At 60.3% G+C, this 55975-nt stretch carries 52 protein-coding genes and 1 tRNA gene (2 of these 53 running past the window's edge); 27 read left to right on the top strand and 26 right to left on the bottom strand.

Features of this window, described 5'->3' with window-relative positions; translation table 11 throughout:
• Nucleotides 1-330, top strand: partial view of a YciI family protein gene (locus tag ACQZ6F_RS10010; protein WP_449091923.1) — the 3' portion only. Its footprint begins 63 nt before the window's first position; the window shows 330 of its 393 coding nt (coding positions 64-393); its start codon lies beyond the left edge, outside the window; it ends in the stop codon at nucleotides 328-330.
• A 31-nt stretch (nucleotides 331-361) separates the two neighbouring features.
• Nucleotides 362-1624 (top strand): RNA polymerase sigma factor, encoded by a 1263-nt coding sequence (locus ACQZ6F_RS10005; protein ID WP_449091924.1) that lies wholly within the window; start codon nucleotides 362-364, stop codon nucleotides 1622-1624.
• Nucleotides 1625-1669: 45 nt separating this feature from the next.
• Here ACQZ6F_RS10005 and ACQZ6F_RS10000 read toward each other — a convergent pair whose 3' ends face one another.
• The gene (locus ACQZ6F_RS10000) at nucleotides 1670-3070 is read right to left on the bottom strand and encodes an MFS transporter (RefSeq protein ID WP_449091925.1); all 1401 of its coding nucleotides are present in this window, start codon (nucleotides 3068-3070) and stop codon (nucleotides 1670-1672) included.
• 120 nt (nucleotides 3071-3190) lie between these two features.
• Here ACQZ6F_RS10000 and ACQZ6F_RS09995 point away from each other — a divergent pair, with 120 nt between their 5' ends.
• Both ACQZ6F_RS09995 and ACQZ6F_RS09990 read left to right on the top strand, forming a co-directional pair.
• A complete protein-coding gene (locus ACQZ6F_RS09995) occupies nucleotides 3191-4186 on the top strand; it encodes a LysR family transcriptional regulator (protein ID WP_449091926.1) in 996 nt (331 codons plus the stop codon).
• Between the two features lie 21 nt (nucleotides 4187-4207).
• Complete coding sequence (locus ACQZ6F_RS09990) at nucleotides 4208-4714, top strand: GNAT family N-acetyltransferase (RefSeq protein ID WP_449091927.1); 507 nt, start codon at nucleotides 4208-4210, stop codon at nucleotides 4712-4714.
• On the opposite strand, the gene ACQZ6F_RS09985 is transcribed toward ACQZ6F_RS09990, so the two are convergent.
• Nucleotides 4711-5172 (bottom strand): cupin domain-containing protein, encoded by a 462-nt coding sequence (locus tag ACQZ6F_RS09985; protein ID WP_449091928.1) that lies wholly within the window; start codon nucleotides 5170-5172, stop codon nucleotides 4711-4713. The genes ACQZ6F_RS09990 and ACQZ6F_RS09985 overlap by 4 nt on opposite strands.
• Before the next feature lie 347 nt (nucleotides 5173-5519).
• Between ACQZ6F_RS09985 and ACQZ6F_RS09980 the strand changes: the two genes are divergently transcribed.
• The 3 genes from ACQZ6F_RS09980 (at nucleotide 5520) to ACQZ6F_RS09970 (ending at nucleotide 7797) form a co-directional block, all read left to right on the top strand.
• Nucleotides 5520-5729, top strand: coding sequence for a cold-shock protein (locus ACQZ6F_RS09980; protein WP_077471897.1), 210 nt, complete (start codon nucleotides 5520-5522; stop codon nucleotides 5727-5729).
• Between the two features lie 130 nt (nucleotides 5730-5859).
• Nucleotides 5860-6051 carry a hypothetical protein gene (locus tag ACQZ6F_RS09975; protein ID WP_449091929.1) on the top strand — a complete coding sequence of 64 codons (192 nt, stop codon included), beginning with the start codon at nucleotides 5860-5862 and terminating at the stop codon, nucleotides 6049-6051.
• 171 nt (nucleotides 6052-6222) lie between these two features.
• Nucleotides 6223-7797: an AAA family ATPase gene (locus ACQZ6F_RS09970; protein ID WP_449091930.1), complete on the top strand. Its 1575-nt coding sequence runs from the start codon at nucleotides 6223-6225 to the stop codon at nucleotides 7795-7797.
• A gap of 313 nt (nucleotides 7798-8110) precedes the next feature.
• Here ACQZ6F_RS09970 and ACQZ6F_RS09965 read toward each other — a convergent pair.
• The 4 genes from ACQZ6F_RS09965 to xylF all read right to left on the bottom strand — a co-directional run bounded on the left by ACQZ6F_RS09965 (nucleotide 8111) and on the right by xylF (nucleotide 11802).
• A tRNA-Arg gene (locus tag ACQZ6F_RS09965) sits at nucleotides 8111-8187 on the bottom strand.
• A gap of 164 nt (nucleotides 8188-8351) precedes the next feature.
• Entirely contained in the window at nucleotides 8352-9134 is a 783-nt protein-coding gene (locus tag ACQZ6F_RS09960) for an ATP-binding cassette domain-containing protein (RefSeq protein ID WP_449091931.1), read from the bottom strand.
• Between the two features lie 15 nt (nucleotides 9135-9149).
• Entirely contained in the window at nucleotides 9150-10463 is a 1314-nt protein-coding gene (locus tag ACQZ6F_RS09955; RefSeq protein ID WP_077471924.1) for a sugar ABC transporter permease, read from the bottom strand.
• Between the two features lie 298 nt (nucleotides 10464-10761).
• Complete coding sequence (gene xylF, locus ACQZ6F_RS09950; protein ID WP_068401291.1) at nucleotides 10762-11802, bottom strand: D-xylose ABC transporter substrate-binding protein; 1041 nt, start codon at nucleotides 11800-11802, stop codon at nucleotides 10762-10764.
• Nucleotides 11803-12025: 223 nt separating this feature from the next.
• Between xylF and ACQZ6F_RS09945 the strand changes: the two genes are divergently transcribed.
• Nucleotides 12026-13267 (top strand): ROK family protein, encoded by a 1242-nt coding sequence (locus tag ACQZ6F_RS09945; protein ID WP_449091932.1) that lies wholly within the window; start codon nucleotides 12026-12028, stop codon nucleotides 13265-13267.
• Between the two features lie 45 nt (nucleotides 13268-13312).
• Here the strand turns inward: ACQZ6F_RS09945 and ACQZ6F_RS09940 are convergent, their stop codons facing one another.
• The 4 genes from ACQZ6F_RS09940 to iolG form a co-directional block, all read right to left on the bottom strand.
• Nucleotides 13313-13936, bottom strand: a complete 624-nt coding sequence (locus ACQZ6F_RS09940) for an ATP-dependent Clp protease proteolytic subunit (RefSeq protein WP_449091933.1) — start codon at nucleotides 13934-13936, stop codon at nucleotides 13313-13315.
• A 47-nt stretch (nucleotides 13937-13983) separates the two neighbouring features.
• Complete coding sequence (locus ACQZ6F_RS09935) at nucleotides 13984-14340, bottom strand: SRPBCC family protein (RefSeq protein WP_077471889.1); 357 nt, start codon at nucleotides 14338-14340, stop codon at nucleotides 13984-13986.
• Nucleotides 14337-14651, bottom strand: coding sequence for an ArsR/SmtB family transcription factor (locus tag ACQZ6F_RS09930; RefSeq protein WP_077471888.1), 315 nt, complete (start codon nucleotides 14649-14651; stop codon nucleotides 14337-14339). Before ACQZ6F_RS09930 ends, ACQZ6F_RS09935 begins: the two co-directional genes overlap by 4 nt.
• A gap of 145 nt (nucleotides 14652-14796) precedes the next feature.
• Nucleotides 14797-15789 (bottom strand): inositol 2-dehydrogenase, encoded by a 993-nt coding sequence (gene iolG / locus ACQZ6F_RS09925; protein ID WP_077471887.1) that lies wholly within the window; start codon nucleotides 15787-15789, stop codon nucleotides 14797-14799.
• 230 nt (nucleotides 15790-16019) lie between these two features.
• On the opposite strand from iolG, the gene ACQZ6F_RS09920 reads away from it, so the two are divergent.
• Entirely contained in the window at nucleotides 16020-16280 is a 261-nt protein-coding gene (locus ACQZ6F_RS09920) for a hypothetical protein (RefSeq protein WP_068401274.1), read from the top strand.
• Here the strand turns inward: ACQZ6F_RS09920 and ACQZ6F_RS09915 are convergent, their stop codons facing one another.
• Both ACQZ6F_RS09915 and ACQZ6F_RS09910 read right to left on the bottom strand, forming a co-directional pair.
• Nucleotides 16281-16742: a hypothetical protein gene (locus ACQZ6F_RS09915; RefSeq protein WP_449091934.1), complete on the bottom strand. Its 462-nt coding sequence runs from the start codon at nucleotides 16740-16742 to the stop codon at nucleotides 16281-16283.
• A gap of 75 nt (nucleotides 16743-16817) precedes the next feature.
• Nucleotides 16818-17825 (bottom strand): LysR family transcriptional regulator, encoded by a 1008-nt coding sequence (locus ACQZ6F_RS09910; protein ID WP_077471885.1) that lies wholly within the window; start codon nucleotides 17823-17825, stop codon nucleotides 16818-16820.
• Between the two features lie 274 nt (nucleotides 17826-18099).
• On the opposite strand from ACQZ6F_RS09910, the gene chvE reads away from it, so the two are divergent.
• The 6 genes from chvE to araD all read left to right on the top strand — a co-directional run bounded on the left by chvE (nucleotide 18100) and on the right by araD (nucleotide 26435).
• Nucleotides 18100-19164, top strand: a complete 1065-nt coding sequence (gene chvE, locus ACQZ6F_RS09905; protein ID WP_068401271.1) for a multiple monosaccharide ABC transporter substrate-binding protein — start codon at nucleotides 18100-18102, stop codon at nucleotides 19162-19164.
• Nucleotides 19165-19269: 105 nt separating this feature from the next.
• Nucleotides 19270-20808, top strand: coding sequence for a multiple monosaccharide ABC transporter ATP-binding protein (mmsA, locus tag ACQZ6F_RS09900; RefSeq protein WP_077471884.1), 1539 nt, complete (start codon nucleotides 19270-19272; stop codon nucleotides 20806-20808).
• Nucleotides 20805-22010, top strand: a complete 1206-nt coding sequence (mmsB, locus tag ACQZ6F_RS09895) for a multiple monosaccharide ABC transporter permease (RefSeq protein WP_077471883.1) — start codon at nucleotides 20805-20807, stop codon at nucleotides 22008-22010. The genes mmsA and mmsB overlap by 4 nt, the downstream gene beginning before the upstream one ends.
• Before the next feature lie 117 nt (nucleotides 22011-22127).
• Nucleotides 22128-23126, top strand: coding sequence for an AraD1 family protein (gene araD1, locus ACQZ6F_RS09890; protein ID WP_449092396.1), 999 nt, complete (start codon nucleotides 22128-22130; stop codon nucleotides 23124-23126).
• A gap of 66 nt (nucleotides 23127-23192) precedes the next feature.
• Nucleotides 23193-24626, top strand: a complete 1434-nt coding sequence (locus tag ACQZ6F_RS09885; protein ID WP_449091935.1) for an aldehyde dehydrogenase family protein — start codon at nucleotides 23193-23195, stop codon at nucleotides 24624-24626.
• A 63-nt stretch (nucleotides 24627-24689) separates the two neighbouring features.
• Nucleotides 24690-26435 carry an L-arabinonate dehydratase gene (gene araD / locus ACQZ6F_RS09880; protein ID WP_068401259.1) on the top strand — a complete coding sequence of 582 codons (1746 nt, stop codon included), beginning with the start codon at nucleotides 24690-24692 and terminating at the stop codon, nucleotides 26433-26435.
• Between the two features lie 106 nt (nucleotides 26436-26541).
• On the opposite strand, the gene ACQZ6F_RS09875 is transcribed toward araD, so the two are convergent.
• On the bottom strand, nucleotides 26542-27288 hold the full coding sequence (locus tag ACQZ6F_RS09875; protein WP_449091936.1) for a hypothetical protein: 747 nt from the start codon (nucleotides 27286-27288) through the stop codon (nucleotides 26542-26544).
• A 314-nt stretch (nucleotides 27289-27602) separates the two neighbouring features.
• Between ACQZ6F_RS09875 and ACQZ6F_RS09870 the strand changes: the two genes are divergently transcribed.
• A complete protein-coding gene (locus tag ACQZ6F_RS09870; protein ID WP_449091937.1) occupies nucleotides 27603-29189 on the top strand; it encodes a serine hydrolase domain-containing protein in 1587 nt (528 codons plus the stop codon).
• A 161-nt stretch (nucleotides 29190-29350) separates the two neighbouring features.
• On the opposite strand, the gene ACQZ6F_RS09865 is transcribed toward ACQZ6F_RS09870, so the two are convergent.
• From ACQZ6F_RS09865 to ACQZ6F_RS09855, 3 genes are read right to left on the bottom strand one after another with little or no spacing between them, the layout of a single operon-like run.
• Nucleotides 29351-30175 (bottom strand): transglutaminase family protein, encoded by an 825-nt coding sequence (locus ACQZ6F_RS09865; RefSeq protein ID WP_449091938.1) that lies wholly within the window; start codon nucleotides 30173-30175, stop codon nucleotides 29351-29353.
• Between the two features lie 12 nt (nucleotides 30176-30187).
• Nucleotides 30188-31129 carry an alpha-E domain-containing protein gene (locus ACQZ6F_RS09860; RefSeq protein ID WP_068401249.1) on the bottom strand — a complete coding sequence of 314 codons (942 nt, stop codon included), beginning with the start codon at nucleotides 31127-31129 and terminating at the stop codon, nucleotides 30188-30190.
• A 7-nt stretch (nucleotides 31130-31136) separates the two neighbouring features.
• Nucleotides 31137-32546 carry a circularly permuted type 2 ATP-grasp protein gene (locus ACQZ6F_RS09855; protein WP_174071939.1) on the bottom strand — a complete coding sequence of 470 codons (1410 nt, stop codon included), beginning with the start codon at nucleotides 32544-32546 and terminating at the stop codon, nucleotides 31137-31139.
• A 401-nt stretch (nucleotides 32547-32947) separates the two neighbouring features.
• On the opposite strand from ACQZ6F_RS09855, the gene ACQZ6F_RS09850 reads away from it, so the two are divergent.
• Nucleotides 32948-33841: a DMT family transporter gene (locus ACQZ6F_RS09850; protein WP_449092397.1), complete on the top strand. Its 894-nt coding sequence runs from the start codon at nucleotides 32948-32950 to the stop codon at nucleotides 33839-33841.
• 70 nt (nucleotides 33842-33911) lie between these two features.
• Here the strand turns inward: ACQZ6F_RS09850 and ACQZ6F_RS09845 are convergent, their stop codons facing one another.
• From ACQZ6F_RS09845 to ACQZ6F_RS09835, 3 genes are all read right to left on the bottom strand, one after another.
• Nucleotides 33912-35606 (bottom strand): DEAD/DEAH box helicase, encoded by a 1695-nt coding sequence (locus tag ACQZ6F_RS09845; RefSeq protein ID WP_449091939.1) that lies wholly within the window; start codon nucleotides 35604-35606, stop codon nucleotides 33912-33914.
• Between the two features lie 323 nt (nucleotides 35607-35929).
• Nucleotides 35930-36253 carry a hypothetical protein gene (locus tag ACQZ6F_RS09840; protein WP_077471877.1) on the bottom strand — a complete coding sequence of 108 codons (324 nt, stop codon included), beginning with the start codon at nucleotides 36251-36253 and terminating at the stop codon, nucleotides 35930-35932.
• A 144-nt stretch (nucleotides 36254-36397) separates the two neighbouring features.
• Nucleotides 36398-37984: a trimethylamine methyltransferase family protein gene (locus ACQZ6F_RS09835; RefSeq protein WP_077471876.1), complete on the bottom strand. Its 1587-nt coding sequence runs from the start codon at nucleotides 37982-37984 to the stop codon at nucleotides 36398-36400.
• A gap of 216 nt (nucleotides 37985-38200) precedes the next feature.
• On the opposite strand from ACQZ6F_RS09835, the gene ACQZ6F_RS09830 reads away from it, so the two are divergent.
• The gene (locus ACQZ6F_RS09830) at nucleotides 38201-41446 is read left to right on the top strand and encodes a response regulator (protein ID WP_449091940.1); all 3246 of its coding nucleotides are present in this window, start codon (nucleotides 38201-38203) and stop codon (nucleotides 41444-41446) included.
• Here ACQZ6F_RS09830 and mnmD read toward each other — a convergent pair.
• Nucleotides 41443-42177 (bottom strand): tRNA (5-methylaminomethyl-2-thiouridine)(34)-methyltransferase MnmD, encoded by a 735-nt coding sequence (mnmD, locus tag ACQZ6F_RS09825; RefSeq protein WP_449091941.1) that lies wholly within the window; start codon nucleotides 42175-42177, stop codon nucleotides 41443-41445. The two genes, ACQZ6F_RS09830 and mnmD, sit on opposite strands and share 4 nt — an antisense overlap.
• Here mnmD and ACQZ6F_RS09820 point away from each other — a divergent pair.
• From ACQZ6F_RS09820 to ACQZ6F_RS09785, 8 genes are all read left to right on the top strand, one after another.
• A complete protein-coding gene (locus ACQZ6F_RS09820) occupies nucleotides 42176-43360 on the top strand; it encodes an NAD(P)/FAD-dependent oxidoreductase (protein WP_449091942.1) in 1185 nt (394 codons plus the stop codon). The two genes, mnmD and ACQZ6F_RS09820, sit on opposite strands and share 2 nt — an antisense overlap.
• Before the next feature lie 106 nt (nucleotides 43361-43466).
• On the top strand, nucleotides 43467-44174 hold the full coding sequence (locus ACQZ6F_RS09815; protein ID WP_068388597.1) for a DUF1045 domain-containing protein: 708 nt from the start codon (nucleotides 43467-43469) through the stop codon (nucleotides 44172-44174).
• A gap of 118 nt (nucleotides 44175-44292) precedes the next feature.
• Nucleotides 44293-45216 (top strand): allantoinase PuuE, encoded by a 924-nt coding sequence (gene puuE, locus ACQZ6F_RS09810; protein ID WP_449091943.1) that lies wholly within the window; start codon nucleotides 44293-44295, stop codon nucleotides 45214-45216.
• Nucleotide 45217: 1 nt separating this feature from the next.
• Complete coding sequence (gene uraD / locus ACQZ6F_RS09805; protein ID WP_449091944.1) at nucleotides 45218-45715, top strand: 2-oxo-4-hydroxy-4-carboxy-5-ureidoimidazoline decarboxylase; 498 nt, start codon at nucleotides 45218-45220, stop codon at nucleotides 45713-45715.
• A gap of 105 nt (nucleotides 45716-45820) precedes the next feature.
• Nucleotides 45821-46147 (top strand): HepT-like ribonuclease domain-containing protein, encoded by a 327-nt coding sequence (locus tag ACQZ6F_RS09800; protein WP_449096329.1) that lies wholly within the window; start codon nucleotides 45821-45823, stop codon nucleotides 46145-46147.
• A 7-nt stretch (nucleotides 46148-46154) separates the two neighbouring features.
• Nucleotides 46155-46655 (top strand): ureidoglycolate lyase, encoded by a 501-nt coding sequence (locus ACQZ6F_RS09795; RefSeq protein ID WP_449091946.1) that lies wholly within the window; start codon nucleotides 46155-46157, stop codon nucleotides 46653-46655.
• Nucleotides 46652-47008: a hydroxyisourate hydrolase gene (gene uraH, locus ACQZ6F_RS09790; RefSeq protein ID WP_449091947.1), complete on the top strand. Its 357-nt coding sequence runs from the start codon at nucleotides 46652-46654 to the stop codon at nucleotides 47006-47008. The genes ACQZ6F_RS09795 and uraH overlap by 4 nt, the downstream gene beginning before the upstream one ends.
• A gap of 3 nt (nucleotides 47009-47011) precedes the next feature.
• Complete coding sequence (locus ACQZ6F_RS09785; protein WP_449091948.1) at nucleotides 47012-47752, top strand: metallophosphoesterase family protein; 741 nt, start codon at nucleotides 47012-47014, stop codon at nucleotides 47750-47752.
• On the opposite strand, the gene ACQZ6F_RS09780 is transcribed toward ACQZ6F_RS09785, so the two are convergent.
• The 4 genes from ACQZ6F_RS09780 to ACQZ6F_RS09765 all read right to left on the bottom strand — a co-directional run bounded on the left by ACQZ6F_RS09780 (nucleotide 47749) and on the right by ACQZ6F_RS09765 (nucleotide 52505).
• Nucleotides 47749-48888 carry an alpha-hydroxy acid oxidase gene (locus ACQZ6F_RS09780; RefSeq protein ID WP_449091949.1) on the bottom strand — a complete coding sequence of 380 codons (1140 nt, stop codon included), beginning with the start codon at nucleotides 48886-48888 and terminating at the stop codon, nucleotides 47749-47751. The genes ACQZ6F_RS09785 and ACQZ6F_RS09780 overlap by 4 nt on opposite strands.
• 41 nt (nucleotides 48889-48929) lie before the next feature.
• Nucleotides 48930-50237, bottom strand: a complete 1308-nt coding sequence (guaD, locus tag ACQZ6F_RS09775; RefSeq protein WP_449091950.1) for a guanine deaminase — start codon at nucleotides 50235-50237, stop codon at nucleotides 48930-48932.
• The gene (locus ACQZ6F_RS09770; RefSeq protein ID WP_449091951.1) at nucleotides 50234-51472 is read right to left on the bottom strand and encodes a urate hydroxylase PuuD; all 1239 of its coding nucleotides are present in this window, start codon (nucleotides 51470-51472) and stop codon (nucleotides 50234-50236) included. The genes guaD and ACQZ6F_RS09770 overlap by 4 nt, the downstream gene beginning before the upstream one ends.
• A gap of 115 nt (nucleotides 51473-51587) precedes the next feature.
• Entirely contained in the window at nucleotides 51588-52505 is a 918-nt protein-coding gene (locus tag ACQZ6F_RS09765) for a LysR substrate-binding domain-containing protein (RefSeq protein ID WP_267549919.1), read from the bottom strand.
• Nucleotides 52506-52586: 81 nt separating this feature from the next.
• On the opposite strand from ACQZ6F_RS09765, the gene ACQZ6F_RS09760 reads away from it, so the two are divergent.
• The gene (locus tag ACQZ6F_RS09760; RefSeq protein ID WP_449091952.1) at nucleotides 52587-52790 is read left to right on the top strand and encodes a hypothetical protein; all 204 of its coding nucleotides are present in this window, start codon (nucleotides 52587-52589) and stop codon (nucleotides 52788-52790) included.
• A gap of 338 nt (nucleotides 52791-53128) precedes the next feature.
• On the opposite strand, the gene xdhB is transcribed toward ACQZ6F_RS09760, so the two are convergent.
• Nucleotides 53129-55468: a xanthine dehydrogenase molybdopterin binding subunit gene (gene xdhB / locus ACQZ6F_RS09755; RefSeq protein WP_449091953.1), complete on the bottom strand. Its 2340-nt coding sequence runs from the start codon at nucleotides 55466-55468 to the stop codon at nucleotides 53129-53131.
• A 3-nt stretch (nucleotides 55469-55471) separates the two neighbouring features.
• On the bottom strand, nucleotides 55472-55975 hold the 3' end of the coding sequence (xdhA, locus tag ACQZ6F_RS09750; protein WP_449091954.1) for a xanthine dehydrogenase small subunit. 966 nt of this gene lie beyond the right edge of the window; 504 of the gene's 1470 nt are visible here — the last part of the coding sequence; its start codon lies off the right edge, out of view; it ends in the stop codon at nucleotides 55472-55474.

Genomic DNA, 55975 nt, shown 5'->3' with positions numbered 1-55975 from the left:
GCCATAAACAAGCTTGCCGACCGGGAGATCAAAGCCGGCCGGATGCTCGACACAGCGGGCCTGATGCCGCTTGCGACCGGAGCGCGGGTCACTATCAAGGATCGCGAATTGCGCGTCATCGACGGGCCTTTCGTCGAGGCCAAGGAAGTCGTCGGCGGCTATGCGATCTTCGAGCTGCAGAGCAAGGAGGAGGCCGTGGCACTGGCGGTCGAATTCATGCAGCTGCACAAGGATTTGATGCCTGGCTGGGAGGGAACATGCGAAGTGCGCGCCTATTTCGAGCATGGCACGGAAGCGGTCTGCGATCCTCTTGTCAATGCCACCCTTTGAGGCTGACGGCTAGCAATCGGGACAGGCGGCCGTGACGGCCGCCGCCACTCATCGGACGATCCTCGCCGTATGGCGGATCGAGCAGCCCAGGCTGATCACCAGCCTGGCAAGGATGCTGCGTGATGTGCCGCTGGCTGAGGATCTGACGCAGGAGGCGCTGGTTGCGGCCCTGGAGCGCTGGCCGCACGCGGGAGTTCCCGAACGGCCCGGTGCCTGGCTCATGGCGACGGCCAAACGCCGGGCACTCGATCATCTGCGCCGCCGCCAGATGCTCGAGCGCAAGCACGACATGATCGCCCGGGACATGGAAGAGGATCAGCAGGCCATGCCGGATCTCGATGCTGCGCTGGACGACGATATCGGCGATGAAATGCTGCGGCTGGTGTTCACCGCGTGCCATCCGCTGCTATCGCGCGAGGCGCGCGTGGCGCTGGCCTTGCGGATGGTGTGCGGACTGACGACCGAGGAAATAGCCAGGGCCTTTCTTCTCCCGGAAGCGACGATCGCCCAGCGCATCGTTCGCGCCAAACGGACGCTGTCGGACTCGGGATTGTCTTACGAAACACCGCATGGCGAGGAACTGTCGCAACGGCTGGCGACGGTGCTGGAAGTGGTCTACCTGATCTTCAACGAAGGCTACACGGCGGCGCGCGGCGAAAACTGGCTGCGGCTGCAGCTCTGCAACGAGGCACTGAGGCTGGGGCGGGTGCTGACGTCGGTGGCTCCGCAGGAGCCGGAGGCCTATGCGCTGCTTGCCCTCATGGAATTGAACGCATCCCGCGCGGCGGCGCGGACGGATGCCGCTGGCGACCCGATCCTGCTCCTTGATCAAGACCGCGCGCTTTGGGATCAGCTGCAAATTCATCGCGGCTTTCAGGCACTAGCCAGGGTGCGGGAGCTTGGCGGTGTGGGTGGTGCCTACGCCCTGCAAGCGGCGATTGTCGCCTGCCATGCGAGAGCACCAACGGCGGGGGAAACCGATTGGAGGGGTATCGCCGATCTCTATGCGGAGCTTGCGGCCGTCCTGCACTCGCCCATCGTCGAGCTCAATCGCGCGGTTGCCATCGGCATGGTCGACGGTCCGGCGGCGGCACTGGAAATCATCGAGAAGCTTGCGCATGAACCGGCATTGAAGACCTATCATCTCCTGCCCAGCGTTCGTGGCGATCTTCTGTACAAGCTTGGTCGTTATAATGAGGCACGCTGCGCATTCGAGGGGGCGGCGGCGCTTGCCGGGAATCAGCGGGAGCGCGATCTGCTGATGCGCCGGGCCGCCGAGGCGGCATCCGCCTGAAAGGAATGGACCCGCTCATTGACGAGCGGGTCGCGCTGTTCCGGCCTATTCGGCGGCCTGGTAGTTGACGCTTCTTGCAGCCGATGTCCGCGGACCGACGGCGGCCAGCAGCGTTATGGCGGCGGCTAGGATCGTCACGAAGCCGATGCCGGCGATATAGGGGTTCCAGCCATAGCTGGGCGCTGCGCTGAAGACGGCCGAGGTCGCCGCCAGGATGATGCCGCCGCCAATCTGGAAGGAGGCAAACAGCATGCCTGAAGCGAGACCCGACTTATCCTCTTCGATATCGGACAGGGCTGCGACCTGAATGGACGGATAGGTCATGGCATAGCCGACGCCAAGCAGCAGCTGTGAGACGGCGACGAGCAGGATCGTATCGATCTGGCCGGCCGACAGCGCCCAGAAGAGATAGCTGATGGCCTGCAAGCCAACGCCAAAGGTCATCAGCAGGGTCGTGCCGCGGGCCTGCCCGATGGTGGCAAAGCGCGGGGCAAGGAACATGACGCAGACGCCGCCGATGGCAAAGGCGAAGCCGGTGGCGAAGGCCGACCAGCCGACGACGGTCTGGTAGTACAGCGTCGCGATGAACTGGAAGCCGACATAGGCCCCCTGGAACAGCGCGGCGATGGCATTGGCGTGGCTGAGCTTGGCGCGGCGGAACATGGCCAGCGGCACCATCGGATCGCTATGGCGCGATTCGACCAGCAGGAAGAGCAAGATCAGCACCAGGGCTGCCACCAGCGACCCCCAGGTTGCAAATGCCTGCCAGCCGTCGACGGCGGCATTGGTGACGCCGAAGACGAAGAGCAGCAGTCCGGGCGTGATGGTGATGGCGCCGGCCCAGTCGAAGTGGGCGCTCGGGCCGGTTCGCTTGGGGTCTGGCGGCAGGACGAGGGGGGCGACGATCAGCGCGAGGATGGCGACCGGTGCACCCATGACGATGGTTGCCCGCCAACTGATGATTGTAGCCGCGCCGCCGAGCACCATGCCGAGCACGAAGCCGGCAGCACCCGTCGAGGAGAATACACCGAGCGCCTTGGCGCGGGCTTTGCCGTCTGCAAAGACGGAGAGCAGGAGTGCAAGGGCGGCCGGGGCGGTGAAGGCGGCGGCGATGCCCTTGACAAGGCGCGCAGCAATCAGGGTCGGTGCGCTATCGACGAAGCCGCCGGCAATGCTGGCGGCGGCAAAGACGGCAAGCGACCAGAGAAACACGCGGCGGTGGCCGAAAAGATCGGCGACGCGGCCGCCGAGCAGCAGAAAGCCGCCATAGCCGAGCACATAGGCGCTGACGGCCCATTGCAGCGAAGTGGCCTGCATGCCGAGCTCTTTCTGGATCGCGGGCAGGGCCACCCCAATGGTGGAGACGTCCATGGCGTCCAGGAAGTTGGCGGCGCATAAAAGCAGCAACGCCAATCCAGCCCCGCTTCGGGTTTGGGAAGAAGTCATCGGGATCGTTCCTTTCTATGCTGTCGCCTCTTGGGAGGTTGAAAGCGGCAGGGAACGAGAAAATGTACATCTTCAAACCCTATTGCAAATTGATAGTAACCATGTCAGGTATTACTGACGATGATGAATGATGCGACACTTCGAAAAATCGATCTCAATCTGCTGCTCGCCTTTTCCGTGCTGATGCAGGAGCGGAATGTCAGTCGCGCGGCCGAGCGCCTGTTGCTCGGTCAGCCGGGTCTTTCCGCAGCACTTCGTCGGTTGCGCGAAACGCTTGACGATGAATTGTTCGTGCGTGTCGGCCGCGGTCTGCAGCCGACGCCGCGGGCGCTTTCCATTGCGCCGGCGATCGAGGATGCGCTTTCCGGCATCGAGCGAGCCATTCGCCCGCCGGCCGCCTTTGATCCGAGGGATTGGCAGGGCGAGTTCCGCCTCGGCATGTGCGACAATCTCGAATCCTCCTTCTTCGGGCCGCTGGTGGCAAGGCTGCGTCAGGAAGCGCCGAATGCGCGGCTGGTCAGCGTGGCCTTCGACAGGCGCGATGCAGCACGCCTGCTCGACGAGGGTGCTTACGATTTCAGCATCTCCGTGCATGACGAGCCCGCTTCCTGGCATGTTCGCGCGCCGCTGTTCGAGCAGGCGTCGCTCTGCATCTACGACCCCCGCCATCTGAAATGCGCGGCACCGCTCACCCTCAAGCATTTTGCCAATGCGCCGCATGTGATCGTCTCCATCGAAGGCACCATAGCCACGAATGTGGATGCCGCTCTCGCGCGCCTCGGCCATCGTCGTCAGGTGGTGGCGACTGCGCCGCGTTTTTCGGCTTTGCCGATGACCCTGCAGGCCATTCCGGCGATTGCGACCGTGCCGGAATCCGTTGCCCGCTGCATGGCGAAGCTGCACGACCTGGCAATCTCGGTGCCGCCCCTCGATCTGCCGGCCGACCCCGTGACCATGCTCTATCGACGTGTCGACCAGGCCGACAGCCGCGCAGTGTGGCTACGCCGCCTGTTCGTCGAGGTGGTGACGGATGCGCTGAGAGCAAGCGGCTGCAGTATGGGCGTCTCCACCGACGCTTGCTGCTACGACCCGCCTGTCTTGGCCGAGGCGGTCTAACCCTTTTCGAAGGCGCTCCTCATGGTTCGGCATACACAACGTCTGTCTCTGCGTGCGCCGGAAGACGGGGATCTCGTCTTCCTCACCGAGCTGTTTTCCCGCCCCGAGCTTGTCGTCCACCGGCCCGACCCAACGCCTGATTCACCGGAAGAGAGCGCCCGGCGCCTTGCCCGCGATAGGGCACATTGGCGCCTGCATGGCTTCGGCCGCTGGGCGGTCGAGGCGGAGGGTCGGCTGATCGGCTTCGGCGGCGTCACCGTCTCGACGGAGTTTGACGGGCTCAACATATCCTATCATCTCCATCCCGATTGCTGGGGAAGCGGCTACGCGACAGAACTTGTCAGGGAGGCATTGGCCTTCTCATTCAGTGACTTGAGCGCCAAGCGGGTGATCGGCCTCGTTCGCCCCGTCAACCTGGCCTCGCGCCGCGTGCTGGAGAAATGCGGCTTCGGCTTCAGGCGGGACGTGATGCTGCATGGCGCGCCGACGCATCTGTTCTCCTGCGGGCCGGAAGCGCTCTCGGCCTAGCCGTCGGGATAGGGCATGCCATCCTTGTGCACGAACCGTCCATCCGTGCTGGAGCTCATCATGTCGATATCGGAGCAGGTGATGAGGTCGGTCGGCGAGCGTGTCCCCGCTTCGAGATAGATGGCTGTTGTGTCCGACTTGTTGATCAGGTGATGCCCGTTTCCGGACCCCTTCGGGAAGGCCGCACAATCGCCGGCGCGCAGCACCGTCTCGCCGCCATCCTCGATAAGCGTCAACTCGCCCTCCAGCACATAGACGAACTCGTCCTCTTGCGAATGCCAATGCCGCTGGCTCGACCAATTGCTCGGTGGCAGCCGCATGAGATTGACCCCAAAATCGGTGAGCCCGCCGGCATCGCCCAGCCGCTGCCGAATGCGCTCGGTACAGGGATCGTTGAATGGCGCGGGATAACGGGTGCCCTTGATCTTCGGTATGGCGGCAACATCGATCTTCGGCATGAGGGGGTGCCTGTGATTTGTTGAGAGGGGCTGGTGCATATTCGAGTTTAGCAAAACTCGCCCTTGCTGGTCCAGTTGGTCAAACGTCGAGCCGGTGGCCCGGCATTCGCTTCGCTGTGAGCCCTGAAGCGAAATCTGCAATCACCAGCTCTGCGACCGGGAAAACTATCGGTTGACTCCATGGTGGATGCTGCTACTGATGGTTTGTCGATCTTTTGCTTGCCGAACTTTGGTTACCGCGCGACTGGCACCGCGCTTAAACGAGCTTCCCTTTCAAAATCCATCGCTATCACCGTCCGAGAAGCTTTGCTTCCGGTATCTCAATCTATGCTTTGAAAGGGTTCATCATGACCACAGGCACAGTAAAATGGTTCAATTCCACCAAGGGCTTCGGCTTCATTCAGCCTGACGACGGCGGCGCTGACGCGTTCGTCCACATCTCGGCTGTCGAACGCGCTGGAATGCGCGAAATCGTCGAAGGCCAGAAGATCGGCTACGATCTCGAGCGCGACGTCAAGTCGGGCAAGTTGTCGGCCTGCAACCTGCAGGCAGCCTAATCAAAACGGCTCACCCTTTGACCACGGATGTACTGGCACTGGGAAGAGCATGTTTATTTGGAAGGCCGGGCATTGCCCGGCTTTCTTTCGTTTCGCAAGCAAGTCTTGCATCTGTCGGGAGGAGACATCCATGACACAGACCTACAGCAAGTCCAGACAACAGGCCGAGATCGCATTCGGCAATGCTCAATCGCAGTTCTTCGCGCGCAATCAGGCGGTCGAGGAAATCGACGCCGCCGAACAAGCGCTTCGGGAAAAGACCGCCAGGCTTCGCGCTGCGCGGCTCGCCCGCGAAGCGAAGACCGACGCTAGTCGCGGTTGAAGAGAGGCCGGTAGCCGCACGGAACCTGTACCTCAGGCGTCTATGCTATTTTCTTCAAGGCCTTCCATGCCGGTGCCATCATGCACCTAGCCTGCTTTCGCGTTTTGCGCGATACAATGCGTTAGTTAATGGCAGCTAGGGTGGTGGACAGTGCGCATTGCAAGTATGAGGATGAAAAAATTTCGGCGATTTGAGGATCTCGAAATACGAGATATTCCACCTGACGCGAAACTAGTGGTGCTTGCCGGGCCGAATGGCTCAGGCAAGTCCTCTGTATTCGATGGCCTTGTGACGCGCTACAGGCCAATCGTTGGGTACGGCTGGAGCGGAGATCTCCGGTATTACAACAGGCTCGATGATAAGGATAACGCGATTCATCAAAGGATCGAATTGACCACGCATGAGGACATCCCTTTATCTCGTGGTTCGCTATACGTGCGCACCGCTCATCGAAATGATCCGGACTTTGTAACGAATTCACTCAGCCGTCAGCCTGAAATTCTCCACAGCTTCAATGTGCAACGTCTGATCGAAGGTGATGCCACCGTCGGTCAGAACTATGGGCGGTTGGCCGCCCAGGCGCTGGAGGATGTCTTCATCAATGAGGCAGCTTCGACGACGATGGGCGACTATAGGGATAGGCTTATAGGAGAAGTCCGAGAGCCATTGAACCGCCTCTTTCCAGGGCTGATTTTCACCGGTGTTGGCAATCCGCTCGAACATGGCACGTTTCAGTTTGAAAAGGGAGCGACTAAAAGCTTCGACTACAAAAACCTATCAGGCGGTGAGAAAGCGGCGTTTGATCTAATTTTGGACATCGTTGTAAAGCGGAAGAGCTATGCTCGTGCTATCTACTGCATCGACGAGCCCGAGGCACACGTGAGCACCAAGATACAAGGTGCGTTGCTCGGCGAACTGATCGGTCTTTTGCCGAGCGAGTCGCAACTATGGATCGCGTCGCACTCAATTGGCATGATGCGGAAAGCGCGGGAACTATACGACGCCGACCCGAATGCAATTGTCTTCCTGGATTTCAGTGGCCACGATTTCGATAAGGCTACGACCATCACCCCTTCCAAGCCGACTCGCGCGTTTTGGGAGAGCATCATGAATGTCGCACTGGACGATCTAGCCACTCTAATTGCACCTCGTGAGGTTGTGATTTGTGAAGGCAATCCAGCAGGGCCGATTGAAGGGAGGAACGCTGAGCACGATGCACGCGTCTACTCAACAATCTTCGCTGAGGAATTGCCTGATGTAACCTTTATCTCTGCCGGCAGCTCCAATCAGGTAGCCGGCGACTTCCTAGGCCTCGCTGCTGTACTGCCAAAGGTGGCGGCCGGCATGAATGTGAGGCGGCTTATCGATCGCGACGACCATGCTCCAGCGGATATTACGACATACAACAATCAGGGCATCACCGTACTGGGTCGGCGTCATATTGAGTCCTACCTCTATGATGATGAGGTTCTGACAGCGCTATGTGTTTCTGTAGGCAAACCAGGAGATGCGTCGGCGCTGCTCGCCGCTAAGGCGCAGGCGATCGCCGCCAGCAGCGCCCGTAGCAATCCCACGGATGATATCAAGTCTGCTGCCGGCAAGATCTACACTGAGGCGAAACGCATCTTAGCCCTAACTCAAGTCGGTAACGCACAAACCGCTTTTGCTCGGAACACTTTGGCACCGTTAGTGAAGCCCGGCATGGCTGTTTACGCGGAGCTGAAACGTGACATCTTCGGCACGTGAGGATATTCACAAGTTTAATAGGCAGAGCTTTATGATAAGAGCCCCTCGATGACAAAGCTGAAAGCGCCCTATCATCGTAGCAAAATTCACGAACCTCGCGTTCGGCAACGTTCGAACCGCTGCCGATTAGTTGTCGTGGCGCGACCTCCGGTAAGCTCGCTGGAGCGGCAGGCTTTAAAGAGGTATCTGTTGCCATTTGAAATTGCGCCCTGTGCCACGTGATTTTGCGCGCCACAGCCGCGCCACAGCTTCCTATATGCTTCCCGCGGACATTTTATAAGAATGGGTCTTAACGGTAACCGCTTGAAAACGTTGGCGCACCCGACAGGATTCGAACCTGTGACCTTTGGAATCGGAATCCAACACTCTATCCAGCTGAGCTACGGGTGCATGCCTGAGGCGGGTTGAATCGCCTGTCCGATGGCTGGTTCTTAGCCTAGGAAGCGCTTGGCATCAATGCGGAAAATTCAGGAAAGCGCAGATCGGTGATTTTGAATGAGAAAGGCCGCGGGCTTTTGGCGCGCGGCCTTCTTGTCGTGGGTGGGCGCTTCGGCCTATTCGCGCATCGCGCCGGGGCCGGGGATGGCCTTGGACGGCACTTTGCCGAGGATGATCATGCCCAGCACTTCGTCCTTGGTGACGTCTTCGGTGCGGGCGTGGCCGACGACCTGGCCGTTTTTCATGACCGAGACGCGGTCGGCGAGGTCGAAGACGTCGTGGATGTCGTGGCTGATGAGGAAGATGCCGATGCCTTCCTTCTTCAGCTGCTTGATCAGCTCACCGACCTGCGCCGTTTCCTGGGGCCCGAGCGCCGCCGTCGGCTCGTCCATGATGAGGATGCGGGCGTCGAAGAGGATGGCGCGGGCGATCGCCACCGACTGGCGCTGGCCGCCCGAAAGCGCCTTCACCGGTTCCTTGAAGCGCTTGAAGTTGGGGTTGAGGCGCCCCATCACTTCGCGGGCCTTGGCTTCCATGGCGACGTCGTCGAGCGTGCCCCAGCGGGTCTGCAACTCGCGGCCGAGATAGAGATTGGCAGCGGCGTCGACATTGTCGGCGACGGCGAGCGTCTGGTAGATCGTCTCGATGCCGTATTTCTTGGCGTCGCGCGGGCTGCGGATATCGACGGGCTCGCCGTTGATCAGGATATCGCCGCTATCGCGCTTGTAGGCGCCGGAGAGGATCTTGATCAGCGTCGACTTGCCGGCGCCGTTATGGCCGAGAAGGGCTACGACTTCGCCGGGGTAGAGGTCCACCGAGGCATTGTCGACCGCGTGGATGCCGCCGAAGGAGATGGAAATGTTCTTCATTTCCACAAGCGGAGTGGTTTGATCCGTCATGGTTCAGAATTCCTTTTACTTGGCGCGCGAGCGATAGACGATGTCGAGCCAGACGGCGATGACCAGCACGACGCCGACGACGACGTTCTGGATCGGTGTATCGACATTGGCCAGGCCCATGCCCGACTGCAGCGATTGCATCACCAGGGCGCCGAGCATGGCGCCGGCGATCGTGCCGCTGCCGCCGGCAAGAGAGGTGCCGCCGATGACGGCTGCTGCGATGGTGAAGAGTTCGTAGGTCGTGCCCTGCGAATTGGCGGCGGCGTTCAGGCGGGCCGTGGAGATGGCCGCGGCGACGGCTGCGAGCAGGCCCATCAGCGCGAAGATGCGCACCGTCACCCAGCGGGTCTTGATGCCGGCGAGTTCGGCTGCTTCCGGATTGCCGCCGATGGCGAAGACATAGCGGCCGAAACGCAGGCGCGTGGCGATGAAGGTCATGACAATGCCGATGCCGACGGCGATCAGCACGGGTACGGCGATGCCGTAGGGGATGTCGAGACCGGTTTCCGGCCAGGGAATATTATGTTCGGTCGCGTATTTCTTGGCGATACCGACAGGCCAGTAATAGATGCTGAAGATGTAGATGGTGCCGAGTACGAGGGCCGAGCCCAGGATGGCAAGGAAATATTCAGCCCAGAGTGGCCGGCGCGGGAAGTTGAAGCGCTTGCGCTGATGGCGCTCGCCGATAATGCCGAGAACGATCATCAGGCAGGCAAGAATGCCGAGGATCCAGCTCCATGTCGCGCCGATCGAGCCTTCGGCGCCGCCGCCCATGATGCGGAATGTGGCGTCGAGCGGAGCGACCGTCTGGCCGCTGGTGACATACCAGGCAAGCCCGCGCCAGGCGAGCAGGCCGCCAAGGGTGACGATGAAGGAGGGTACGTTGAAGAAAGCGATGATGACGCCCTGGAACGTGCCGAGCAGGGTTCCGATGATCAGGCCGCAGATCAGCGTGATGACCCAGGTCCACGAGCTGTCGAAGCCGAGATATTGCGGCAGCCACTTGGCCTGAATGACGCCCATGATCATGGCGACGAAACCGAGCAGCGAACCGACCGACAGGTCGATGTTGCGGGTGACGATGACCAGCACCATGCCGGTCGCAAGCACTGCGATCTCGCAGGTTTGGACGGACAGGTTCCAGAGGTTTCTGGGGGTCAGGAACAGGCCGCCGGTATAGACGTCAAAGCCGATCCAGATGATCAGCAGCGCGCCGATCATGCCAAGCAGGCGCGTATCGATTTCGGTGGCGCGCAGGAAGCGCGTAAATGCGCCTTCCTCCGATTTGCGCGGACCGCTCGATGTTGTGGAATGTGTCATGTCGGCCATCGCTTTGCCGTTCTCCCACTTGTTGGGCGCAGGCCCGCGAATGCTTTCTTGTCTTTCGCTGGCAGTATCCGCGCTGGTCTTCATAGACGCCATCGCCCGCCCACCCGGTTTTTTCCGGTTCCACGGCCGCCATCCGGCAGGCCGATCGGATATGCGATGACGCAACTCAAATACGGGAACCCGACATTTCCGTTGCATACGGACTTATGTCTGCTTCCTATCCGCGTTCGACGCCGCAATGGAAAGTCCCTTGCGGCGTCGGCATTACATTCGGGTCAACCCGTCAAAGGTCTCTTGCTTACTTGCAAGCAGCAACGCTGCCGGCCTTTACGCCCTGGCAAGCTTCAGCCTTGGAGATCCAGCCGGCGTCGATGACGACGTTCAGATTGTCCTTGGTGATAGCAATCGGGGTCAGGAAGACGGACTTCATGGCAACATGCTTCGGGCCGCCGTTGAAGGTCTGGACGCCGTCGATCTGGTCCTGGGTCTTGCCGCCGGCAAGAGACAGGGCGATTTCAGCGGCGCGCTTGCCGAGCTCACGCGAGTCCTTCCAGACCGAAACGGTCTGCGTGCCGAGCGCGATGCGGTTCAGGGCAGCCTTGTCGGCGTCCTGGCCGGAAACCGGAACGGAGCCGGCCAGACCCTGGGCGTCGAGAGCAGCAACAGCGCCGCCGGCGGTGCCGTCGTTGGAAGCGACGACCGCGTCAACCTTGTTGTTGTTGGCAGTCAGGAACTGTTCCATGTTGCGCTGCGCGTTCTGCGGCAGCCAGCCGTCCGTGTAGGCTTCGCCGACATTCTTGATCTTGCCGGCGTCGATGGCGGACTTCAGCACTTCGATCTGGCCGGAGAAGAGGAAGTCGGCATTCGGGTCGGACGACGAGCCCTTGATGAAGACGTAGTTGCCTGCCGGCTTTGCCTTCAGGACTTCGCGAGCCTGCATGCGGCCCACTTCCTTGTTGTCGAAGGTAATGTAGAAGGCGGCCGGATTTTCGATCAGGCGATCGTAACCGACGACCGGAATGCCTTCGTCGGCGGCCTTTTCGACGGCCGGGCCGATAGCATCAGAGTCCTGAGCGAGGATGATGAGCGCGTTGGCGCCCTGGGAAATCAGGGATTCAACGTCGGTCAGCTGCTTGGAAGCGGAAGACTGCGCATCGGCGGAAATATACTTGGCGCCGGCTGCTGCGAGTGCCTTCTTGATGGCGGCTTCGTCGGTCTTCCAACGCTCTTCCTGGAAGTTCGACCAGGAAACGCCAACGACCAGATCCTTGGCAAATGCCGCTGTCTGCATGGTCAAAACGATGGCCGCGCCCGCAGCCAGCTTAACAAAAGCTTTCATATTATCCTCCCGAGTGAATGCGACCGCGCGTGTCCTGAAGCTCCCGTCGGCCGCCGCGATAATGCTGACGAGGAAAGATTTGGATTATTTTCTCGACAGTCGAGAAATTTAGTGTCAGAGATTTTTTCAACTGTCAACACCCGCACTGCCAGGTTTCATCGGCCATCCGAAAAGAGCCACCTGGAGATGCGGAGGGAGGGTGGAATGAGTAGGAGGCTTGACGATGCTGGCCAAATCGAGCACCGAATTGGTCCGTCAGAGAAACAGTGCCCTGGTGCTGTCGGCACTGCGCCGGCACGGCCCTCTCGCCCATACCGAACTTTCTGATTTCACAAAGCTTTCATCTGCGACCGTATCGGTTATCACCGCCGATCTGGAGCGGGCGCAGATCATCGAAAAGGCCGAGCAACAGGCGGCCAGCGGCCGCGGGCGGCCGCGCGTCCTGTTCTCGCAACGGCGCGATTGCGGCTATCTCATCGTCGTCGTCATCTCTTCGGATGCCGTGCAATATTCGCTTGTGGATTATACCGGGCGGCTGATCGACCGCTTCAGCGAAGATCGACCACAGGAAGTCTCCGGCGTCAGCTCATTCATAGTGGGTCTACGCGAGGCATTGAACCGGATTGTCGCCCGTTCGCAGCTTTCGCGCGACAAGGTCTTGATGATTTCGATCAGCAGCAAGGGCCTGGTGGATGCCTCGGGGCCAGTGCTGCGCTGGTCGCCGATCTTCGGGCGTGACGAGATCGATTTTGCCGCTGTGCTGCGCGACGAGTGGCCGGCGAAGACCATTCTGGGAAACGAGACGCTGCTGGTCGCGGCTGCGCTGGGGCAGCAGGAGGAGAACAGGGCCGGGTCGGATTTTCGGGCATTGACGGCTCTGTCGCTCGGCCACAGCATCGGCCTTGGCATCGCGCGGCGCGACGATGAAGGTGGCCACCAGATATCGGCGCCGAACTTCGGGCATATGATGCATGTGCCCGGCGGCGCGCTCTGCCGCTGCGGCGCGCGCGGATGTATCGAGGCCTATGCCGGTTTTTACGCCATGCTTCGCACGGCCTTCGATGTGCCGCTCGATACCATTCCGGCAAAGTTCGTTCCGATTGCCGAGCTGGACAAGATCGCGGCCAGTGCGCGGCATGGCGGGCGGCGCAACGTGCTGGCGTTTCGCCAGGCGGGGCTGGCGCTCGGCAATGGCCTGTCGCGGGTGTTGAGCCTGCATGAGCGCATGCCGATCGTCATCACCGGCCCGGGCGTGCGTTACTACGACCTGCTCATCGAGGGCATGATCGAGGGATTGGCGGAATCGCATGTCGTGCGCATGGAGGGCATGCCCGAGCTGCGCGTCGTTGCCGACGAGCAGACCCTGGTTTTCGAAGGGCATCTCAACCGCGCCCTTTCGATCATCGACAATGATATCGTCAGGAAGGGGGCTACGGTCATCGAACTGCGTGGCGAAGCCGGCTGAGGAATCACGATGGGGCAGGTCGCGGTCACGCGGCCGCCATTGCGATCAATTCGCCAGAGCTTCGGCCTGCTCTTCCTTGCGAACATGCAGGATGCGGTCGATGAGGCCCCATTCCAATGCCTCTTCCGCCGTCATGAAGTAATCCCGGTCCATGGCGCGTTCGAATTCCTCATAGGCGCGGCCGCAATGCTCGGCGTAAAGCCGCGTCATGCGGTGCTTGGTGCGCTTGATCTCCTCGGCGTGGATGAGCATGTCGGAGGCCTGGCCCTGGAAGCCGCCCAGGGGCTGATGGATGTGAATGCTGGCGTTTGGCAGGGCGGTACGCTCGCCCGGCTCGCCGGCCATCAGCAGGAAGGATCCCATCGAGCGGGCGGTTCCCATGCATAGCGTATGCACCGGCGCACGGATGTGGCGCATGGTGTCGTACATGGCAAGGCCGCTGGTGACGACGCCGCCCGGCGAATTGACATAAAGGCTGATCGGTTTTTTCGGATTTTCCGCCTCGAGAAACAGCAGTTGTGCGCAGACCAGCGCCGAGACGGCATCGTTCACCTCGCCATTGAGGAAGATGATCCGCTCGCGCAGAAGCCGGGAATAGATGTCGAAGGACCTTTCCCCGCTGGTGGATTGTTCAACGACCATAGGGACGAGTTGCATCGCTTCGCGCATTGGCGAACTCCAATCTTTCAGAATTGTCGTGTGAGAGCTTCGTCGCGTCAGGCGGCGAGCATAAGCGGGCCGTTGCTGTTTGCGGCGGCGCCCGTCATCCGGTCGACCCTTGCGTCGGTAAGCGTGTGGATGATCCGCAAGCTTGTACCGCCTGATGCGTTCGGGATAACGGTGAACGTTACCGTGCTTTCAAGGAACGGCGGGGCGTTATCCCTCATCCGGTAGCGAACTTCCTGGCCCGGCGTGATCGAGGTCGCTTCAGGATCGGCCAAAGCGTCGCTCGGCAGCCAGCTTTCCCGAAATTCGGGGATGCTGATGGCGCGCCAGACCTTTTGCGGCGGTTCGTCGAAGTCGTATTCGAGCTCGATGTCGTGCTCGCGTTTTTCGGTCTTTCCGTCGTTCATTGATCCATATCCTTCAGCAAGACCTTGAGAGCTTCCATGCGCGCGGGCCAGTAGGCGCGATACTTCGCCAGCCATTGGGCTATAAGCGCCAATCCCTCAGGATCGACCTGATAGTTCACAAAGCGCCCCTGTCGCTCTTCCCTGACGAGGCCGGCACCGCGAAGAACAGAAAGATGCTGCGACATCGCCGGCTGGCTGATCTCCATGCCTTCACGCAGGGTGCTGGCGTTCATGCCGCCTGCCGCAAGCTTCTCGAAGATTGCGCGACGGGTCGGGTCAGCCAAAGCTCGGAATATCTCATTTTCGATCATGGAAACAGATAAGCACGCGCTTATGTGATTTGCAAGAGCTATTCGTTCGAAATCCTCCAGGCAGGATCAAAACGAAAGCCCGCCGCAAACGATTTGCGACGGGCTTTTGCGATTATACATGTTTGGAGCGCGGCCAAGCCCTGGTTCAGCCGACTTTCACCAGCCGGCCTTCTTTGACCGATTGCAGTGCCGCATCCGCCAGTTTCAGGGCTGCGAGCCCGTCGGCGCCGGATGGGGTGATGGTGGCGCCCTTTTCGACAGCGGCGATGAAGCTGGCGATTTCGTTGGCATAGGCTTCGGTATAGCGGGTCATGAAGAAATCATGCAGCGGCGGCCGGGTGTAGCCGTCGCCATTGGCGACTTCGATCGAGAAGGGGCGCTGGTTTTCAGCCGCTACCATTCCCTTCGAACCGTGGATTTCGATGCGCTGATCATAGCCGTAGGTGGCGCGGCGGGAGTTGGAGATGACGGCCTGCTTGCCGGATGCCGTCTGGAGGATGACGGAAACGCTGTCGTAGTCGCCGGCTTCGCCAATCGCCTTGTCGACCAGCACGGCGGCGGTTGCGGTGACGGCCACCGGCTCTTCGCCCAGCAGGAAGCGGGCCATGTCGAAATCATGGATGGTCATGTCGCGGAAAATGCCGCCGGAGCGCTTGATATAGTCGACGGGCGGAGCGCCCGGATCGCGCGAGGTGATCGTCACCATCTCGACGGTGCCGATGCGGCCGTCGTCGATCGCCTTCTTGACCGCCATGAAATGCGGGTCGAAGCGGCGGTTGAAGCCAACCATCAGCTTACCCTTGGTCTGCTCAACGACCTTGATGCATGCTTCGACGCGGGCGGCGTCGAGATCGACGGGCTTTTCGCAGAAGACGGCCTTGCCGGCGCGGGAGAAGCGCTCGATGAGGTCGGCATGGGTGTCGGTTGGCGTGCAGATCACGACGGCGTCGATATCCTTGGCGGCTTCGATCGCCTCGATGGTGCGCACTTCGCAGCCATAGGCAGCGGAGATCGCTTCGGCAGCAGCCGGAAATGCATCCGCAACCGCGACGAGCTTGGCGTTGGCGTCACCGCTGACGGCCTTCGCGTGCACCTTACCGATACGGCCCGCACCGAGCAGTCCAAATCTGACAGTCATTTTTACCTCCCTGGATTCGGAATAAATAAACCGAATGATGATCTATATAGAATTTTCATTCCATCTTCTAAGGGCGGCGTCAAGCCGCCTGTCCTTCACAATTCCGAAAATGATAATGGCATACCGCCTTATCCGGAATTTGCCCACGCCACCTTATTTTATTCAAACCGCTTCACAGCTTTCCCGATCATGCGCTAAGACAGGTTTCCTTGAACAGGCAAAAGAGACCCATGCAACTGATCGATCCCAGCCATCCCATCTACAAGCCGCTTTGGGTGCGGATTCTGATCGTTGCTGTCTGTTTTGGGTGGGCTGGTGTCGAGACACTCGGCTCGCAACCCTTCTGGGCCATGCTGTCCGGTGCGCTGGGGGCATACGCAGCCTGGATGCTGCTTTTGAATTTCAAGCCGCAGCCGCCTGCGGCAAATGTCGAAGCACCGCCGCAGGACGATGCCGACGAAGACGACACGCCAATCGACGAGAAGAAATGATCATCGCGTGAGGCGGCGTATGGCTTCGTCGATCAGCTGATTGGCGAGCGTCATGCGGATAGTTGCCTGCTCGCGAAATGACGGCTCCACCCGGTCCGGGTGGTTGGCCTTGGCGAAGTTGCGGCGTTTTTCGTGGAGAGCATGCAGGCTCGTGTCGGAGGTGATCGCCAGATCTGCTGCCACGTCTTCCCGCGAGGTCCGCGAAAGATGAGCCGGCATGACGGGCGGCTCCGGCTCTTTCGGCGCAGGTTCCGGTTCGGGTTGGGTGATCGGATCGCCAAGATTGTCACGATACGCCGCGTCAGCCCGATACGCCTCAGGCGTCTCGCCGCCAAGCACCGTTGCCGCAAAGCTGACATTCAGGCCGCGGATTCGATGAGCAGACTCCTCGTCTTCCGAGGTTTCCTCTTCGGAATCGAGTCGGTCGAGCACGGATTGAAACAATGATTGCTTGAACAGCATCCCAGCCTCCAGGCCCATCTCAATAGGAGCGGGAGTTGGCGTGGAGCTTGTGGCGCCCAATTTCGCGGGCGTGCTCTATAGCAAGGAGAGGTTCTTGCTCTCTTCCAGGATCATGTCGTGCAGCAGCCTGGCGCTTGGCGGCATGGCGCGCTCGCGAGCGGTGATGAGGCTGTAGGGCCTGACATCGATATCGAAATCGATCGGCAGGATGCTGGATTCGCCAGCCTGCGACGACTGCCCGCATATGAATTGCGCCATGTCGAGTGCGATGGGGGCGATCGCATCCGTCTTGCACACCACGGCAAGGGTCAGCAGCAAGGATGAGGTATTGACGACGTTTTCCGGCAGCGGCACGCCGGCGGTCAGGAAGATGTCTTCCACCTTGCGGCGGAGCAATGTGCCGGGCGGCTGGAAGACCCAGTCGTAACCGGCGAGGTCCTGCAGGCTGGCGACGCCCTTTTCGAGCAACGGGTGCCCGTTGCGCACCACGAGGCAGGCCTTTTCCACGCCGATCTCATGGGCCAGGAAAAGGCGCGGGTCGAGGTCGTCGGGGATGCGGCTGATGATGAAATCGTGGCGGGCGGCCAGAAGCTCACGCGCCAGGACATTGCTGTTCTCGACTTCGATGTTGATCTCGATGCCGGGATAGGCGCGCGTCACCCGCTGGATCGCCGGCACGACAAGGCTGATGGCCGGGGCGGTGACTGCGCCGAGGAAGACAGCGCCGCCCTTGCCGGTGCGCAAGGCGCCAAGCTCGCGTCCGGCCTCGCGCAACTCCAGCAGGATTTTTCGCGCACGCTTGGCCAGAGCAAGGCCGAAAGGGGTCAGCACGACGCCGCGGGCGACCCGTTCGTAAAGCGGACTTTTGACGATCGACTCCATTTCGGAAAGCATGCGCGAAGCCGCAGGTTGTGACATGTTCATGGTCTCGGCGGCCGCCGAAATCTGTCCGTGATCCTCGATCGTGACGATCATGCGCAGGTGGTTCAGTTTCAGACCGGCTTTCAGTAGTGTGTCGTCGCGAAAATTGTCGGAATGAATCTCAATGCCTTCGCTGACATAATCGTTATATATTTTCTCCATGACGGCCAAATTTCCCATTCGTCGGCAAAAAAGTACTATTTTTTAACACTATACCAAACTTGGTATATGTTTTGCCAGTTATTCTATTTGACAGTTATACGAAATCGTACGAGTTTGCCGATCGTGCGCTGGTTGCAGATCATAACACGTGAGAGCGTGGAGGAGACCTACTTCGTTTCTCACAATCGGAAGTAAAGCATTCCTTCTACGGAACCTGCCGCAGTTTCGGGCGGGCGTTTTTTCGTCCGCGATATTAACAACAAGGGAGAGAGTAATGAAATCCATTATCTCATTGATGGCCGGCGCTGCGCTCGGCGTCGCTACGCTCGTCACGCCTGCATTCGCAGCTGACAAGGGCACGGTTGGTATCGCAATGCCGACCAAGGCTTCGGCCCGCTGGATCGATGACGGCAATAACATCGTCAAGCAGCTCCAGGCTGCCGGTTACGGCACCGACCTGCAGTATGGCGATGACGACATTCCGAACCAGCTTTCGCAGATCGAAAACATGGTCACCAAGGGCGACAAGGTTCTCGTCGTCGCTTCGATCGATGGCACGACGCTGTCCGACGTTCTGCAGAAGGCTCATGATGCCGGCATCAAGGTCATTGCCTATGACCGCCTGATCCGCAACAGCGGCAATGTCGACTACTACGCCACCTTCGACAACTTCAAGGTCGGCGTTCTCCAGGCTGGCTCGATCGTCGATGCTCTCGGCCTCAAGGATGGCAAGGGCCCGTTCAACATCGAACTGTTCGGCGGTTCGCCTGACGACAACAACGCCTTCTTCTTCTACGACGGCGCAATGTCGGTTTTGAAGCCTTACATCGACAGCGGCAAGCTCGTCGTAAAGTCTGGCCAGATGGGCATGGACAAGGTCGGCACGCTGCGTTGGGATCCGGCAACGGCCCAGGCTCGTATGGATAACCTCCTCTCGGCCTACTACACCGACGCTCACGTCGACGCCGTTCTGTCTCCTTATGACGGTCTCTCCATCGGTATCCTCTCCTCGCTCAAGGGCGTTGGCTACGGCACCGGCGGCGTGAAGCTGCCTGTCGTCACCGGTCAGGACTCCGAAATTCCTTCGGTCAAGTCCATCATCGCTGGCGAACAGCACTCCACGATCTTCAAGGACACCCGTGACCTCGCAAAGGTCACCGTCGACATGGTCAACGCTCTGATGGAAGGCAAGACGCCTGAAGTCAACGACACGAAGACCTACGACAACGGCGTCAAGGTTGTTCCGTCCTACCTGCTGACCCCGGTCGCAGTTGACAAGACCAACTATGAGAAGATCCTCGTAGAGGGCGGTTACTACAAGGCTGACCAGCTGAAGTAATTTTCCGATATACCGGTCAGGGCTCGCCGAAAAGCGAGCCCTGACTCTGATATTTAAGACGATCGCCCGGTCTGCTATGTTCGGTCGCGGCGTTGGATACGGACAATGGACAATACCATCCTCGAAATGCGGAGCATTACCAAGTCGTTCCCCGGTGTGAACGCTTTGGAAAATGTCAATCTGAAGGTCCGTCAGGGCGAAATTCATGCTTTGGTTGGGGAAAACGGGGCCGGCAAGTCCACCCTAATGAAGGTGCTTTCGGGCGTCTACCCGGCTGGCAGCTATGACGGCGACATCTACTATGACGGCGCGGTCCGCCAGTTCAAGACCATCAAGGACTCCGAAGAAATCGGCATTATCATCATTCACCAGGAGCTGGCGCTCGTGCCGCTGCTGTCGATTGCCGAGAATATTTTCCTGGGCAATGAGGTCGTCGCCAATGGCATGATCAATTGGCAGGAAACCTTCACCCGCACCAAGAAGCTCCTTTCCAAAGTGGGCCTCAAGGAATCTCCGAATACGCTTGTGACCGATATCGGCGTCGGCAAGCAGCAGCTCGTCGAGATCGCCAAGGCCCTGTCGAAGAGCGTCAAGCTGCTCATTCTCGACGAGCCGACGGCATCGCTCAACGAAAGCGATTCCGATGCGCTCCTCAATCTTCTCATCGAGTTCCGCAATCAGGGCATCACCTCGATCATCATCACGCACAAGCTCAACGAAGTGCGCAAGGTTGCCGACGAGATCACGGTGCTGCGCGACGGCATGACGGTGAAGACGCTGAACTGTCACGAGGAAGAGATCAGCGAAGACATCATTATCCGCAACATGGTGGGTCGCGAGCTGGCCGACCGCTATCCGCCGCGCTCGGTTCCGATCGGCGAGACGATCTTCGAAGTGAAGAACTGGAACGCCTTTCACCAACAGCATCGCGATCGGCAGATCCTGCACGACATCAACGTCCATGTGCGCAAGGGCGAGGTTGTCGGCATCGCCGGCCTGATGGGGGCGGGACGCACCGAATTCGCCATGAGCGTGTTCGGCAAGTCCTACGGCCACAAGGTCAGCGGCGAAGTCTTCCTCGAAGGCAAGCTTGTCGACACCAGCACGGTGCGCAAGGCGATCGACGCCGGTCTTGCCTATGTGACCGAAGACCGCAAGCAACTCGGTCTCGTCCTGTCGAACAGCATCCTGCACAATACGACGCTCGCCAATCTGCTTGGCGTTTCCAAGGCGACCGTCATCGACGACGTGCGGGAACTGCAGGTGGCGACGAATTATCGTTCCAAGCTGCGCATTCGCTCGGCGGGCGTCTTCCAAGAGGCGGGCAACCTGTCCGGCGGCAACCAGCAGAAGGTGGTGCTGTCGAAATGGCTGTTCTCCGATCCGGACGTGCTCATCCTTGATGAGCCTACGCGCGGCATCGACGTCGGCGCAAAATACGAAATCTATTCCATCATCAACCAGCTTGCCGCCGACGGAAAGGGCGTTCTGATGATTTCATCAGAAATGCCCGAGCTTCTCGGCACTTGCGACCGCATCTACGTCATGAACGAGGGTCGCATCGTCGCCGAACTGCCAAAGGCAGAGGCGAGCCAGGAGAGCATCATGCGCGCTATCATGCGCTCAGGGGAGAAGCATCAATGAGTTCGGCCAACCCAGCCACGGAAAGCCACGTCGTCTCCGTTGGCGATCATATCCGCAACAATATTCGCGAATACGGCATGTTGATCGCGCTCGTGGTGATCATGCTGTTGTTCCAGTGGCTGACCGGCGGCGTGCTGTTCAGGCCGCAGAACCTGACCAACCTCGTTCTACAGAACTCGTTCATCGTCATCATGGCGCTGGGCATGCTGCTGGTGATTGTGGCTGGACATATCGATCTGTCTGTCGGCTCCGTTGTCGGCTTCGTTGGCGCAGTCGCCGGCGTGCTGGTCGTGCAGATGCACATGAATCTGGCGCTCGCGACGGTCATTTGTCTTCTGATGGGGGCCGCGGTCGGCGCCTGGCATGGATATTTCATCGCCTATCACCGTATTCCGTCGTTCATCGTGACCCTGTCAGGCATGCTGGTTTTCCGCGGCCTGACCTATGCGATCATCAACACGACCGGCAACGGCAGCAGTATCGGCCCGTTCCCGCCGGCGTTCCAGATCGTCGCGACCGGCTTCATTCCTGACTTTACCGATATGGGCGGCATTCACTCGACGTCGATCCTGCTGACCGTCGCCATCCCGATCGTCATGTTCTTCCTGTCGTGGCGCCGCCGCAGCGTGAACGAGAAGCATGGTATCGATGTCGAGCCGTTCAGCTTCTTTGTCGGCCAGAATCTGGTGGTTGCAGCTGCGGCCATCTTCATCGGCTACCAGATTTCTTCCTATAGAGGCCTGCCGAACGTTCTGATCCTCATGCTGCTGCTGATCGCGCTCTATGCCTTCGCCACGCAGCGCACCACGATCGGCCGTCGCATCTATGCGATGGGCGGCAATGAAAAGGCGACGAAGCTCTCGGGCATCGATACAAGACGCCTGACGTTCTACACCTTCATCAACATGGGCATTCTTGCCAGCATCGCCGGCATCATCATCGCCACGCGCCTGAATTCGGCAACCGCCAAGGGCGGTGACGGTCTCGAGCTCGACGTGATCGCGGCCTGCTTCATCGGCGGCGCGTCTGCTTCCGGCGGCGTCGGTAAGGTGACGGGTGCCGTCATCGGCGCCTTGATCATGGGTGTCTTGAACCAGGGCATGTCGATCCTCGGCTACCAGACGGACTCGCAGAAGATGATCAAGGGTGCTGTCCTGCTCGCTGCCGTGTTCATCGACGTCTACAACAAGAACAAGGGTTGATCGCTTAAGCGACCGGCCGAAACTTTAAAACCAAATCCATGACAGAGTCCGGCTCTCGCTGAGAGCCGGAACGGTAAACTGCATCCGTTCTCTGTCTGATAGGAAAGGATGAAAGACATGCTCATCTCGCAGATCAAGGGTTCGAACGGCGAGATCGTCGTGGCGGTCCGCAACGGGCCAGGCGAAATTGCCAAGGCTGTCGTCAATGGCGGCAGCGTCTACAAGCTCGCTTTGGAAGCCGCTGATAGCGGCAAGTCGCTGGCATCCGTCATCGAGGCGCATGGTCTTGGCGAAGCGATCGATCTGGAAAAGGTCTATGCCGCGGGCCGGTTCCTGCCGCCGATTACGCATCCGGACGCCGCCCATCTGCATCTGACCGGCACCGGCCTCACGCATCTCGGCTCGGCCGCAACGCGAGATTCCATGCACAAGAAGACCACGGAAGCTGCCGAAGAAACGCTGACCGACTCCATGAAGATGTTCAAGATGGGCATCGAGGGCGGCAAGCCCAAGGACGGTGAGAAGGGCGTGCAGCCGGAATGGTTCTACAAGGGCAACGGCTATGGCGCCGCAGCACCGGGTGCAGCACTGGTATCGCCCTCCTTTGCACTCGATGGTGGCGAAGAGCCTGAAATGGCCGGTATCTATGTCATCGCCAAGGACGGCTCGCCGTTCCGCATCGGCTTTGCGCTGTCGAACGAGTTTTCCGATCACGTCACCGAGCGGATCAACTATCTCTACCTTGCCCATTCCAAGCTGCGCCCGGCGAGCTTCGGTCCGGAAATCCGAATCGGCGCGGCGCCGGAGGATATTCGCGGCACATCGCGCATCAAGCGCGGCGACAAGGTGATCTTCGAAAAGCCGTTCCTTTCGGGCGAGGCGAACATGTCGCATACCTTCGCAAACCTCGAATACCACCACTTCAAATACGGACTGTTCCGCGCCCCCGGCGATGTACATGTGCACATGTTCGGCACGGCTACGCTCTCCTTTGCCGAGGGGATCAAGCCGGAAGCGGGCGATGTGTTCGAGATCGAAGTCGCGGAGTTCGGCCTGCCGTTGCGCAATCCGCTGGCGGTTGCCGCCGAAGAGGAAGTGGCTGTTCGCCAGCTGTAATTCGTCGAAGCCCGGCCGCAAGCATCGGCCGGGCGTTTCCAACACGACCCAGGAAGGCATGATGCCATGACCATTCATCAGAATCTGATCGCCGGCGAGTGGACCGGGACGACCGGTGCCGAAAACATCAATCCGTCTGACACCAACGAGGTCGTCGGTCTTTATGCCAGCGCCAGCGTTCAGGATGTCGCCGACGCGATTGCTGCCGCCAAGGCCGCATTCCCCGCATGGTCCCGCTCCGGCATTCTCGAGCGTCATTCCATCCTGAGGAAGACCAGCGACGAGATCCTAGCGCGCAAGGACGAACTCGGCGCGCTGCTGGCCCGCGAAGAGGGCAAGACGCTTCCCGAAGCGATCGGCGAGACCATCCGCGCCGCGCAGATCTTCGATTTCTTTGCCGGCGAGGCGTTGCGCCTGGCGGGCGAGGTGCTTCCCTCCGTGCGTCCGAATATCGGCGTCGAGATCACGCGCGAGCCGCTCGGCGTCATCGGCATCATCACGCCCTGGAATTTCCCGATCGCCATCCCGGCCTGGAAGATCGCGCCGGCGCTCTGCTACGGCAACACCATCGTCTTCAAGCCGGCCGATCTGGTGCCCGGCTGCTCCTGGGCGATCGTGGATATCCTGCACCGCGCCGGCCTGCCGAAGGGTGTGCTGAACCTCGTCATGGGCAAGGGCTCGGTCGTCGGCCAGGCAATGCTCGACAGCCCGGTTCTGTCGGGTCTCACCTTCACCGGCTCGGTCGGCACCGGCAAGCGCGTCGCACTGTCCTCCGTCGAGCATGGCCGCAAGTATCAGCTCGAAATGGGCGGCAAGAACCCGATGGTCGTGCTTGACGACGCCGATCTGACGGTCGCGGTTGAAGCTGCCGCCAACTCTGCCTTCTTCTCGACGGGCCAGCGCTGCACGGCATCGTCGCGTCTCATTGTCACCGAAGGCATTCACGACAAGTTCGTGGCGGCGCTGACGGAGAAGCTGAAGACCCTGAATGTCGACAATGCCATCAAGGCCGGCACGCATATTGGCCCGGTCGTCGATGCCAAGCAGTTGAAGACCGACACCGACTATATCGAGATCGGCAAACAGGAAGGCGCAAAGCTTGCCTTCGGCGGCGAGCTTATCAGCCGCGACACGCCCGGCTTCTATCTGCAGCCGACGCTCTTCACCGAAGCGACCAACCAGATGCGCATCAGCCGCGAAGAGATCTTCGGACCGGTTGCCTCGGTCATCCGGGTCAAGGATTACGAAGAGGCTCTCGCTGTCGCCAACGACACGCCATTCGGCCTGTCCTCCGGCATTGCGACGACAAGCCTGAAGCATGCGACGCATTTCAAGCGCAATGCGGAGGCCGGCATGGTGATGGTCAACCTGCCGACGGCAGGCGTCGACTTCCACGTGCCCTTTGGCGGCCGCAAGGGCTCGTCTTTCGGTCCGCGCGAGCAGGGCAAATATGCCGCCGAATTCTTCACCACGGTCAAGACCGCATACACGCTGGCCTGACCGCCGACTTCAAGGCTCGGGCGCGAACGAGGCGGCCCGGGCGACGCAAAAGGTACTGAGACTATGAAGAAGAAAGCTGAATGGCCGCGCAAGCTGCGTTCCTACGACTGGTTCGGCGGCACCGGCAAGAACGCGATCATGCATCGCTCCTGGATGAAGAACCAGGGCCTGCCGGCCGACACGTTCGACGGCCGCCCGATCATCGGCATCTGTAATACCTGGTCGGAGCTGACGCCTTGCAACGCGCATCTGCGCGATCTTGCAGAGCGCGTGAAGCGCGGCGTTTACGAAGCAGGCGGCTTTCCGGTCGAGTTCCCGGTCTTTTCCGTCGGCGAAAGCACGTTGCGCCCGACGGCGATGATGTTCCGTAACCTCGCGGCCATGGATGTCGAAGAGGCGATCCGAGGCAATCCGGTCGATGGCGTCGTGCTGCTTGGCGGCTGCGACAAGACCACGCCGAGCCTGCTGATGGGTGCTGCTTCCGTCGATATTCCCGTCATTCTCGTCTCCGGCGGCCCGATGCTGAACGGCAAGTGGCGCGGTAAGGATGTCGGTTCGGGCACGGCGATCTGGCAGTTCTCGGAAATGGTCAAGTCCGGCGAGATGTCGCTGGACGAGTTCATGGATGCGGAGCAGGGCATGGCCCGTTCGGCCGGCAGCTGTATGACCATGGGTACGGCCTCGACGATGGCGTCGATGGCCGAAGCTCTCGGCATGACTTTGCCGGGCAATGCCGCCATCCCGGCCGTCGATGCGCGCCGTCGCGTTATCTCGCAGCTGTCAGGCCGTCGTATCGTGGACATGGTCAAGGAGGACCTGAAGCCTTCCGATATCCTGACCAAGGAAGCCTTTGAGAACGCCATCCGCGTCAATGGCGCCGTCGGTGGCTCCACAAATGCCGTGTTGCACCTACTGGCGCTTGCCGGCCGCATCGGCGTTGACCTGTCGCTCGACGACTGGGATCGCCTGGGCCGCGAAGTGCCGACGATCGTCAACCTGCAGCCCTCGGGCAAGCACCTGATGGAAGAGTTCTACTATGCCGGCGGTCTGCCGGTCGTCATCAAGGCCGTGGGAGAGATGGGCCTGCTGCACAAGGATGCGATCACCGTGACAGGCGAAAGCATCTGGGCCGGCGTCAAGGATGTCGTCAACTACAATGACGACGTCATCGTTCCCAGAGAGAAGGCATTGACGCAGTCGGGCGGTATCGCGGTTCTGCGCGGTAATCTCGCCCCGAAGGGCGCTGTCCTGAAGCCATCGGCCGCTTCGCCGCATCTGATGCAGCACAAGGGCCGCGCCGTCGTCTTCGAAAGCATCGAGGACTATCACGCCCGCATCAACCGCGACGATCTCGACATCGACGAGAACTGTATCATGGTGCTGAAATATTGCGGCCCGAAGGGTTATCCGGGCATGGCCGAAGTCGGCAATATGGGCCTGCCCCCGAAGGTGTTGAAGAAGGGGATCACCGACATGATCCGCATTTCCGATGCGCGCATGTCGGGCACCGCCTACGGCACCGTGATCCTGCACACCGCTCCGGAGGCCGCTGATGGCGGACCGCTGGCGCTTGTCCAGAACGGCGACATCATCGCCGTCGACGTTCCCGCCCGCACGATCCAGCTCGAGATCTCGGACGAGGAAATGGCCAAGCGCCGCGCCGCCTGGGTTTCTCCGGTCAAGCCGCTCAATGGTGGTTACGGCGGTCTCTACGTGAAGTCGGTCATGCAGGCCGACACTGGCGCCGACCTCGACTTCCTCGTCGGCCCGCGCGGCTCGGAAATCCCGAACAATCGCGACAGCCACTGAGATTGATGTCTGGAATTGAAGAGGGGCGGGACGAAAGTTCCGCCCCTCTTTCATTTGCAAAGCCATTGGATTGCAGAGTCGATCCGATGGCTTCTTGTTTTGCGAATTAGACGTTCAATGTTTCGTTCTGCCCGCGTGCGATTGCATTGCTGAAAGTAAAGGCCGTCATTCCAATGACCAAAAAGCCAAGCCCCGCAGCGGCCTGGGGCCAAGAGGATATACTCTGCGCGCCGAGCATGTTTCCCCAGCTTGATCGAGGTGGCTGCACCCCGAGTCCCAGAATGTCGAGTATCGCCAGGAAATAGGCGCTCCATGCGAAAACGGGTGCCGTGAGAGCAACAAGTCGCAGGAATTGACTTCTTCCATCCGCTTCGGAAGCCAGCGAACTCAAGCAATCGTCGCGCGAAATGATGTAGGCGATCCCCACTCCGAACAGAGGCCCGAGCGCAAACGAAGCTGCCACGCCACTCAATTTTCCGAAGCCGATCACAATCAGCGTAATGATGAACAATGGCAAAGCGGAGAAAAGGGACAGTACAATCATCAGCAAACGACCTAGCCAGCGGGGCGCGAGCAAAAATGATGGAGCGATGAAACAGATGTGAGCGAGTATCACGACCAGACGGCCGAAGCGGATCGGGGCTGCCTGTGCCGCACGCCTCAGGAGCCATCCCGAGACGCCGGCCAGAAGCGTTGTCATCAGTCCGGTAAGAACCGTATATTCGCTTCCCGCTACGAATCTGGAGAAGAAATCTCGCCCCAGCTCGTCTGTCCCTAAGAGATGGGTTGGGCTTGCCGGCATTAGACGAATGTCGAGCTTCACGACATAGGCGTCTTGGAGCGGCAACGTCATCGAAGCGCCAAGCAGTGCTAGAATGCACAGAAAACCTAGTGACCAGGCGACCGTTCTTAAATGCAATCTGGACAATCCTGTTTTTTATGCAGCTACCAGATGAGCTTTTTCACAGGCTGAACCTATGCCTTAACTCTGACTTTGAACAGGCTCCTGGCTCGAGACTGTTACCTTGGCGCCACCACGCGCATGCCAGAGACCCGGCGTCGCGACAGCAAAGGTCCGTGGCGAACGAGCTAGGCATGCGTGGGAATCTGCGCATAGTGTACTGCCTAGCGCCTGTGGGGATAGTGTTTGCGTGATCGGAGATCATCATGGGCATGCAGGTCAGGAAGCGGTTTGTTCTGAGCGTAGTCTTAAGTTTATCTGCGTTGTTCGCTGAAGCTCAATTCGGGGCGGTCCGCGCGCAGAGCCCGGACCAATCAATCTGGCCGACCAAGGAATGGCTGACGTCTACACCGGAAGAGCAGGGCATGGACTCAGCGGCTCTTGCCAAACTCGTCGCCTATGGCGCGCGCAACAGCTTCGACAGCCTCCTCGTCGTACGTCACGGGAGGATTGTCACCGAGGCCTATTACGCCCCTTACACCGGCGATATCTCGCACAACCTGTTCTCCTCGACGAAAGCGATCACCGGCACTCTTCTCGGGATGGTCTATAAAGATGGCCTGCTCGATAGCCTCGATCATCCGGTGCTGGATTTTTTCAGCGATCGCCAGATCGCGAATGTCGACGACCGGAAGAAAGCCATCACGGTTCAGAATCTTTTGGACATGACCCCCGGGCTGGATTGGGACCAGGGGTTTGAGGGCGGCAAGCAGCAGACGATGTTCGATCTCGCGCGAAGCTCCAACTGGACCCAGTTCATTCTGGATCGTCCCATGGCGCACGCGCCGGGAGAGGTTTTCAACTACAGTAACGGCAATCCGGATATTGTTTCCGCAGTCATCACCAGGCTGACCGGCAAGCCCGCCGAGGACTATGCAAGGGAAAGGCTTTTTGCGCCGTTAGGCATTGTTGACTGGCATTGGGAGCGCGATCCCCAGGGTCTTACGATGGGACACGGTATGCTGTATTTACTGCCGCTCGACATGGCGAAGATCGGCTATTTGTATCTGCGGCACGGCGAATGGGAGGGAAGGCAACTTCTTCCACCCGGCTGGGCCGATGTCCTGAGCCACAGGCTCGTCAATGTGCGTGCGTCGGACGATCCTAACGAGAGCTATACGAACTTTATTTGGGTCTTTCCCGACAGGCACGCCTACATGGCGAACGGCAAAAACGGCCAGTTGATCATGGTGTTTCCCGAGCTGGATGCCGTGGTGGTGACCACCGCCAGAAAGCAGGTTGATTACAAGGTCCTGATCAATGCCGTCTCCAGCGCGGCCAGGTCCGACGGGGCGCTGCCGTCGAACCAGAATGCCGCGGCGCAACTTGCTGATGTCATCAAGGATGCCGCCGTCGAAAAACCGACACCCGTCGGCCCAACGCCTGAGATCGCTGCCGCGATCTCCGGAAAGACTTACAAGTTGTCTGAAAACGCGTTTGGTTTGAAGTCGTTCATGCTCGATCTGGCGCAGCCTCGCCCGCATTTCGACGTCGAGTTCTCGTTGCACTATCCCGCTGGCTCGTCGGTCAGATACAGCTTTCCGATCGGGCTGGATGGACTTTATCGCAAAGGGCCGCCAAAGCTTTCCGATCCTGCCATTGGCCACATCACCGAAGCCAAGGGAACATGGCTGAATGCACAGACATTCGTGATCGATGTGCCGATTTTGGGATTCGGCGAACAGCAAAAACTCGTCCTGACATTTAGCGGCAGGAAGCTGCATTTTCTGCGCACTGTCGATGTGGGCGAGGGCGAAGATGTATCGGTAGATGGCGAGCAGGTGGCCAACTAGGCGACAAGCGCGGCGGTCGTCGGCCCAGATGTTTGAGATGGATCGTTCAAGCGTCGGCACAACCAATTCGCGATGCCGCAAGCATTCCAAGTGCAGCGAGAGTTCCGCATCTAAGCATGCAGAATGCTTTGCGGGAATAATTTCAGCTCAGCTTGCCGCAATCAGCTTTGGGTCTGACTCTGGCTCTGTCCCTGGTTTGCGACAGTCACCTTGACCGTGAGGCTTTCACCCGGCATTCCCAGGCGCATGCCGGAGACGGGGGCGGCGTCGCGGTAGCAGAGGCCGGTGGCAATGCGGACGTAGCGCTCGTCGGGGCAGACGTCGTTGGCAGGGTCGAAGCCGACCCAACCAAGACCGGGAATATGCGCCTCCGCCCAGGCGTGGGTGGCGGCCTGCTCGTTCTTGCCTTCCATCATCAGATAGCCCGAGACGTAGCGCGCCGGAATGCGCAACGCGCGGGCGGCGGCGATGAAGATATGGGCATGGTCCTGGCAGACGCCGCTCTTCTTTTCCAGCGCCTGCTCGGCCGTTGTTTCCGTGTCGCTGGTGCCGGGCTTGTATTCCACCGTCTGATGGATAGCGCTCATCAGCGCGTGCATCCTGCCGAGTTCATTGTCTCCGGAGACGCCACGCAGCATCTCCTTCGTCAGCTTGCCGGCCTTGGTGCGCGGCGTATCCCGCAGGAAGAGCCAGAGTGGGCCGAAGCCGCTGTGCAGGCCGGTAACGCCGTTGAGATCCTGCGTTTCGATTTCGCCGGTGGCGACGATCCGGGTCGAATCCTGTTCGCCATCGAGTGAGACGAGCGTCACTCGATTGGCGAACTGGTCGTCATATTCGACTTCCGGACGGGCGCCTTCGACCATGAGCTTCCAGTCGAGAACGGTCTGGCCGGCGCCGGTCAGCGGCGTCAGACGCAGGCGCTGCAGCGAGAATTGCGACGGTTCATCGTAGCGATATTCGGTGATGTGGCTGATCGTCAGTTTCATGATGTCGCCCGCTTACTGATAGAACCGGTAGCCGTCGGAGATTTCCGCGCCGAGCTTGTTGTTGCGCAGCACGAAATCCTCGAGGAATTCATGCAGGCCCTGATCCATGATGTTCTTGATCGTGAGCTTCTGCAGCATCTGGCGAATGGCTTCCGCCGTATCGTGCGCCGGCAGTCGCTTCTCGTAATCGGCGGTCAGAAAGGTGATGTTGCCGACGATCTTCTCATAGCAATAGGCCAGCGAACGTGGCATCTGACCGTTGAGGATCAGGAAGTCGGCGATGTTGGCCGGAGTGTATTCGGGATCGTAGGCCCACTTGTAAGCCCGGTGCGCCGAGACCGATCGCAGGATCGATTCCCATTGGGCGTTGTCGAGCGATGAGCCGACATAGGAGACGGACGGCAGCAGGACGTAATATTTCACGTCGAGGATGCGGGCCGTATTGTCGGCGCGTTCGATGAAGGTGCCCATGCGGGCGAAGTTATAGAGCTCGTTGCGCAGCATCGAGCCGTGGAAGGCGCCACGGATCAACCCGGCACGGCGCTTGATGACGTCGATCATCTCGGGCAGTTCCGCGGTTTTCAGGCGCTTGCCGAGCATGGCCTTCAGCTCTATCCAGCATTCGTTGGTCGCTTCCCAGGTGTCGCGGGTCAGCGCCGTGCGCACCATGCGGGCATTGTTGCGGCCATATTCGATGCAGGACATGACGCTCGAGGGATTGGAACGATCACGCATCAGGTAATCGATCGCATCCGCTCCCGTGAGCTTGCCGTGCACTTCGTCATAGGTGTCGCGTACGCCGGCGCTTTGCAGCACGCCGTCCCAATCGTCATCCACCGCGTCGCTCCGCGTCAGCGACATGCGCTGACCGGCATCGACAAGACGGGCTATGTTTTCTGCTCGCTCGATGTAACGGAACATCCAGTAGAGGCCATTGGCGGTTCTTCCAAGCATGTCCGTCTCAGTCCTCCAGAACCCAGGTGTCTTTGGTGCCGCCGCCCTGGCTGGAATTGACCACCAGCGAGCCTTCCTTCAAGGCTACGCGGGTCAGACCGCCGGGGATGATCCGCACCTTGTCGGAGACCAGCACATAGGGGCGCAGGTCGACATGGCGCGGCGCAATGCCCTTATTGACGAGGATCGGCACGGTCGACAGAGACAGCGTCGGCTGGGCGATATAGTTGTTCGGCCTGCTCTTCAGCTTCTCGGCAAATTCCGTCCGCTCCTTCTTGGAGGCTGTGGGACCCACGAGCATGCCGTAGCCGCCGGAGCCGTGGACTTCCTTGACGACGAGATCGGCGAGGTTCTCCAGCACATATTTCAGGCTGTCGGGCTCCGAACAGCGCCAGGTCGGCACATTCTCGAGGATCGGCTTGCGGCCGGTGTAGAATTCGACGATCTCCGGCATGTATGAATAGATCGCCTTGTCGTCGGAAATACCGGTGCCCGGCGCATTGGCGATGGTGATGTGGCCGGCGCGATAGACATCCATGATGCCTGGAATGCCAAGTGCCGAATCCGCGCGGAAGGTGAGGGGATCAAGGAAATCATCGTCGACGCGGCGATAGAGCACGTCGATGGCCTCGTAGCCGCGCGTGGTGCGCATCTTCACCTTGCCGTCGATGACGCGCAGATCCGAGCCTTCCACCAGTTCCACGCCCATCATGTCGGCGAGGAAGGAATGCTCGTAATAGGCCGAATTGTAGATGCCCGGCGTCAGGACGGCGACGCGCGGCTTGCCCTTGCAGCCGGGAGGGGCGAGCGAGGCGAGGCTCTGGCGCAGCTGCAACGGATAGTCTTCGACCCGCCGCACCTTGTTCTGGTGGAACAGTTCCGGGAACATCTGCATCATCGTTTCGCGGTTTTCCAGCATGTAGCTGACACCGGACGGCGTGCGGGCATTATCCTCGAGCACGTAGAACTGGTCTTCGCCGGTGCGCACGATGTCGGTGCCGACGATATGGGTATAGACGCCGCCCGGCGGACGAAAGCCGATCATCTCGGGCAGAAAGGCATCATTCCGCTCGATCAGCTCGCGTGGGAGGCGGCCGGCGCGGATGATTTCCTGCTTGTGATAGATGTCATAGAGGAAAGCGTTGAGGGCGATGACCCGCTGTTCGATGCCCTGGGCGAGCTTGCGCCATTCGCTGCCTGATATGATGCGGGGGATGATGTCGAAGGGGATGAGCTTTTCGGAGGAGTCTGCGTGTCCGTAGACCGCGAAGGTAATGCCCGTTTTTCGGAAGATGTTTTCCGCATCTCGGGATTTGGCAATGAGGTGGCCTCTATCCTGGCCGGAGTACCACTCGAAGTATTTCTCGTAAGGTTCGCGCGGACTTTCATCCGCAGTAATCATTTCATCAAATGCCAAAGGCGCGGTCCCCGTGTTTTTACCCATTTGAATACAATGGTTTTTACAATGCAAGAAGTATGCGCAGTTGCCGGTACGAATTTCGTGGTGCCGGAAAATGCCGGATTTGCAGGCATTTAGGATTAACGCGCTTGTTGTTGGCCGGTTATTGCCGCAATGTGCGGATCAAAATTTGAGCATCTGCTTCTTTTGCGGTCCAACTGCTTCGATGGTACCGGAAGCTCCAGGATAGGGAGCGATGGTTCGCCGCCGGGTGAAGAAAAATTGATGGCTGCTTTCAGCAGATGGATTTTGACCGTGCCGCCGCCATCGGCTATCAGCCTTCAGCCCCTCCGCGCGACATTCCGAGTTCGATCCCGATTCCGGCTCCGACGCGCCAAACACATATCGGTCCGCTTTCCATGTCCCTCGATAAACTCGCGCCGGCGATCTTCGTCCTTCTCTGGTCCACCGGCTGGATCGTCGCCAAATATGCCTCACAGCATTCGGGGCCGTTCACCTTTCTGATGATCCGCTACAGCCTTTCGGCGGTGGCATTCGTACTGCTCTGTTCCTTCACGGGCGCGCGGTGGCCGCGCGATTGGTCGAGCGTGTTTCGGGCCATCTATTCCGGCATCTTCCTGCACGGCATCTATCTGGCCGGTCTCTGGTGGGCGATCGCCCAGGGCGTGCCGGCTGGCATTTCCGGCATCATCGCAGCCCTGCAGCCGCTGATGACCGCCATGGCGGCGCCGTTCCTCGTCAACGAACGCCTGCAACCCATCCAGCGCGTCGGCCTGCTGCTCGGCTTTGTCGGTATCGCGATTGCCATCTCACCAAAACTGTTGACCTCGGGGACCGCCGATCTCTGGCAGGCCGCTGTTCCGCTCGTCGTCAATCTGCTGGCGATGGTTTCGGTGACCTACGGCACGCTTTACCAGAAGCGGCACCTGCAGACCGGAGATCTCAGGACCATTGCGACACTGCAATATGTCGGCGCGCTCATCGTCACCGTGCCGCTGGCCTTCATGTTCGAAGGATTGCGCTTTGACGGCACGCAGACGGCAATTCTCTCGCTTCTCTGGTCGGTCTTCGGCCTGTCGATGGGTGCGGTCGGTCTGTTGCTTTATCTGATCCGCCGCGGACAGGTCTCGCGGGCGGCATCGCTGATCTACCTGATGCCCCCCGCCGTCGCCATCGAAGCGGCAATCGCCTTCGGCGAACCGCTAACGCTGCCGATCATCATCGGCACGGCGGTCGTGGTGCTTGGCGTCTACCTGACCAACCGGCGCACGGCGGATATCGTGCCGGAATAGGGTGTCATCACGAAATGAAAAAAGGGGGCCAATCGGCCCCCTTCTGTTTTATCGTACAGCTTTTATCTTATTAGGCACGTTCACGGCGCTGGCCGCCATTGCCGGGGCCGCGGCGCTTCATGCCGCCGTTGCCGCGATCGTTGCGCTGTTCGCCCTGGGCGTTCTGGCCACGGTCTTCATGGCGACCCGTGGGGCGGCCGTGGGCGTGACGAGGGCCGCGATGACCGGCTTCATGGGCTGCGCCATTGGCGTTCGCCGGACCGCTGTGATGCGGCTTCTTGGCCGGACGGAAATCCGAGGTCGAAGCGAGGTCGTTGTCCACTTCCGGACGCGGGGTGCGTTCGTCGCGACGCTGACCACGGAAGTCGGCATTGCGGTTGTTTTCGCGCTGCGGGCGACGCTCCTGGCGCTCGCCGTTGTGAGCGCGGCCTTCGCCGGCTTCACCTTCGCGGTGAGGACGACGGGCCGGGCGAGCCGGGCGGCCTTCCGCACGTCCCTGGCCTGCGCCACCACGACCCTGGCCCTGACCGCCACGGCCTTGACCGCCGCCACGGTTGTTGCCACGGGTCGGACGGGCGCGATCGGCAGGAGCTTCGCCGCTGGCGACGGCAATTTCGATGCCCATCAGGCGCTCGATGTCGCGCAGCAGGCGAATTTCGTCCGGAGCGCAGAAGGCGATGGCGATGCCGTCGCGGCCCGCGCGCGCGGTGCGGCCGATACGATGGACGTAGGCATCCGGTACCTCAGGCAGGTCGTAGTTGTAGACATGCGAGACGCCAGGGATGTCGATGCCGCGGGCGGCAACGTCGGTGGCGACGAGAACGCGGATTTCGCCGTCACGGAAGCCCTTGAGGGCCCGTTCGCGCTGACCCTGGCTCTTGTTGCCATGGATGGAGGCGGCGGCAAAGCCGACGTGCTCGAGATGCTTCATCAGCTTCTCGGCGCCGTGCTTGGTGCGCAGGAAGACCATGGCGCGGCCATCCGGATTGGCGGAGATCGTTTCTTTCAGGATCTCGGTCTTGTGGTTCTGGCCGGACACGAAGTGGACATACTGCTCCACCTTGTCGGCAGCCTTGCCCGGAGGCGAGACTTCGACCTTGACCGGGTTGGTCAGGTAGTCGGCGGCGAGATCGGCGATTGCCTTCGGCATGGTGGCCGAGAACAGCATGGTCTGGCGCTTGGCCGGGACCATCTTCGAGATCTTGCGCAGATCGTGGATGAAGCCGAGGTCGAGCATCTGGTCGGCTTCGTCGAGGACGAGGTAGCTGACCTGGCCGAGCGACAGGGCGCGGCGGCTGATGAGGTCGAGCAGACGGCCGGGGGTGGCAACGAGAATGTCGGTGCCGCGCTCAAGCTGCAGCTGCTGCTTGTTGATCGAGGCACCGCCGACCACGACATTGATCCTGAGCGCCGTCTTGCGGACGAAGAGCTTCAGGTTGTCGGCGATCTGGTTCACCAGTTCGCGGGTAGGGGCGAGGATGAGCGTGCGGACGGTGCGGTTGTCCGGGCGCTTGGCGTCCTTCAACAGCATTTCGATGATCGGCAGGCCGAAAGCGGCCGTCTTGCCGGTGCCCGTCTGAGCGAGGCCGACGAGATCGCGGCCCTGGAGAACGAGCGGAATAGCCTGCGCCTGGATCGGCGTCGGGGTGGAGAAGTTGTTCTGCGACAGCGTATCGACGATCTGCTTGGAAAGACCAAGCGAGTGAAAATCGGTCAATTCAATACCTTTCGGGGGCGCCAAAGCAAATAGGCCGGATCGCACCATGCGGTCCGGTCTGTCTCTGGCGTCAAGAACCCCGCGTGAAGTGGGAACTTGTAAGTTGGAAAAAGCTTTCCAGCGCATCTGACCGCCTTGGGTGCGGTCTCGTTATATAAAGCGCTTTTGTCCCTCTCTTGCGTACGTCTAAGTCCCGCAGGGCACGCTCACGCGGCGGCCGGAAGGTGAAAGCTGAGGCGCATTTGGTCTTATTCGCGACCAAAGTCAAGGGGTGGCGGGTGCTTTCCTTCATAGATGTGCATATGCCGCCGGAAATCCGGCGGCATCCTTGATCCCGAAATTTCTGAAGGCAGGCTTCTGCGCTCTAAACCCTAGCGGCAGACCTCCACACGATATGGGCGACCCCAGCCATCGTGACGCCATGCCCAATAGCAGCTCGGATAGGGGCGCACATAGACGCGCTCATAGGCAGGGCCGGCATAATAAGCGGGATAGGCGGGGTATGCGGAGTAGTAGGCCGGGTATGCCGGCCTTACCGCTTCGGCCGCGAGCGCGCCGCCGACAATACCGGCAGCAAGGCCGCCGAAGATGGCGCCGCGCTCGGAGGCGGCGGCGTTGGTGGTGGTTACGGCGGCAGCGCTGCCGAGTGTCAGCGCGATCAAGCCGGCCGTTGTTAAAGTACGAAGCACAGACATTGACATCCCTTTCCCAAACACTGGCTTCCCAGCCGAAGCCGAACCTCACGGTGCGCGGGAATCGGGGCGAACTCGCGGCTAAAAAGAGGGCCGCAACATTAAATTTCGTTCATGATGAAATGAGGGAAAGCGTTTGATTTCCCTTTAGAAATCCGTGGGAACTCCGCCCTCTTTCTTGCGCCTGGCGACAAAGGCGTCGAGCTCTTCCTCGACTGCGGGATCAAGCGGTGGCTGCTCGTAACGCGCAAGCGTTTCCTTGAAGATGCGGTTGGCATGATCGTAGGTTGTGGGCCGCCCGGCCTCTGTCCAGGTCTCGTAATTTCGCCAGTCGGAGAGAATTGGTGAATAGAAGGCGGTCTCGTAGCGCGCGAGCGTATGCGCGGTGCCGAAATAATGCCCTCCCGGGCCGACATCGCGCACGGCGTCGAGCGCCAGGGCATCCTGGCTGACATCCAGGGGCGTCAGGAATTCGGCGACCATCTGCAGCATGTCGACGTCGAGGATGAACTTCTCGAAGGAGGCGGTGAGACCACCTTCGCTCCAGCCGGCCGCATGCAGCACAAAATTGCCGCCGCCCTGCGTCAAAGCCCAGAGGGAAAGGGCCGACTCATAGGCCGCCTGTGCGTCGAGCGTGTTGGAGGCGTTGGTGTTGGAGGTTCGATAGGGGATGCCGTAGCGGCGGGCGAGCTGGCCGCCGCAAATGACAGCCTTCATATATTCTGGCGTGCCGAAAGCAGGCGCACCCGTCTTCATATCGACATTCGAGGTGAAGCCGCCATACATGACCGGCGCGCCCTTGCGCACCATTTGGGTGAAGGCGATGCCGCACAGCGCCTCGGCATTTTGCTGCACCACCGCGCCGGCGATCGTCACCGGCGCCATGGCGCCCGCCAGTGTGAAGGGGGTTACGACGACGACCTGGTTTCGCGACGACATCTCGATGATGCCCTGCAGCATCGGCCCGTCCAGGCGCAGCGGCGAGGAGGAGTTGATGATGGTGAAGAGCGAGGGCTCGCGCTCCATCTGCTCCATGCTGATGCCGCGACCGATGCGAGCGATCTCGATCGCGTCGAGATTACGCTGCTGGCCGAGCGAATAGCAGTGGAACGCCTTGTCCGTGAGTTTCACGATGTCGGAGAGGCAGTCGAGATGGCGCACCGAGGCATGGATATCGATCGGTTCGACGGGGTAGCCGCCGGTCATGTGGATGACGTCGAAGGACTGGGCAAGCTTGATCAGCTTGCGGAAATCTTCCTGATTGCCCGCTCTTCTGCCGCCTTCGCGATCGGCAACGAACGGAGCCGAGGCGACTTGGGCGAAGACGAGGTTGCGGCCGCCGATTTCGACATTTCTAAGAGGATTGCGGGCGTGCAGGGTAAAGGTCGAGGGAGCCGAGGCGATCAACTCCATGATCATGTTGCGGTCGAAGCGGACGCGCTCCTTGCCAGGCGTGACATCGGCGCCGGCTGCTTTCATGCGCTCGCGCGCTTCCGGCAGGATGATGTCCATGCCGATTTCTTCGAGAATGGTCAGCGACGCATTGTGAATATCATCAAGGGCTTCGGGCGACAGAAGCTCCGTGTGGGAAAGATTATTGACCAGGTTCAGATACTTCGCGCTGCTCGGCTTGCGGCTGCGCTCGGCGCCTCGTCCCCCGGCGCGTCGACGTCGTTCGGCCGGTACCGCCGCTGTTTCCAGTTCGCTCAGGGCCAGGTTTCCTTCGTCGCTCATCGCACTCACTCCCGATTATCCGCTGGAGGATTCTTGGCAGAGATCGGGCGTGAATACCGTCGTCGTTTGCGACCAAGACATGACCGTTATAGGATAGTCCGTAGTCTGAACGCGACGCTGCCCTATCGGTTAATCATGGTTAACGCCTTGTTAAAGCGGTTCGTGATAGAGCGTCGTTTGATGAACCACTATGCGCGCTGAGAAGAGAGGCTCCGTTTGACCTTGGACGGTGAACTGCTGGAGATAGCGTGCCGCCGGATCGCCAGTCTGGACAGGCCTGCCTACATCAAGAACAGCGAGCTACGCTACGTCGCCGTCAACGAGGCCTATGCGCGGTTTTTCGGCCGCGACATCTCCGATTTCATCGGCAATCGCAGCCACGATCTCCTCGACGCTGGTGAGAGTGCCGAGAGGGAAGACAAGGAGCGCCGAGCTCTCGTCTTCGGCTCCGAGGAAACAACGCTGTGCTTCGACACCACAGGACGTCGGCGTTCGGGCATTCAGATCGAAAGCTTCTCGGCTTCTGAAGATCGTGTTTATGTTTTCGGGATGTTTCTCGACACCCCGGCTGTCTCGGGCAAGGTTTCACCTGCGGGTCAAGTGCGAGAGAAGGCCGACGATGTAGGCTTTTTCAGTGCTGTTCTGGAGGATCTGCCGGTCGCGACCTTCGTGCGCGATGCCGACCATCGGCTGATCTATTCCAATGCAGCTCATGCGGCCATCATCGGCCTCGATCGCGAGGAAATGCTCGGCAAGACCGAACATGAAATGTTCGATGTCGGCGCCGACGAATTCTTTGCGGAAAACGAGGCTGCGCTGAGGGAAGGGCGAGAGCACGAATTCGAAAGCGAAATCGTCGATCGGCAGCAGGTGAAACGCCCCGTCAAGATCCGTGTCAATCGCGCGACGACACCTGATGGCAAGCACTACACGATAGGTTCTGTCGCCGATACGTCGGCACTGAAACAGCGAGAGATGCAACTGATCGAAGCGCAAGCCCGCGCCGAGGCGTTGCATCAGGACCTCGACAATATCCTTCGCTCGATGCCGATCGGGGTTCTGATCCATAACAGCGATTACATCGTCGAATACGTCAACGATGCCTGGTACGACATTTCGGAATTCCCGAAGGACGAGCGTTTCGAGGGACGGCCTTATCGCGATCTGATCGCCAAGCATTTTGAACTGGAACGCTTCGGCTCGGATCGCAGCGTCGACGACATCTACGAGGCGCGTCTGGCTGCGCTGCGCAAGGCAGGGCCACATCTGCAGACGGAAGTGAATTTCGCCGACGGCAAATCTGTCATCATCGACGCTCGCCGCATTTCCAATGGCCGGACATTGATGTCCTACACGGACATTTCCTCCGTCAAGCAGCAATCACAGGAGATTACCGAGACGCGGCTTGCGCTGGAGCGACTAGGTGAGCTCATGGCGGATGCGATGGAGGCCATGTCGCAGGGGCTGTTGATCGTGCAGGATGGCACGATCATGCTGGCAAACGACAGGCTTCAGCACATGCTGAAGCTGCCGGCGGAGCTTCTGGAGGTCGGCAAGGACTGGTCCGCCGCTTTTGACTACTGCGCCGCACGCGGAGATTACGGTGACGACGCGGAAGCAATACGGCAGTCCTGGAGCGAGAGCATTGCAGCGGGCACGCCGATCTCCTGCGTATTTCAGGTCGTTGGCGGTCGCTGGATACAGCTCGACGGCGCGATCGGCGGTCATCGCCGCTGGACCGTCGTGCTGACCGATGTCACCGATATGAAGGAGCGAGAGGCGGAGCTGCAGCTTCTGCTGGCCCGCAGCAACGCCGCGGATCGCGCGAAGTCTGAATTTCTGACCCATATGAGCCATGAAATCCGTACGCCGATGAATGGCGTTCTCGGCATGGCGGAATTACTTGCCAAGACCGATCTGGACGCGCGGCAGAAGACATTCGTCGATATCATCGTCAAATCGGGCAATGCGCTTCTCACCATCATCAACGACGTGCTCGATTTCTCAAAGATCGACACGGGCGCGATGCACCTGCGCAAGATGGCGTTTGATCCGGTGGAGGCGGTTGAGGATATCACGACGCTGCTGGCGGCAGCTGCGTCGGAGAAGAATATCGAGCTGATCATGCGCGCTGCGCCCGATGTGCCGGCAGCAGTGCTTGGGGATGCCGGGCGGTTCCGCCAGATCGTCACCAATCTCGTCGGCAATGCGATAAAATTTACCGAGCGTGGCCACGTTCTCGTCGAGCTGGGCAGCCAACCGATCTTCAGCGAAGACGTCTCGCTGATGCTGCGCGTCGAGGACACCGGCATCGGTATTCCGGATGGGAAGCTCGACAGCATCTTCGAAAAATTCTCGCTCGCGGATTCATCTTTTGCGCGGCGCCTCGAAGGCTCCGGCCTCGGGCTTGCCATTACGGCCGGCCTGGTCGAACTCTTCGGCGGATCGCTGGCGGTGGAAAGCGAATGGGGCAAGGGCTCCGTCTTTACGGTCTATCTGCCCGTGCCTCTGGTCGTTGATCGCGGCAAACCGTTGGATCTGCCTGCGGACGTCAAGAATGCCGGCATCCTGATCGTCGAGGACAATGAGATCCAGCGGCGCATCCTGACCGAACAGTTGGTGCAATGGGGCTTCGACGGCTATGCGGCCGAGAGCGGCAGTACCGCTCTTGCCATTCTGGACGCCGCTTTCGGCATGGGCGTACCGGTCGATGCCATGATCATCGACTATAGCATGCCTGATATGAATGGTTATGAGGTCGCACGCGCTATCCGTGCCGATCCTCGGTTCGTTTCCCTGCCGGTGATGTTTCTGACATCGATGGGGGTGGTCGGCTACGACAAGGAGCTGACCGCGGTCAACGGTCAAGCGCATCTGATGAAGCCGTTGCGGGCCAATGCGTTGCGCAGCACAGTTATCGACGTGGTCCGCACGTCACGTCGACGCAAGATGATCGGTCAGCCAAGCCCTGTCACCCGGACTATGCCGATAGAGGCGGAAGCTGCCGCCGCGATCGAGGCGACCGAACAGTTGGCCTCGGCGAGACCTGGCAACGCTATCGATGTTCTCGTCGCCGAGGACAACGAAGTTAACCAGATCGTCTTCACACAGATCTTGCAAGCGACTGGCCTGCGTTTTCTTGTCGTGGAAAACGGCGAGGCGGCTGTAGATGCCTGGCGCCAATTGCGGCCCTCTCTGATCCTGATGGATGTCTCCATGCCGGTCATGAACGGTCATCAGGCAACGCGAATGATTCGGCAGTTCGAGGCGCAGAGCGGGCAGGGCTGGCATGTACCGATCATCGGCGTGACGGTGCAGGCGCTTGAGGTCGATCGCGCGATGTGCATGGAGGCTGGCATGGACGACTGCCTGTCGAAGCCGATCAGCCCGGAACTTCTCGAGGCCAAGATCGAACGCTGGCTTGGCGATGCGGTTTTTCAGGCCGGCCGCTTCAACAGTTAGGCCGGTTTGACGCCGCAGAGCATTTCTCGCTTGCCGGCGAAGCCCGGCCGTCGCTCGACGGCGAAACCCGTTGCCTGCAGATTGCGGCGCACGAAGCCTGCGGCGGCGTAGGTGGCAAAGGTGCCGTTCGGGACGGTTTTGTCGTAAAGGGCCTGCATCAGCTCCGGCGACCACATGTCTGCATTGCGTGATGGCGCGAAGCCATCGAGAAACCAGGCATCAAAGCCGGATTCTGCATTGCTGACCCCTTCGAGCGCCGGACCGCAGACGACGGTCAGGCGCGTATGGGCGTCGAGTTGCAGCGAGACGATGCCTTGGGGATCGCCGGGCCATGCGGCGACGAGGGCCTGCCGTTCGCGATCGATCTCGGGCCAGTGCGACAGGGCGCGATCGATCTGATCAGCCTGCATCGGGTAGAGTTCGAAGGACATGAAATGCAGTTCGGATTCAGGGCCAGCTTGGCGGCGCCATTGACGCCACGTCTCGCAGAAATTCAGGCCGGTGCCGAAACCAAGCTCGCCGATGAGGAAATTCTGCTGCTCCTGCCAGCGCGCAGGCAGGTCATTGCCGGCCAGGAAGACATGGCCGCATTCCAGCCGGCCGTCGGTCTGGCAATAAAAATGATCGCCAAAAGCCGGCGAATAGGGCATATCGCCGTCGCGCCATTCGAGCTCCGGGCTTGCCGCGCTGGTTTCGGGCGTCTGCGTCCGATCGGAAACTGGATCTGTCATGGAAAGAGCCGATAATCCTCCGGGGCCTGCCGGTCAATCATCTGTCGATCTTCTGATCGTCGGTGGCGGCATCATGGGCTTGTGGGCAGCTGTTCATGCCGAGCGTCTCGGCATTCGAACGCTGCTGGTCGATGCCAACAGGTTTGGACAGGGCGCAAGCGGCGGCCTGCTCGGCGCGCTGATGCCGCATATGCCGGACAAGTGGTCCGAGAAGAAGCAGTTTCAGTTCGACGCGCTCGTGGCTCTGGAAGAGGAAGTTGCGGTGCTGGAAGCGGCGACCGGGCTTTCCGCCGGTTACCGTCGCGCCGGGCGCCTGATCCCGCTGCCGAAGCCGCATCTGCGGGAGATCGCGCTTGGTCATTCGCGGGATGCGCAAACGCATTGGCACCAGGGCGGGCGTGAGTTTCACTGGCATGTGCTCGACGCGGCACCTGTTCCCGGCTGGATCGATCCTGCGGCGGCCGAAAGCGGATTCGTCTTTGACACGCTGGCGGCACGTGTCTCGCCTCGTGCTCTATTGAAAGCGCTGTTGACCTTTCTTGCGGGTGCCAGGCACGTCCGGCTGCTTGAGGGCGTGAGCGTCCAGAGTATCGATCCGGACAGAGGCGTGGCGACCACGAGTGAAGGTAATATGTTGTTTGCCCGCTGCATCCTGTCGGCCGGACACAGCTCTTTCCCGATACTCGACGGACTGACCCTCGATCGCAAATCCTCTCTGGGTCAACCCGTCAAAGGGCAGGCGGCTCTGCTGAAGGCGGATGTCGACGCCAGCCTGCCGGTGATCTTTCGCGATGGCCTCTATATCGTCCCGCATGAGGGCGGAATGGTTGCCGTCGGCAGCACCAGCGAGAACCGGTTCGAAGATCCGCTATCTACGGATGGCCAGTTGGATGATCTGCTGGCCGCAGCCCGCTCGATGGCGCCGGCCTTGCTGGGAGCTGAGGTCGTCGAGCGTTGGGCCGGTCTGCGGCCGAAGGCGATCGATCGTGACCCGATGGTCGGCGCGCATCCCGATCATCCCTCATTGATCGCACTGACGGGCGGTTTCAAGGTGAGCTTCGGATTGGCGCATCGGCTGGCGGAAGCGGCTGTATGCGAGGCAGTTGACATGCCGTCTTGCTTCAAGTTGCCGCAGACATTCACCCTGGCAAGTCATATTGCAGTCGTATCACACAAAATGTGAATATACGCCCCCTTCAGGTCGTCAATTTGTCACGCAAATCACCTATCTGCTTGGCCGTCAGCAACCCGCTCGGTCAGCCGGTTTGTCGTGCCTGGGAGGAGATTTTATGCGCTATGCCATTTGCTTCACGCCGTCCGCGAGCGATCCGCTGACGCTTGTGGCCGCAAATTGGCTCGGCCGTAACGTCTATTCCGGCGAGATGGTCGATCCGCCCGCGGTGCGCGGCCTCGGGATCCATGAGATCGCTTTCTATACTGCGGTTCCCCGCCGCTATGGCTTCATGGGTTTGCTGAAGGCGCCTTTCCGTCTGGCGGAAGATGTGTCCGAGGCGGCGCTGCTGCGTGATCTCATGCGGTTTTCCGGCTCGGTCGCGCCCTTCGAAATTCCAAGGCTTGAAGTCGCGCGGCTGAGCGGCGCCCTGGGTCTCGTGCCATCAGCACCCAGCCAGCAGATGCATTTTCTCGCCGCGTCGCTGGTTCAGGCTTTCGACCACTATCGCGCGCCACTGAGCGAAGCCGAGATCGAACGTATCGATCCGGACGGTCTTTCGGCGACGCAATTTGCCAATTTGCACCGTTGGGGCCATCCGCATGTGATGGATGAATTTCGCTTTCAGATGATGCTGACCGGCACGATCAGCCCCGGCGATATGCTGCGAATCGAGCGGTCGCTGCGTGACTTCTTCGAGCCATCGCTTGCGGCACCAATTCCCGTCTCCAACATCGCGCTGATGATGGAAGATGGTGCAGGCGGTCCCTTCCGGGTGCATTCCCTGCATCCGATGGGCAAGGTCAGCGCCCGCAAGATTGCCTAGGCCAGCGGTGCCGGTCGTATTGGCGGCTTGCCATTGAAGAGAAAGTGATTTTCCCACTTTCCGTCTCGACATTCGCGGCACGGGTGCTACCGTTCTCCTTATTCGAGAAGGTGCTTCAATGTCGGAAAACTACTCCCGCGATCTCATCGGCTATGGCCGCAACACTCCCGATCCGAAATGGCCTGGCGACGCGCGCGTCGCGGTGCAGTTCGTGATCAATTATGAAGAGGGCGGGGAAAGCTGCATTCTCGACGGCGATCCGGGGTCGGAAAATCTGCTGTCCGAGATCGTCGGTGCGGCCTCTTGGCCGAACCAGCGCAATCTCAATATGGAATCGATCTACGAATATGGCTCGCGTGCCGGCTTCTGGCGGCTGTGGCGCATGTTCACCGAGCTGAAGGTTCAGGCGACAGTCTATGGCGTGACGCTTGCCATGGCGCGCAATCCCGAGGCAGTTGCCGCGATGAAAGAGGCCGGCTGGGAAATTGCCAGCCACGGCTATCGCTGGCTGGAATACAAGGATTTTTCGGAGGATCTTGAGCGCAAGCACATTTTCGAGGCGGTGCGGCTGCATACCGAGATCACCGGCGAGCGGCCTTACGGCATGTATCAGGGCAAACCCTCAGACAATACGCTGCGGCTCGTCATGGAGGAGGGCGGCTTCCTCTATTCCTCCGATTCCTATGCCGATGATCTGCCCTATTGGGTCGATGGGGTGAACGGCAAGCCGTTCCTGATCATTCCCTACACGCTTGAGACCAATGATATGCGCTTTGCCACGCCGCAAGGCTTCAACTCCGGCGACCAGTTCTTCACCTATCTCAAGGATGCGTTCGACACGCTTTACGAGGAGGGGAAGCAGGGCAGCCCGAAGATGATGTCCGTCGGCTTGCATTGCCGTCTCGTCGGCCGCCCCGGTCGAGCCGCAGCGCTGCGACGCTTCATCGAATATGTCTTGAAGCATGATAAGGTCTGGATCCCCCGGCGTGTCGAGATCGCCAACCATTGGTACGAGCAGCATCTCCCTGGAGGCGCGCGCTGAGATGGTATCGCGCGACGAATTTGTGAGCCGCTTCGGTGGCGTTTTCGAACATTCTCCCTTCATAGCCGAGCGCGCTTATGATGCCGGGGCCATTTTCGAGCCGTTGACATCCGGTGGTGTGCATGCGGGCCTGACGACGTCTTTCCGCGCGGCGAATGCGGATGAGCGGCTTGGCGTCCTGCGAGCTCATCCCGATCTGGCTGGCCGGCTGGCGATTGCCGGCGAGCTCACCGAGGACAGCCGCAAGGAGCAGGCCGGCGCCGGGCTCGACAGACTGAGCCCCACAGAACATGCCCGCTTCACGCAGCTGAACGCTACCTATGTAACCAAGTTCGGCTTTCCCTTCATTATTGCGGTGAAGGGTCTCGGCAAGGACGATATTCTGGCCGCTTTCGAGACGCGTGTTGGCAACGACCGCGAGGCGGAGTTTGCGACGGCAACGGCGCAGGTGGAGAAGATCGCCCTGTTGCGCCTGCAATCCCTGCTTCCGGAAAGCTGAGATGCAGAGAGTGCAGCCACTTTCAGCCCCTGTCGTGACTTGGTATCTGGCTGAAAGAGGGTGTGTGACATGAGTTTGGATCGGCTGGTTACCTATCTCGATCGCATGCAGCGGGCCGCGTCCGAAATCGGTTCGTTTCTGCACGGAATTGATCGAGATGCCTTTTTCGATGACCTCGAGAAACAACGCGCCGTCGGTATGAATCTGACGTTGCTGGGCGAAGCGGCCTTGCGCATTTCGGAGGAATATCCCGAATTTACCGTTGACCATCCGGATCTGCCTTGGCATGCGCTAGGCAACTTTCGGAATCGAATTGCGCAGGGCTATGTCGACATCGAGCTGACGGCTCTATGGGATATGGCGCGGACCTCAGTTCCGGACCTGCTCTCACTCCTGGACTCCATTCGCCATTGGCGAGCGGAAGGCGAATAATCATAGAATGACACAGCAACTGGACATTCGCCCCCTGACAAAGGCGGCATTCACACCATTCGGCGATGTGATCGAGGCCGATCCGACGACGATGCGGCTCATCAATGGCGGTACGACGGAGCGTTTTCACGCACTTGCCAGCGCCGAGGCCATCGGCGATGGGGCACGGGTGATCCTGAATATCTTTCGCGGCCAACCGCGCGCCTTTCCCTATGCGATCGAGATGATGGAGCATCACCCCTTCGGCAGCCAGGCCTTCGTGCCGCTCAACGGTCGGCCCTTCCTGGTGGTCGTTGCGCGGGATGAGGACGGCAAGCCGGGCAAGCCGGAGATCTTCCTGGCACGCGGCGATCAGGGCGTGAATTACCGCGCTAAAGTCTGGCATTATCCATTGATGGCGCTTGGCGAGCAGAGCGATTTTCTCGTCGTCGACCGCGACGGGCCGGGAAACAACCTAGTGGAATTCTTCTTCGATACCCCCTTCATCATCGGAGCACCAACGCTATGACCGGACTGACGACCCATGTGCTCGATACAGCCCTCGGCAAGCCGGCCGAAGGCCTGGTGATCGATCTTTTCAGGATCGAGGGGGATGCCCGTATCCATCTGAAGACGGTGACAACCAATTCGGACGGGCGCGTTGACGGCGGCCCTATCCTGATCGGCGACAGCTTCGTTGCCGGCACCTATGAACTGCTGTTCCGGGCTGGTGACTATCTGCGCGCAAGCGGTGCGAAGCTGACGGAGCCCGCCTTTCTCGATCTCGTGCCCATCCGCTTCGGCATTGCCGATACGACGGCGCATTATCATGTGCCGCTGCTTATCTCGGCCTATGGCTATTCCACCTATCGCGGGAGCTGAGATATGCGTTTTGCGGCGATTGCGGACATCCACGGCAATCATCTGGCGCTGGAGGCGGTGCTTGCGGATATCCGCCAGCAAGGCATCACCGAGATCGTCAATCTCGGCGATTGTTTCAGCGGGCCGCTCACGGCGGGAAAGACCGCCGATATCCTGCTGGGGCTCAACGCCGTGACGGTTCGCGGCAACCATGACCGCTACCTGATCGAGCAGGTGCCTGACGCGATGCATGCTTCGGACAGCGTCGCATATGCGGAATTGAACGAACGTCATCTCGATTGGCTGCGCAGCCTGCCGTTCAGCACCGTCTACCGCAATGAGGCCTATCTCTGCCACGCCACTCCGGCTGATGATAACGTCTATTGGCTCGAATCCGTCTCGCCGGACGGTCATGTCTGTTTGAAGCCGCTGGAAGAGATCGAAGCGTTGGTCGGTGGCGTCGAGTTTCCGTTGATCCTGTGCGGTCACAGCCATATTCCGCGTGCCGTTCGCCTTTCCGACGGGCGCCTGATCGTCAATCCCGGCAGCGTCGGGTGCCCGGCCTATGACGACGATCTGCCTTACCCTCACAAGGTGGAGGCCGGCCATCCCTTCGCCTGCTATGCGATCCTGGAAAAGCAGGGCGACGGCTGGCTGCCGGTCTTCCGGAATGTGGCTTATGACCATCAAGCCATGGCGGAGCTGGCGATGCAGAAGGGCCGAGCCGAATGGGCAAGCGGTCTGGCGACGGGCTGGTTGCGCTAGAGATCGGCGAGAATATCCCGTCCGACTGTCTTGATATCGCGCTTGCCGCAAAGCGCCATGGAAGTATCCAATTCCTTGCGGATGATTTCGAGCGCCAGCGTCACACCTTCCTTGCCCATGGCGCCGAGGCCGTAGAGGAAGGGGCGGCCGATGAAAGTGCCCTTGGCGCCGTAAGCGATAGCCTTGAGCACGTCCTGGCCCGAGCGGATGCCGCCGTCCATATGCACCTCGATCTTGTCGCCGACGGCGTCGACGATCCTTGGCAGCATGCTGATGGAGGAGTGAGCACCATCGAGCTGACGACCGCCATGGTTGGAAACAATGATGGCATCGGCGCCGGTATCGACAGCCGCTCTGGCATCCTCGGGGTCAAGAATACCCTTGATGACCAGCGGGCCGCCCCATTGCTCCTTGATCCAGGCGACATCGCTCCAGGAGAGCTTGGGATCGAACTGCGAATGCGTCCAATTCGACAGCGTCGTCATGTTGGAAATGTCCTTGGCATGACCGATGATGTTGCCGAAGGAATGGCGCTTCGTTTTCAGCATCTCCAGGCACCAGCGCGGCCTTGTCGCCATCTGCCAGACGTTTTTCGCCGTCATTTTCGGCGGGGCGGAGAGGCCGTTGCGGATGTCGTTGTGGCGCTGCCCGAGGATCTGCAGATCGGCCGTCAGTACCAGCGCCGAGCATTTTGCTGCCTTGGCGCGCTGGATCAGGTTCAGGACGAAATCGCGATCCTTCATCACATAGAGCTGGAACCAGAAGGGCTGTTTCGTCACCGAGGCGATGTCCTCGATCGAGCAGATGCTCATGGTCGAGAGCGTGAAGGGAATGCCGAATTCCTCGGCTGCGCGCGCCGCCAGCATCTCGCCATCGGCATGCTGCATGCCGGTGAGGCCGGTCGGCGCCAGCGCCACCGGCATGGAGGCCTTCTGGCCGACCATTGTGGTTGCCAGTGATCGGTCGGACATGTCGACGAGGACGCGCTGGCGCAGCTTGATCCTGGCGAAATCGGCCTCGTTCGCCTGATAAGTCGATTCCGTCCAGGACCCGGAATCGGCATATTGGAAAAACATCTTCGGCACGCGCCGCTTGGCGATCTGTTTCAGTTCGGCAATGGTAAGCGGCGCGGTCATGGCTGTCTGCCTTCTCGGTGGTTGTGTTGCGTCTTGTCGCCTTATTGCAGGATCGATTTCATCGGTTTCCCTGCGACATAGGTTTCAAAGATAGCGCGGTCGTCGCCCATCGTCTGCAGCAGGAACAGTTCTTCGGTGAGGTTCTTCACCACCTCCATCTTCAGCGCCATGGCCGGCGTGGCGGCGGCGTTGAGGATGATGAGGTCTGCCTCCGTGCCGGTGTCCAGCGTGCCGATCTTGTCGACAAGGGAGAGGGCCTCGGCATTGCCGCGGGTCATGTAGTAATAGCTTTCCAGCGGGTTCAGGCGCTCGCCGAGGAGCTGCTGGATCTTGTAGGCCTCATCCATGGTTCTGAGCATGGAATAGCTGGAGCCGCCGCCGATATCGGTGGCGACGCCGATACGAACGGGCTTTTCACGGCGTGCCAGCGCCTTCAGCGGGAAGAGACCGGAGCCGAGGAAGAGGTTCGAGGTCGGGCAATGCACGGCGACCGCGCCGGCCTCGCTCATGGCATCGGCCTCGCGCTCGGAGAGATGAATTGCATGACCGAACAGGCTCTTGGAGCCAAGTAGCCCGTAGCGGGCGTAGATATCAGTATAGTCGATCGCTTCCGGGTAGAGCTCGCAGGTGAAGGCGATCTCGTCGTGGTTCTCGGACAGATGGGTCTGAATGTGCAGATCCGGGAATTCCCGGGCAAGCGCGGCCGTCGCCTCCATCTGCGCCGGCGTCGAGGTAATGGCGAAGCGCGGCGTGATGGCAACATGGTTGCGGCCTTTGCCGTGCCAGTCAGCGATCACCTGGCGTGTCTCGTCATAGCCCATTTCAGGCGTATCGAGCAGGCCCTGCGGCGCGTGACGATCCATCATCACCTTGCCGCCGACCATGCGCATGTTGCGGCGCATAGCCTCGGAGAAGAAGGCGTCGGCGGAGGTCTTGTGCACCGAGCAATAGGCAACGGCCGTCGTCGTGCCATGGCGGATCAGCTCGTCATAGAAATGCGTGGCGATGCGCTCGGCGTGCGCGCTTTCGACGAAGCGGCATTCCTCGGGGAAGGTGTAGGTGTTCAGCCATTCCAGCAGATTGGCAGCGTAGGAGGCGATCACCTGCATCTGCGGGAAATGCAGGTGCATGTCGATGAATCCGGGAAGAATCAGATGCGGGCGGTGGTCGATTTCGGTGACGTTTTCCGGTGCCTGCGCCTTGATATCGGCATAGGGGCCGGTCGCGACGATGATGCCGTTCTCGATCAGCAGGCCGCCGTCGCTTTCGTAAGCGTAGCTATCCGTATCATCGAGGCTTTGCGGCAGGCGCTTGAAGGACAGCAGGCGGCCGCGCAGAAGGGTGGTCATTGGCTCTTTTCTCCGATGGAGCTTTCGAACCAGGCGACCAGCAATTTGCGCTCCTCGGGCGTCACCTCGGTGACGTTGCCCGGAGGCATGGCATGGCTGCGGCCGGCCTGGATATAGATCTCCCGGGCATGCATAGCGATTTCCGCGTCATTTTCCAGCATGACGTCCTTCGGCGGCCGGACAATTCCCTCATAGACGGGCTCGGCCGCATGGCACATGGAACAGCGTGTCGAGACCATCTGCTTGACGGCCGGGAAATGCGCGTCCGAGGCGAATTGCTGGAAGGCGGGCGCGACCGCATTGGCATCCTTCTCGCCGGTCAGCACCTTCGGAACGGTCGAAAGCCACATGATGACGATGAAGATGACGAGCGTGACGATCCAGGTCCAGGTCGGGCGGCCCTTGCGGGCATGCGTCGTGTTGAACCAATGACGGATGGTGACGCCCATCAGGAACACCAATGCTGCGATCACCCAGTTATAGGCCGTGCCGAAGGCCAGGGGATAATGGTTCGACAGCATGAAGAAGATGACGGGCAGCGTCAGGTAGTTGTTGTGCAGCGAGCGCTGCTTGGCGATGCGGCCGTATTTCGGGTCCGGCGTGCGGCCGGCGATCAGGTCGGCGACGACCACCTTCTGGTTGGGGATGATGATCATGAAGACGTTGGCGGACATGATCGTCGCGGTGAAAGCACCTAGATGCAGGAAGGCGGCGCGGCCGGTGAAGAGATGCGTATAGCCCCAGGCCATGAAGACCAGCACGGCGTAAAGCACCGCCATAAGGCCCCAGGTATTGTTGCCGAGCGGCGATTTGCAGAGCAGATCATAAACAATCCAGCCGCCGGCGAGCGAGGCAAGCGAGATCAGGATGGCAACGGGGACGCTCACGTCGAGCACATGCCGGTCGATGAGAAAGAGATTGGCGCCGCCATAATAGACGATGCACATCATCAGGAAGCCGGACAGCCAGGTGAAATAGCTCTCGTATTTGAACCAGGTCAGATGCTCCGGCATCTGTGCCGGGGCCACGAGATATTTCTGGATATGATAGAAGCCGCCGCCGTGAACCTGCCACTCCTCGCCATAGGCTCCGGGCGGAAGGTGCGGGCGCTTCACCAGCCCGAGATCGAGCGCGATGAAATAGAAGGACGAACCGATCCAGGCAATTGCGGTTATGACGTGGAACCAGCGGGCGGCAAAAGCCAGCCATTCCCACGCTATGGCATACTCATACATGCGGTTCCCCTTCTTCTCTTTCGACTCGACACCTTGCAAAATGTTGAGGTCGGATGGAAGCGGAGAGTTTGATAGGCGAGCCAAAAGCAGCGGTCTTGGCGAGCGCCTGGCCGCATTATTCCAGGGGGCGGCCGAATTCGGCAAGGAGCCAGTCCCTGAAGGCTCGGATGCGCGGTGTATGACGCCTGTTTTCCGGGTAGGCGACCCAGTAGTCCGCTCCGTCGGTCGAGAGGATATTGAAAGGCTGGATCAATCGACCGGAGGCAAGCTCTTCCGCATAGAATTCGGGTGTGAGAACGGCGACACCCTGACCGGCCAGGGCAGCACTTGCCTCGAAGGATTGCGCACCCAGCCTGCTTCGCGGCCTGCCCTGAAGGCCGGGGTCAGTAACGCCGGCATCCTGGAACCATGTAACCCACCAGGGATCGCCGGCATCGATGATGCGCAGCTTCAGCAGATCAGCCGGTTCGTGCACGCCGCCGATCGTCTCAGCCAGCGCCGGGCTCAGCATGGGGGTGAAGGTCATTTTCATCAGCAGATGCGACCGCAGGCCGGGCCATGTGCCCAAGCCGGCGCGGACGGCGATGTCGGACGGTTCACGGGCAAAATCGATGATCGAGCCTGAGGTCGACAGTCGAACGGCGATTTTGGGATGCTTGAGCTGAAACGAGCCGAGATGGCGGGCAAGCCATTGGGAGGCAAAGGTCGGCGTCGAATGGATGAGAAGCGTGGTCTCGGCGTCGCCGCTGATCGAGGCCATGGCATCCTGCAGCATGCCAAAGGCTTCGGCCACTTTTGGCGCCAGTTGCTCCCCGGTCTCGGTCAGTTCGATCTGCCTCGGGCGGCGCAGGAACAACGGCTCGCCCACGGTCTCCTCAAGCAGCTTGATCTGATAGCTGACGGCCGTCTGCGTCATGCCCAGCTCGTCGCCGGCGCGGGTGAAACTGCCGAGCCTGGCGGCGGCTTCGAAGACGCGGAGGGCATTCAAAGGGAAGCGTTTCGACAGCTTCATGGATAAGTTCTCTTTATGCATCCAGGCGATAGTTCGATTGGAATTTCAGCATTTTTGGCAGCAAAGTGCAATTCACATCGTTGATTGAATTGAGGTGTTGTCATGGACTGTTATGCTGTGGAACGAATGGAAGTGGCCAAGCCTTCAGGCTTCGCACGGGTTCTGGAATCGTTGGCGCAGGTCTTCGCCAGGCATGCCGAGCCATCCTCGCGTCTGGATCTTGAAGACATACCGGACCGGGTGAAACGCGATCTGGGTTTCCTGGATGGACGCGAGCCGCATTATGACGACGTTCGGTTGCGATAGGCTGAAGACGCTGTCGAAGGATCGGTGGCCGTCAGGGCGGCTATGACTTCCGAGCTTGTCAATGTTGGGGGCGTATACCCCCTCTGTCACTTTCGTGACATCTCCCCCACAAGGGGGGAGATTGGTAGCCCGTAGCCTCCACGAGTATCAAACGAATTGATTGCTCGTGGAAACAACGTTGCCATGTTTTGTCAGGTGGCGCGACAAACTCCCAATGATCTCCCCCCTTGTGGGGGAGATGTCACGACAGTGACAGAGGGGGGCTTGCTGCGGCAAACACGAGTTCGCTTTGTGGCTTCCGACTTTCTGCATGCCACTTTTGTCTGGCACGATAGCCATCACATGCCCTTCAGGCGCTCCACCGCCATCAGCACCCGTTCCGGCGTTGCCGGCGCGTCGAGGCGCGGGCAGACGCGATAATCCGCAACGCTCGCAACCGCCATCGATAATGCTTCAAGCACCGAGATCGGGAGCATGAAGGGCGGCTCACCCACAGCCTTGGAACGGCCAATGGTGGCTTCCGTGTTTTCGGACCATTCGGCAAGGCGTGTGTTGAAGATCTTCGGTCGGTCGGAGGCGAGCGGGATCTTGTAGGTGGAGGGCGCGTGCGTGCGCAGCCTTCCCTTGGCATCCCACCAGAGCTCCTCGGTCGTCAGCCAGCCCATGCCCTGCACGAAGGCGCCCTCAACCTGGCCGATATCGATCGCCGGATTGAGGGAACGGCCGACATCGTGGAGGATATCGGCGCGATCGATCAAATATTCGCCGGTCAGCGTGTCAATCGACACTTCCGAGCAGGCGGCTCCATAGGAGAAATAGTAGAAGGGCGTGCCGCGGCCGGCCTTGCGATCCCAATGGATCTTCGGCGTCTTGTAGAAGCCGGCGGCGGAGAGCTGCACGCGGGCGAAATAGGCCTGCTTGACGAAATCGGGGAAGGGGATTTCGGTGTCGCCGACCCGCACGCGGTTCGGCAGGAACTGCACCTCTTCGGCACCGACTCCCCACTTCTCGATGGCGAAGGCGACGAGCCGCTCCTTGATCTGGCGGGCGGCATCATAGGCGGCCATGCCGTTCAGGTCGGAGCCGGAGGAGGCGGCGGTTGCCGATGTGTTCGGCACCTTGCCAGTCGTCGTCGCAGTAATTTTCACCCGGTCGATATCGACCTGGAAGCTATCGGCTAGCACCTGCGCGACCTTCGTATAAAGGCCTTGGCCCATCTCGGTGCCACCGTGGTTCAGGTGAATGGAGCCATCCTGATAGACATGCACCAGCGCGCCCGCCTGGTTGAAGGCGGTCATGGTGAAGGAGATGCCGAATTTCACCGGTGTCAGCGCGATCCCCTTACGGATGAAGCGGCTGGAGCGGTTGAACTCGATGATGGCCTTGCGCCTTGCCTGATAATCGGCGGATTCTTCCAGCTCATCGACGATGCGATTGATGATGTTGTCGGTGACTTCCTGATGATAGGGCGTGAGCGTCCGGCCGGAACCGGGCTGGCCGTAGAAGTTGGCGCGGCGGATTTCCAGCGGGTCCTTGCCGAGCGCATAGGCGATCTCTTCGATCATGCGCTCGCCGCCGACCATGCCTTGCGGGCCGCCGAAGCCGCGAAAGGCCGTGTTGGAGACGGTATGCGTCTTCAGCGGCTTCGATGTCAGGTGCACATGCGGATAGAAATAGCTCGAATCCGCATGGAACAACGCGCGGTCGGTGACCGGGCCGGATAGGTCGGAGGAGAAGCCGCAGCGCGCGGCATAGGTGGCGTCGACCGCATGGATGCGGCCGTCATCGTCGAAGCCGACTTCGTAATCCACCAGAAAGTCGTGGCGCTTGCCGGTGGCGCTCATATCCTCGTCGCGGTCGGGCCGGAACTTGACGGCGCGGCCGAGCTTCTTGGCGGCGACGGCGGCCAGAGCCGCAAACTGATTGCCCTGCGTTTCCTTGCCGCCGAAACCGCCGCCCATGCGGCGCACGACGACCGTGACGGCATTGGACGGAATATCCAGAACATGGCCGACAATATGCTGGATTTCGCTCGGATGCTGGGTGGACGACCAGACGGTGACTTCATCGTCCTCGCCGGGGATCGCCATGGCGATATGGCTTTCGAGATAGAAGTGCTCCTGGCCGCCGATGCGCATCTGTGCCTTGATGCGGTGCTTGGCGTTGGCCATTTCGGTTTCGGGCTCGCCGCGCTTCAGCGTCATCGGCTCGTAGACGAGCGGTGCGCCATTGGCGAGCGCGCCATCGATATCGCTCCAATGCGTGAGGTCGCGGTAGTCGATCTTGGCGAGGCGAGCGGCGCGACGGGCCGCATCGCGCGTTTCGGCGATGACGGCGAAGATCGGCTGGCCGTGAAACTCGACCTTGGTCTCGGCGAGCAACGGCTCGTCATGCATGCCGTTGGAGCTGGTGTCGTTGACGCCGGGAACGTCGGCGCCGGTAAAGACCCAGACGACGCCGGGATAGGCTTTCACGGCCGAAAGATCGATGGAGACGAGTTCTGCATGGGCGCGGTCCGAGAGGCCAAGCGCACCATGCAGCAAACCTGTCGGTTCAGGAATATCGTCGATATAGTCGGCAGCTCCGGTCACGTGCTTATGGGCTGAATCATGCTTCAGCGATCCATGCATCGAGCCGTTGATGACAACCTTGCGTTCTTCGAAAGCGGATTTATCCATGGTTCAAGCCTCCGCCGTTGCGAAGCGTTTCAGCTCCTGCGGCGCACCGGATGTCTCCAGATAAAAGCGGAGAAGCAGGTTCTTGGCGGTCAGCCGCCGATATTCGGCGGTGGCGCGCCAATCGGTCAACGGCTTGTAATCGGCATCGAAGGCGGGGCGAACGGCCGTGACGGTCTCTTCCGCCCAGGGCTTGCCAATCAGCTCGGCCTCGACGGTGCGGGCGCGCTTCGGGGTCGCGGCCATGCCGCCGAAGGCGATGCGGATATCGGCGACGTTGCCGGCATCATCGAGCACCAGATGGAAGGCGCCGAGCACGGCCGTAATATCCTCGTCGCGGCGCTTGGTGATCTTGTAGACGGCAAAATGCACATCGTCGGCGGGGTAGGGCACGAAGATGCTTTCGACGAATTCACCGGGATTGCGATCCTGCTTACCGTAGTCGATGAAGAAATCTTCGAGCAACAGGCTGCGCGTCCCGGCCACCGAGCGCAGCCTGACGGTTGCGCC

Source organism: Rhizobium sp. A22-96 (assembly GCF_053521805.1).
Note: the sequence above shows the minus strand (reverse complement) of the source record. Positions and strands in the feature narration are given on the sequence as shown.

Excerpts from the sequence above, each read along its gene's own strand:
- ACQZ6F_RS09980 (WP_077471897.1), top strand. The coding sequence starts at position 5,520 with ATGACCACAGGCACAGTAAAATGGTTCAATTCCACCAAGGGCTTCGGC.
- guaD (WP_449091950.1), bottom strand. The coding sequence starts at position 50,237 with ATGACCACCCTTCTGCGCGGCCGCCTGCTGTCCTTCAAGCGCCTGCCG.
- chvE (WP_068401271.1), top strand. The coding sequence starts at position 18,100 with ATGAAATCCATTATCTCATTGATGGCCGGCGCTGCGCTCGGCGTCGCT.
- ACQZ6F_RS09765 (WP_267549919.1), bottom strand. The coding sequence starts at position 52,505 with ATGCATAAAGAGAACTTATCCATGAAGCTGTCGAAACGCTTCCCTTTG.
- ACQZ6F_RS09910 (WP_077471885.1), bottom strand. The coding sequence starts at position 17,825 with ATGGAGAAAATATATAACGATTATGTCAGCGAAGGCATTGAGATTCAT.
- ACQZ6F_RS09835 (WP_077471876.1), bottom strand. The coding sequence starts at position 37,984 with ATGAGCGACGAAGGAAACCTGGCCCTGAGCGAACTGGAAACAGCGGCG.
- ACQZ6F_RS09995 (WP_449091926.1), top strand. The coding sequence starts at position 3,191 with ATGATGAATGATGCGACACTTCGAAAAATCGATCTCAATCTGCTGCTC.
- ACQZ6F_RS09815 (WP_068388597.1), top strand. The coding sequence starts at position 43,467 with ATGCGCTATGCCATTTGCTTCACGCCGTCCGCGAGCGATCCGCTGACG.
- uraH (WP_449091947.1), top strand. The coding sequence starts at position 46,652 with ATGACCGGACTGACGACCCATGTGCTCGATACAGCCCTCGGCAAGCCG.
- ACQZ6F_RS09915 (WP_449091934.1), bottom strand. The coding sequence starts at position 16,742 with ATGCTGTTCAAGCAATCATTGTTTCAATCCGTGCTCGACCGACTCGAT.
- ACQZ6F_RS09850 (WP_449092397.1), top strand. The coding sequence starts at position 32,948 with ATGTCCCTCGATAAACTCGCGCCGGCGATCTTCGTCCTTCTCTGGTCC.
- uraD (WP_449091944.1), top strand. The coding sequence starts at position 45,218 with ATGGTATCGCGCGACGAATTTGTGAGCCGCTTCGGTGGCGTTTTCGAA.
- ACQZ6F_RS09865 (WP_449091938.1), bottom strand. The coding sequence starts at position 30,175 with ATGAAACTGACGATCAGCCACATCACCGAATATCGCTACGATGAACCG.
- ACQZ6F_RS09875 (WP_449091936.1), bottom strand. The coding sequence starts at position 27,288 with ATGACGTTGCCGCTCCAAGACGCCTATGTCGTGAAGCTCGACATTCGT.
- ACQZ6F_RS09840 (WP_077471877.1), bottom strand. The coding sequence starts at position 36,253 with ATGTCTGTGCTTCGTACTTTAACAACGGCCGGCTTGATCGCGCTGACA.
- xdhB (WP_449091953.1), bottom strand. The coding sequence starts at position 55,468 with ATGGATAAATCCGCTTTCGAAGAACGCAAGGTTGTCATCAACGGCTCG.
- ACQZ6F_RS09985 (WP_449091928.1), bottom strand. The coding sequence starts at position 5,172 with ATGCCGAAGATCGATGTTGCCGCCATACCGAAGATCAAGGGCACCCGT.
- ACQZ6F_RS09770 (WP_449091951.1), bottom strand. The coding sequence starts at position 51,472 with ATGTATGAGTATGCCATAGCGTGGGAATGGCTGGCTTTTGCCGCCCGC.
- ACQZ6F_RS09920 (WP_068401274.1), top strand. The coding sequence starts at position 16,020 with ATGCAACTGATCGATCCCAGCCATCCCATCTACAAGCCGCTTTGGGTG.
- ACQZ6F_RS09970 (WP_449091930.1), top strand. The coding sequence starts at position 6,223 with ATGAAAAAATTTCGGCGATTTGAGGATCTCGAAATACGAGATATTCCA.
- ACQZ6F_RS09760 (WP_449091952.1), top strand. The coding sequence starts at position 52,587 with ATGGACTGTTATGCTGTGGAACGAATGGAAGTGGCCAAGCCTTCAGGC.
- ACQZ6F_RS09845 (WP_449091939.1), bottom strand. The coding sequence starts at position 35,606 with ATGGTGCGATCCGGCCTATTTGCTTTGGCGCCCCCGAAAGGTATTGAA.
- ACQZ6F_RS09785 (WP_449091948.1), top strand. The coding sequence starts at position 47,012 with ATGCGTTTTGCGGCGATTGCGGACATCCACGGCAATCATCTGGCGCTG.
- ACQZ6F_RS09930 (WP_077471888.1), bottom strand. The coding sequence starts at position 14,651 with ATGATCGAAAATGAGATATTCCGAGCTTTGGCTGACCCGACCCGTCGC.
- ACQZ6F_RS09800 (WP_449096329.1), top strand. The coding sequence starts at position 45,821 with ATGCAGCGGGCCGCGTCCGAAATCGGTTCGTTTCTGCACGGAATTGAT.
- ACQZ6F_RS10000 (WP_449091925.1), bottom strand. The coding sequence starts at position 3,070 with ATGACTTCTTCCCAAACCCGAAGCGGGGCTGGATTGGCGTTGCTGCTT.
- ACQZ6F_RS09960 (WP_449091931.1), bottom strand. The coding sequence starts at position 9,134 with ATGACGGATCAAACCACTCCGCTTGTGGAAATGAAGAACATTTCCATC.
- mmsB (WP_077471883.1), top strand. The coding sequence starts at position 20,805 with ATGAGTTCGGCCAACCCAGCCACGGAAAGCCACGTCGTCTCCGTTGGC.
- ACQZ6F_RS09870 (WP_449091937.1), top strand. The coding sequence starts at position 27,603 with ATGGGCATGCAGGTCAGGAAGCGGTTTGTTCTGAGCGTAGTCTTAAGT.
- ACQZ6F_RS09935 (WP_077471889.1), bottom strand. The coding sequence starts at position 14,340 with ATGAACGACGGAAAGACCGAAAAACGCGAGCACGACATCGAGCTCGAA.
- ACQZ6F_RS09955 (WP_077471924.1), bottom strand. The coding sequence starts at position 10,463 with ATGGCCGACATGACACATTCCACAACATCGAGCGGTCCGCGCAAATCG.
- ACQZ6F_RS09945 (WP_449091932.1), top strand. The coding sequence starts at position 12,026 with ATGCTGGCCAAATCGAGCACCGAATTGGTCCGTCAGAGAAACAGTGCC.
- ACQZ6F_RS09885 (WP_449091935.1), top strand. The coding sequence starts at position 23,193 with ATGACCATTCATCAGAATCTGATCGCCGGCGAGTGGACCGGGACGACC.
- xylF (WP_068401291.1), bottom strand. The coding sequence starts at position 11,802 with ATGAAAGCTTTTGTTAAGCTGGCTGCGGGCGCGGCCATCGTTTTGACC.
- iolG (WP_077471887.1), bottom strand. The coding sequence starts at position 15,789 with ATGACTGTCAGATTTGGACTGCTCGGTGCGGGCCGTATCGGTAAGGTG.
- ACQZ6F_RS09975 (WP_449091929.1), top strand. The coding sequence starts at position 5,860 with ATGACACAGACCTACAGCAAGTCCAGACAACAGGCCGAGATCGCATTC.
- ACQZ6F_RS09780 (WP_449091949.1), bottom strand. The coding sequence starts at position 48,888 with ATGACCGCGCCGCTTACCATTGCCGAACTGAAACAGATCGCCAAGCGG.
- mnmD (WP_449091941.1), bottom strand. The coding sequence starts at position 42,177 with ATGACAGATCCAGTTTCCGATCGGACGCAGACGCCCGAAACCAGCGCG.
- araD (WP_068401259.1), top strand. The coding sequence starts at position 24,690 with ATGAAGAAGAAAGCTGAATGGCCGCGCAAGCTGCGTTCCTACGACTGG.
- puuE (WP_449091943.1), top strand. The coding sequence starts at position 44,293 with ATGTCGGAAAACTACTCCCGCGATCTCATCGGCTATGGCCGCAACACT.
- araD1 (WP_449092396.1), top strand. The coding sequence starts at position 22,128 with ATGCTCATCTCGCAGATCAAGGGTTCGAACGGCGAGATCGTCGTGGCG.
- ACQZ6F_RS09820 (WP_449091942.1), top strand. The coding sequence starts at position 42,176 with ATGGAAAGAGCCGATAATCCTCCGGGGCCTGCCGGTCAATCATCTGTC.
- ACQZ6F_RS09860 (WP_068401249.1), bottom strand. The coding sequence starts at position 31,129 with ATGCTTGGAAGAACCGCCAATGGCCTCTACTGGATGTTCCGTTACATC.
- ACQZ6F_RS09795 (WP_449091946.1), top strand. The coding sequence starts at position 46,155 with ATGACACAGCAACTGGACATTCGCCCCCTGACAAAGGCGGCATTCACA.
- ACQZ6F_RS09940 (WP_449091933.1), bottom strand. The coding sequence starts at position 13,936 with ATGCGCGAAGCGATGCAACTCGTCCCTATGGTCGTTGAACAATCCACC.
- ACQZ6F_RS09990 (WP_449091927.1), top strand. The coding sequence starts at position 4,208 with ATGGTTCGGCATACACAACGTCTGTCTCTGCGTGCGCCGGAAGACGGG.
- mmsA (WP_077471884.1), top strand. The coding sequence starts at position 19,270 with ATGGACAATACCATCCTCGAAATGCGGAGCATTACCAAGTCGTTCCCC.